This window comes from Wolbachia endosymbiont (group A) of Barypeithes pellucidus, from assembly GCF_964030885.1.
In the GTDB taxonomy this organism is placed as follows: Bacteria; Pseudomonadota; Alphaproteobacteria; order Rickettsiales; family Anaplasmataceae; genus Wolbachia.
Genome location: NZ_OZ034985.1, coordinates 1268773 through 1326443, shown reverse-complemented (window position 1 = coordinate 1326443; position 57671 = coordinate 1268773). Strand labels below are relative to the sequence as shown.

The 57671-nt window shown below is 35.5% G+C and carries 51 protein-coding genes, 1 tRNA gene and 8 pseudogenes (1 of these 60 running past the window's edge); 33 read left to right on the top strand and 27 right to left on the bottom strand.

Features of this window, described 5'->3' with window-relative positions:
• On the top strand, positions 1–3134 hold the 3' portion of the coding sequence (locus ACQH1X_RS06750; RefSeq protein WP_425386077.1) for a tetratricopeptide repeat protein. The gene continues 562 nt to the left of window position 1, outside the view; the window shows 3134 of its 3696 coding nt (coding positions 563–3696); its start codon lies off the left edge, out of view; it ends in the stop codon at positions 3132–3134.
• Between the two features lie 508 nt (positions 3135–3642).
• Here the strand turns inward: ACQH1X_RS06750 and odhB are convergent.
• Complete coding sequence (gene odhB / locus ACQH1X_RS06745; protein ID WP_265034979.1) at positions 3643–4824, bottom strand: 2-oxoglutarate dehydrogenase complex dihydrolipoyllysine-residue succinyltransferase; 1182 nt, start codon at positions 4822–4824, stop codon at positions 3643–3645.
• Between the two features lie 262 nt (positions 4825–5086).
• Here odhB and ACQH1X_RS06740 point away from each other — a divergent pair, with 262 nt between their 5' ends.
• On the top strand, positions 5087–5794 hold the full coding sequence (locus ACQH1X_RS06740) for a pyridoxine 5'-phosphate synthase (protein ID WP_425386076.1): 708 nt from the start codon (positions 5087–5089) through the stop codon (positions 5792–5794).
• On the opposite strand, the gene ACQH1X_RS06735 is transcribed toward ACQH1X_RS06740, so the two are convergent.
• The 3 genes from ACQH1X_RS06735 to rplM form a co-directional block, all read right to left on the bottom strand.
• The gene (locus ACQH1X_RS06735) at positions 5787–6098 is read right to left on the bottom strand and encodes an HU family DNA-binding protein (protein ID WP_264688310.1); all 312 of its coding nucleotides are present in this window, start codon (positions 6096–6098) and stop codon (positions 5787–5789) included. The genes ACQH1X_RS06740 and ACQH1X_RS06735 overlap by 8 nt on opposite strands.
• A gap of 147 nt (positions 6099–6245) precedes the next feature.
• Positions 6246–6701 carry a 30S ribosomal protein S9 gene (gene rpsI, locus ACQH1X_RS06730; RefSeq protein ID WP_425386075.1) on the bottom strand — a complete coding sequence of 152 codons (456 nt, stop codon included), beginning with the start codon at positions 6699–6701 and terminating at the stop codon, positions 6246–6248.
• A gap of 10 nt (positions 6702–6711) precedes the next feature.
• Entirely contained in the window at positions 6712–7170 is a 459-nt protein-coding gene (gene rplM, locus ACQH1X_RS06725) for a 50S ribosomal protein L13 (RefSeq protein WP_265025881.1), read from the bottom strand.
• 132 nt (positions 7171–7302) lie between these two features.
• Between rplM and ACQH1X_RS06720 the strand changes: the two genes are divergently transcribed.
• The 8 genes and pseudogenes from ACQH1X_RS06720 to ACQH1X_RS06685 form a co-directional block, all read left to right on the top strand.
• Positions 7303–8538: a TolC family protein gene (locus ACQH1X_RS06720; protein WP_425386074.1), complete on the top strand. Its 1236-nt coding sequence runs from the start codon at positions 7303–7305 to the stop codon at positions 8536–8538.
• 19 nt (positions 8539–8557) lie between these two features.
• Positions 8558–9133, top strand: coding sequence for a PopZ family protein (locus ACQH1X_RS06715; RefSeq protein ID WP_425386073.1), 576 nt, complete (start codon positions 8558–8560; stop codon positions 9131–9133).
• Between the two features lie 76 nt (positions 9134–9209).
• Positions 9210–9836, top strand: a complete 627-nt coding sequence (locus tag ACQH1X_RS06710) for an RlmE family RNA methyltransferase (protein WP_425386072.1) — start codon at positions 9210–9212, stop codon at positions 9834–9836.
• Between the two features lie 174 nt (positions 9837–10010).
• Positions 10011–10163: pseudogene (locus ACQH1X_RS06705) on the top strand (IS256 family transposase); the annotation flags it as partial.
• A gap of 82 nt (positions 10164–10245) precedes the next feature.
• Positions 10246–10632, top strand: a complete 387-nt coding sequence (locus tag ACQH1X_RS06700; RefSeq protein ID WP_246433168.1) for a hypothetical protein — start codon at positions 10246–10248, stop codon at positions 10630–10632.
• A gap of 26 nt (positions 10633–10658) precedes the next feature.
• Complete coding sequence (gene ltrA / locus ACQH1X_RS06695; protein ID WP_425385808.1) at positions 10659–11960, top strand: group II intron reverse transcriptase/maturase; 1302 nt, start codon at positions 10659–10661, stop codon at positions 11958–11960.
• Positions 11961–11971: 11 nt separating this feature from the next.
• A complete protein-coding gene (locus ACQH1X_RS06690; protein WP_425385885.1) occupies positions 11972–12097 on the top strand; it encodes a hypothetical protein in 126 nt (41 codons plus the stop codon).
• Positions 12085–13161, top strand: a pseudogene (locus ACQH1X_RS06685) (IS256 family transposase); the annotation flags it as partial. The gene ACQH1X_RS06690 and the pseudogene ACQH1X_RS06685, both read left to right, overlap by 13 nt.
• A gap of 52 nt (positions 13162–13213) precedes the next feature.
• Here the strand turns inward: ACQH1X_RS06685 and gshB are convergent.
• Together gshB and ACQH1X_RS06675 are read right to left on the bottom strand one after the other, a co-directional pair.
• Positions 13214–14143, bottom strand: a complete 930-nt coding sequence (gene gshB, locus ACQH1X_RS06680) for a glutathione synthase (protein WP_425386071.1) — start codon at positions 14141–14143, stop codon at positions 13214–13216.
• 60 nt (positions 14144–14203) lie between these two features.
• Positions 14204–14794: a BON domain-containing protein gene (locus tag ACQH1X_RS06675; RefSeq protein ID WP_096615995.1), complete on the bottom strand. Its 591-nt coding sequence runs from the start codon at positions 14792–14794 to the stop codon at positions 14204–14206.
• A gap of 140 nt (positions 14795–14934) precedes the next feature.
• Between ACQH1X_RS06675 and ACQH1X_RS06670 the strand changes: the two genes are divergently transcribed.
• From ACQH1X_RS06670 to lon, 5 genes are all read left to right on the top strand, one after another.
• Positions 14935–15016: transfer RNA gene (locus tag ACQH1X_RS06670), tRNA-Leu, on the top strand.
• 158 nt (positions 15017–15174) lie between these two features.
• Positions 15175–16509 carry a trigger factor gene (gene tig / locus ACQH1X_RS06665; protein ID WP_265026637.1) on the top strand — a complete coding sequence of 445 codons (1335 nt, stop codon included), beginning with the start codon at positions 15175–15177 and terminating at the stop codon, positions 16507–16509.
• Between the two features lie 11 nt (positions 16510–16520).
• Complete coding sequence (gene clpP, locus ACQH1X_RS06660; RefSeq protein WP_425386070.1) at positions 16521–17147, top strand: ATP-dependent Clp endopeptidase proteolytic subunit ClpP; 627 nt, start codon at positions 16521–16523, stop codon at positions 17145–17147.
• Positions 17147–18424, top strand: coding sequence for an ATP-dependent Clp protease ATP-binding subunit ClpX (clpX, locus tag ACQH1X_RS06655; RefSeq protein ID WP_265035398.1), 1278 nt, complete (start codon positions 17147–17149; stop codon positions 18422–18424). Before clpP ends, clpX begins: the two co-directional genes overlap by 1 nt.
• Positions 18425–18439: 15 nt before the next feature.
• The gene (lon, locus tag ACQH1X_RS06650) at positions 18440–20893 is read left to right on the top strand and encodes an endopeptidase La (RefSeq protein ID WP_425386069.1); all 2454 of its coding nucleotides are present in this window, start codon (positions 18440–18442) and stop codon (positions 20891–20893) included.
• 12 nt (positions 20894–20905) lie between these two features.
• Here the strand turns inward: lon and ACQH1X_RS06645 are convergent.
• The 7 genes and pseudogenes from ACQH1X_RS06645 to ACQH1X_RS06615 form a co-directional block, all read right to left on the bottom strand.
• Positions 20906–21586, bottom strand: a pseudogene (locus ACQH1X_RS06645) (ABC transporter ATP-binding protein); the annotation flags it as partial.
• Entirely contained in the window at positions 21565–21756 is a 192-nt protein-coding gene (locus ACQH1X_RS06640) for a hypothetical protein (RefSeq protein WP_425386068.1), read from the bottom strand. The pseudogene ACQH1X_RS06645 and the gene ACQH1X_RS06640, both read right to left, overlap by 22 nt.
• 11 nt (positions 21757–21767) lie before the next feature.
• A complete protein-coding gene (gene ltrA, locus ACQH1X_RS06635; RefSeq protein WP_425385808.1) occupies positions 21768–23069 on the bottom strand; it encodes a group II intron reverse transcriptase/maturase in 1302 nt (433 codons plus the stop codon).
• 26 nt (positions 23070–23095) lie between these two features.
• Positions 23096–23482: a hypothetical protein gene (locus tag ACQH1X_RS06630; RefSeq protein ID WP_246433168.1), complete on the bottom strand. Its 387-nt coding sequence runs from the start codon at positions 23480–23482 to the stop codon at positions 23096–23098.
• The gene (locus ACQH1X_RS06625; protein WP_425386067.1) at positions 23472–23768 is read right to left on the bottom strand and encodes a hypothetical protein; all 297 of its coding nucleotides are present in this window, start codon (positions 23766–23768) and stop codon (positions 23472–23474) included. Before ACQH1X_RS06625 ends, ACQH1X_RS06630 begins: the two co-directional genes overlap by 11 nt.
• Positions 23761–24613 (bottom strand): annotated as a pseudogene (locus tag ACQH1X_RS06620) (IS982 family transposase). Before ACQH1X_RS06620 ends, ACQH1X_RS06625 begins: the two are co-directional and overlap by 8 nt.
• A 134-nt stretch (positions 24614–24747) precedes the next feature.
• Complete coding sequence (locus ACQH1X_RS06615; protein ID WP_425386066.1) at positions 24748–24900, bottom strand: hypothetical protein; 153 nt, start codon at positions 24898–24900, stop codon at positions 24748–24750.
• A gap of 81 nt (positions 24901–24981) precedes the next feature.
• On the opposite strand from ACQH1X_RS06615, the gene ACQH1X_RS06610 reads away from it, so the two are divergent.
• From ACQH1X_RS06610 to dut, 3 genes are all read left to right on the top strand, one after another.
• Positions 24982–25329, top strand: coding sequence for an IS630 transposase-related protein (locus ACQH1X_RS06610; RefSeq protein ID WP_425385784.1), 348 nt, complete (start codon positions 24982–24984; stop codon positions 25327–25329).
• 10 nt (positions 25330–25339) lie between these two features.
• Positions 25340–25840: an IS630 family transposase gene (locus ACQH1X_RS06605; protein ID WP_306794344.1), complete on the top strand. Its 501-nt coding sequence runs from the start codon at positions 25340–25342 to the stop codon at positions 25838–25840.
• A 365-nt stretch (positions 25841–26205) separates the two neighbouring features.
• Positions 26206–26667, top strand: coding sequence for a dUTP diphosphatase (gene dut / locus ACQH1X_RS06600; protein WP_264688252.1), 462 nt, complete (start codon positions 26206–26208; stop codon positions 26665–26667).
• Between the two features lie 234 nt (positions 26668–26901).
• Here dut and nusB read toward each other — a convergent pair whose 3' ends face one another.
• The 4 genes from nusB to ACQH1X_RS06580 form a co-directional block, all read right to left on the bottom strand.
• On the bottom strand, positions 26902–27384 hold the full coding sequence (gene nusB, locus ACQH1X_RS06595) for a transcription antitermination factor NusB (protein ID WP_425386065.1): 483 nt from the start codon (positions 27382–27384) through the stop codon (positions 26902–26904).
• A complete protein-coding gene (locus ACQH1X_RS06590) occupies positions 27384–27812 on the bottom strand; it encodes a 6,7-dimethyl-8-ribityllumazine synthase (RefSeq protein ID WP_425386064.1) in 429 nt (142 codons plus the stop codon). The genes nusB and ACQH1X_RS06590 overlap by 1 nt, the downstream gene beginning before the upstream one ends.
• Complete coding sequence (gene yidC, locus ACQH1X_RS06585) at positions 27790–29481, bottom strand: membrane protein insertase YidC (RefSeq protein ID WP_425386063.1); 1692 nt, start codon at positions 29479–29481, stop codon at positions 27790–27792. Before yidC ends, ACQH1X_RS06590 begins: the two co-directional genes overlap by 23 nt.
• Positions 29482–29578: 97 nt before the next feature.
• Positions 29579–29803: a hypothetical protein gene (locus ACQH1X_RS06580; RefSeq protein WP_425386062.1), complete on the bottom strand. Its 225-nt coding sequence runs from the start codon at positions 29801–29803 to the stop codon at positions 29579–29581.
• 109 nt (positions 29804–29912) lie between these two features.
• On the opposite strand from ACQH1X_RS06580, the gene ACQH1X_RS06575 reads away from it, so the two are divergent.
• Positions 29913–30428 (top strand): TIGR02281 family clan AA aspartic protease, encoded by a 516-nt coding sequence (locus ACQH1X_RS06575; protein ID WP_265035543.1) that lies wholly within the window; start codon positions 29913–29915, stop codon positions 30426–30428.
• Between the two features lie 6 nt (positions 30429–30434).
• Here ACQH1X_RS06575 and secF read toward each other — a convergent pair whose 3' ends face one another.
• The 3 genes from secF to ACQH1X_RS06560 all read right to left on the bottom strand — a co-directional run bounded on the left by secF (position 30435) and on the right by ACQH1X_RS06560 (position 34687).
• Entirely contained in the window at positions 30435–31310 is an 876-nt protein-coding gene (secF, locus tag ACQH1X_RS06570) for a protein translocase subunit SecF (protein WP_425386061.1), read from the bottom strand.
• Between the two features lie 57 nt (positions 31311–31367).
• Positions 31368–33401: a heme lyase CcmF/NrfE family subunit gene (locus ACQH1X_RS06565; protein WP_425386060.1), complete on the bottom strand. Its 2034-nt coding sequence runs from the start codon at positions 33399–33401 to the stop codon at positions 31368–31370.
• Between the two features lie 329 nt (positions 33402–33730).
• Positions 33731–34687 (bottom strand): IS5 family transposase, encoded by a 957-nt coding sequence (locus tag ACQH1X_RS06560; protein ID WP_264735368.1) that lies wholly within the window; start codon positions 34685–34687, stop codon positions 33731–33733.
• A 789-nt stretch (positions 34688–35476) separates the two neighbouring features.
• Between ACQH1X_RS06560 and ACQH1X_RS06555 the strand changes: the two genes are divergently transcribed.
• From ACQH1X_RS06555 to ACQH1X_RS06545, 3 genes and pseudogenes are all read left to right on the top strand, one after another.
• Positions 35477–36502 carry an extracellular solute-binding protein gene (locus ACQH1X_RS06555; RefSeq protein WP_425386059.1) on the top strand — a complete coding sequence of 342 codons (1026 nt, stop codon included), beginning with the start codon at positions 35477–35479 and terminating at the stop codon, positions 36500–36502.
• Positions 36503–36705: 203 nt separating this feature from the next.
• Positions 36706–37593 carry an aspartate carbamoyltransferase catalytic subunit gene (locus ACQH1X_RS06550; protein WP_265034629.1) on the top strand — a complete coding sequence of 296 codons (888 nt, stop codon included), beginning with the start codon at positions 36706–36708 and terminating at the stop codon, positions 37591–37593.
• 327 nt (positions 37594–37920) lie between these two features.
• A pseudogene (locus ACQH1X_RS06545) lies at positions 37921–38073 on the top strand (IS4 family transposase); the annotation flags it as partial.
• Between the two features lie 113 nt (positions 38074–38186).
• Here ACQH1X_RS06545 and rho read toward each other — a convergent pair.
• Both rho and ACQH1X_RS06535 read right to left on the bottom strand, forming a co-directional pair.
• Entirely contained in the window at positions 38187–39590 is a 1404-nt protein-coding gene (gene rho, locus ACQH1X_RS06540) for a transcription termination factor Rho (RefSeq protein ID WP_265034621.1), read from the bottom strand.
• 192 nt (positions 39591–39782) lie between these two features.
• Positions 39783–40391 (bottom strand): cell cycle transcriptional regulator TrcR, encoded by a 609-nt coding sequence (locus ACQH1X_RS06535; RefSeq protein WP_425386058.1) that lies wholly within the window; start codon positions 40389–40391, stop codon positions 39783–39785.
• A gap of 317 nt (positions 40392–40708) precedes the next feature.
• Between ACQH1X_RS06535 and ACQH1X_RS06530 the strand changes: the two genes are divergently transcribed.
• The 5 genes from ACQH1X_RS06530 to trpS all read left to right on the top strand — a co-directional run bounded on the left by ACQH1X_RS06530 (position 40709) and on the right by trpS (position 45766).
• Positions 40709–42517, top strand: coding sequence for a SurA N-terminal domain-containing protein (locus tag ACQH1X_RS06530; protein ID WP_425386057.1), 1809 nt, complete (start codon positions 40709–40711; stop codon positions 42515–42517).
• A 278-nt stretch (positions 42518–42795) separates the two neighbouring features.
• A complete protein-coding gene (gene rpsP, locus ACQH1X_RS06525; protein ID WP_006279266.1) occupies positions 42796–43116 on the top strand; it encodes a 30S ribosomal protein S16 in 321 nt (106 codons plus the stop codon).
• Between the two features lie 11 nt (positions 43117–43127).
• Complete coding sequence (locus tag ACQH1X_RS06520; protein WP_425386056.1) at positions 43128–44114, top strand: polyprenyl synthetase family protein; 987 nt, start codon at positions 43128–43130, stop codon at positions 44112–44114.
• A 61-nt stretch (positions 44115–44175) separates the two neighbouring features.
• A complete protein-coding gene (locus tag ACQH1X_RS06515) occupies positions 44176–44721 on the top strand; it encodes a nucleotide exchange factor GrpE (RefSeq protein WP_425386055.1) in 546 nt (181 codons plus the stop codon).
• Positions 44722–44761: 40 nt separating this feature from the next.
• A complete protein-coding gene (gene trpS / locus ACQH1X_RS06510; RefSeq protein WP_425386054.1) occupies positions 44762–45766 on the top strand; it encodes a tryptophan--tRNA ligase in 1005 nt (334 codons plus the stop codon).
• 370 nt (positions 45767–46136) lie between these two features.
• Here trpS and ACQH1X_RS06505 read toward each other — a convergent pair whose 3' ends face one another.
• On the bottom strand, positions 46137–46307 hold the full coding sequence (locus ACQH1X_RS06505) for a WPE palindromic element domain-containing protein (RefSeq protein ID WP_425386053.1): 171 nt from the start codon (positions 46305–46307) through the stop codon (positions 46137–46139).
• A gap of 165 nt (positions 46308–46472) precedes the next feature.
• On the opposite strand from ACQH1X_RS06505, the gene ACQH1X_RS06500 reads away from it, so the two are divergent.
• Positions 46473–46970, top strand: a complete 498-nt coding sequence (locus tag ACQH1X_RS06500) for a J domain-containing protein (protein ID WP_425386052.1) — start codon at positions 46473–46475, stop codon at positions 46968–46970.
• On the opposite strand, the pseudogene ACQH1X_RS06495 reads toward ACQH1X_RS06500, so the two are convergent.
• A pseudogene (locus tag ACQH1X_RS06495) lies at positions 46911–47633 on the bottom strand (IS256 family transposase); the annotation flags it as partial. The gene ACQH1X_RS06500 and the pseudogene ACQH1X_RS06495 sit on opposite strands and share 60 nt — an antisense overlap.
• Positions 47634–47707: 74 nt before the next feature.
• Here ACQH1X_RS06495 and ACQH1X_RS06490 point away from each other — a divergent pair.
• A pseudogene (locus tag ACQH1X_RS06490) lies at positions 47708–48535 on the top strand (IS3 family transposase); the annotation flags it as partial.
• 71 nt (positions 48536–48606) lie between these two features.
• A complete protein-coding gene (locus tag ACQH1X_RS06485) occupies positions 48607–49836 on the top strand; it encodes an IS256-like element ISWpi15 family transposase (protein WP_425385843.1) in 1230 nt (409 codons plus the stop codon).
• Positions 49837–49892: 56 nt separating this feature from the next.
• On the opposite strand, the gene ACQH1X_RS06480 is transcribed toward ACQH1X_RS06485, so the two are convergent.
• From ACQH1X_RS06480 to ACQH1X_RS06470, 3 genes are all read right to left on the bottom strand, one after another.
• Complete coding sequence (locus ACQH1X_RS06480) at positions 49893–50060, bottom strand: hypothetical protein (RefSeq protein WP_425386051.1); 168 nt, start codon at positions 50058–50060, stop codon at positions 49893–49895.
• 186 nt (positions 50061–50246) lie between these two features.
• Positions 50247–53621, bottom strand: a complete 3375-nt coding sequence (gene carB, locus ACQH1X_RS06475; protein WP_425386050.1) for a carbamoyl-phosphate synthase large subunit — start codon at positions 53619–53621, stop codon at positions 50247–50249.
• Between the two features lie 300 nt (positions 53622–53921).
• On the bottom strand, positions 53922–54878 hold the full coding sequence (locus ACQH1X_RS06470) for an IS5 family transposase (protein ID WP_264735368.1): 957 nt from the start codon (positions 54876–54878) through the stop codon (positions 53922–53924).
• Between the two features lie 235 nt (positions 54879–55113).
• Here ACQH1X_RS06470 and ACQH1X_RS06465 point away from each other — a divergent pair, with 235 nt between their 5' ends.
• The 3 genes and pseudogenes from ACQH1X_RS06465 to ACQH1X_RS06455 all read left to right on the top strand — a co-directional run bounded on the left by ACQH1X_RS06465 (position 55114) and on the right by ACQH1X_RS06455 (position 57501).
• A complete protein-coding gene (locus ACQH1X_RS06465; RefSeq protein WP_425386685.1) occupies positions 55114–55758 on the top strand; it encodes an alpha/beta hydrolase in 645 nt (214 codons plus the stop codon).
• Between the two features lie 5 nt (positions 55759–55763).
• Entirely contained in the window at positions 55764–56579 is an 816-nt protein-coding gene (locus ACQH1X_RS06460; protein ID WP_425386049.1) for an SDR family oxidoreductase, read from the top strand.
• Positions 56580–56723: 144 nt separating this feature from the next.
• Positions 56724–57501: pseudogene (locus tag ACQH1X_RS06455) on the top strand (IS5 family transposase).
• Positions 57502–57671 lie beyond the last annotated feature (170 nt).

The window sequence follows — 57671 nt, the reverse complement described above, 5'->3', positions numbered from 1 at the left end:
TAGCAGAATTAGAAAAGGAGATAGAAAAACTTCAAAGTAAATCAGATCAGGATTCAAAAAGGAAATTGGGAAGAAATCAAAAGTGGCAAAACGAATTTAAACAAATAATAAAGAGCAGGTTAGAAGAGAGTATAAAAGAATTTTTTGATAAATTAGTATTTGCAGTAAATCAGCCGAATGAGATGAAACTAGCGGAAATCATTAAGAATGAGCTGGGCGAGCAATTTAATGATATTGACAGAAAAAATGTTTACGCTCGCTTCCAAGAAAAAATGCTAGATTGGCTGAAAGAAAAAGGGAGACGTTTTCTTACACATGAAGACGGAAGAGAATTCTTTCGCAAGATGAAAGAAGAAATCTTAGGAGGCTTTCGATTTGAGGTAAGAAACCCAGTAGGATCGTTTACTGGAAGAAAAACAGAGCTAGAAAAACTGCATGAGTCAATACAAGAGAGTCAAGGTGTAGCCACAGTAATATCGCAACTGGTTTCTATTAGTGGGTTGAGAGGAATAGGTAAGACTGAGCTGGCCAAAAAATATATTGAAGAACACAGTAAAGATTATGACAACAATATTATATGGATAAAAGCTGAAACCCATGAAACCATGGTGCAGTCTTTTCTCAGGTTAGCTAGAGATCCTTTAGGCATTCCTACAGAAAATAGGGATATTGAATCTATTGTAAGAGATATATACGCTTTTTTTGCAAAGAGAAAAAGTCTCTTTGTTTTTGACAATGCAGAAGAATACAGAAGTGAAGGTCAAGATGCTGGTATTAGTCAATTCTTACTGCCCCACTTTTTATCATCTGATGATAATAAACCTAGTGTTTTGATTACCTCTCGTAATCAGAAATGGGGAGATATAAAATCATTAACATTGGGTACATTTACTGAACCAGAATCAATAGACTTTATTAGAAAAGCACTGGGTATAAAAGATGGATCACAAGAAAATGAAGTAAAGAATCTAGCAGAAACATTACAGCATTTTCCTTTAGCCCTGCAGCAGGTAGTTGCATACATAAAAGAAAGGGATGTAGCATTAAAGAATGTAGGTTTGAAGTTTGAAATTAGTGATTATTTAAAGAGGTATAAAGAGGAAGCAGAAAAATTACTTGATTTTAAGTTTCCTAAAGACAGCGACAATAACTACACCAAGACAACTTTTATAACCTGGAGAATTACTATTGATAAAATCAAAGATAACCCAGAGTATGGTCAGCAAGCCAAAGAAATCTTGGATATCATTGCCTATATTGCTTCCGACAGCATTCCTGTAGAAATGTTTTTAGGATTAGAACGCAATAGAGAAAAGTTAGGTGATGCTATCCAACTACTTAAGCAGTATTCAATGATCAACTCAGGAGAAGAACAAAGTTCAGTCAATATTCACAGGTTAGTACAGCAAGTAACAAGAATAGAGTTAGAAAAACAAGGTAAAGACAAAGTTGTGAAAAAGACTTTTGAATTACTGAAAGAAAGCTTCCCTGACGACAGTGATAAATTAGAAGATTATGCTAAGAAACGACAATTATTGCCTCATTTAGAAGCATTTCTGTCACATATAGATAATTGGCTAGCAAAAAATCCTCCAGAAAAACAAGCAATAGAAAAGGATTATCTTGTAGGTTTGTTAACGTGGATGGATAATGGGTACTATGACTTGGGTAACCCTAGAAGACAAAAGGAGTTACTCGAACGGGCTTTACCTATTCAAGAGAAACATCATGGCTCTGATTATTTTAAAGTTGCTATTACACTGATAAACCTAGGTACTGCTTATGGCGCTTTAGGTTATCCTCAAAAACAAAAAGAGTTGCTTGAACGGGCTTTATCGATCCTCAAGAAATATTATAGCTCTGATCATTTTATAGTTGCTACAGCACTAGTAAGTTTCGGTATCGCTTATAGGGCTTTGGGTAATCCTCGGAAAGCTAAAGAGTTGCTTGAACAGGCTTTAGCAATTCAAGAGAAACATTATGGGCCTGATCATCTCGAAGTTTCTAGAACACTGATAAACTTAGGTAACGCTTATGGGGATTTAGATAATCATCAGAAAAAAAAGGAGTTGCTTAAATTAACTTTAGCAATTCAAGAAAAACATTATGGACCTGACCATTTTGGAGTAGCTATTACACTGACAAACCTAGGTGCAGCTTATGGGGATTTAGGCAATCCTCAGAAAGCTAAAGAGTTGCTTGAGCAGGCTTTAGCAATTCAAGAGAAACATTATGGTTTTGACCATTTTGAAATTGCTATTATACTGACAAATCTAGGTAACGCTTATGGGGATTTAGGTAATCATCAGAAAAAAAAGGAGTTGCTTGAACGAGCTTTAACAATTAACAAGACACATTACGGTTCTGATCATTTCAAAGTTGCCAAATTGCTGACAAACCTAGGTAATACTCATGGGGATCTAGGTAATCTTCAGAAAGCAAAAGAGTTGCTTGAACAGGCTTTAGCAATTCAAGAAAAACATTATGGACCAGGTCATTTTGAAGTAGCTATTATACTAGAGAACCTCGGCACTGCTTATGGGGATTTAGATGATCACCAAAAAGCTAAAGAATTTTTTGAACGAGCTTTAGCAATTAAAGAGAAACTCTTTGGGCCTGATCATTTTCAAGTTGCTGTAACACTGACAAACCTTAGTATAGTTTATCGTGCTCTGGGTAATTTTCAAAAAGCAAAAGAGTTGCTTGAACGGGCTTTAGCAATTCAAGAGAAATATCACGGCTCTGATCATTTTGAAATGGCTAGGACACTAGCAAATCTAGGTAACGTTTACAGGGATTTAGGTAACTCTCGGAAAGCAAAAGAGTTGCTTGAACAAGCTTTACCCACCCTTAAGGGACATTATGGCTCTGATCATTTTATAGTTGCTAAAACACTGGCAAACTTAGGTAACGCTTATGGGGATTTAGATAATCATCAGAAAAAAAAGGAGTTGCTTAAATTAGCTTTAGCAATTCAAGAGAAACATTATGGACCTGAACATTTTGAAGTGGCTATTACACTGACAAACCTCGGCAACTCTTATGGGGGTCTAGGTGATCATAAGAAAAAAAAGGAGTTGCTTGAACGGGCTTTATTTATCCTTGAGAAACATTGTGACTCGGATCATTTTTGAAGTTATTATTAAACTACTGGTAGAACTAAGTATCGATTAAGGTGTCTTAGTACGACCATAAAAAGAAGCTGCTTGAACAGGCTTTTTTATCTATCGTCAAGAGAATATTGCAGCTATAATAATTTTCAAGTCGCTATAATTATAGTAAACTTTATTAACGTTTATTGTGAAACAGATCATTTATGAAGCTATTATAAAACTACTGGTAAAACTAAATATTAATGGTGCCTTAAGTAGTGATCGCAAAAAGAAGCTGCTTAAGCAGGCTTTTTTACCTATCGTTAAGAAGTGTTATAGCCATGATCATTTTCGAATTGCTACAATAATAGTAGATCTTATTGACGCTTGTGATACCTTAAGTGACCACAAGGAACAAGAGGAGTTGCTTAAACGGGTTTTATCCATATTGAACATTAAGTCCTAACCATTTCTGAAGTTGCTAAATTGCTGGCAAAGTTAGATGACGTTTAGGTTTTTAGCAATGCTAAATTAACAACAACTCATTGAGCTACACTTCCAAAACTAATCTATTTGGATCTTCTATATAATTTTTTATTTTAACGAGGAAAGTTACTGCTCCTTTGCCATCAACTATTCTGTGGTCGTAAGAGAGGGCAATGTACATCATAGGTCTGATCTCTATTGAATTGCCCACGGCAACTGGCCTATTTTGTATTGAATGCATTCCAAGTATTCCAGATTGAGGAGGGTTTATTATGGGAGTAGAAAGAAGCGAACCGTATACTCCGCCGTTTGAGATGGTAAATGTTGCACCTTCCATTTCTGATACTTGTAATTTACCCTCGCGAGCTTTTTTGCCAAGAGCAACTAAAGTCAACTCGATTTCTGCAAATGACATCTGATCGGCACTCCGAATAACTGGTACAACAAGGCCTTTGTCAGTGCCAACAGCAACACCTATGTCATAGTAATGTTTATATATGATTTCATCGCCTGAGATTTCAGCATTAATTTCAGGAATTTCTTTCAGTGCTTGCACCGCTGCCTTTATAAAAAACGACATAAAACCAAGTTTTATTCCATATTTTTTTTCAAAGGCGTCCTTATATTTTGCTCTTAGATCCATGACATTTTTCATGTCGATTTCATTGAACGTGGTCAGTATTGCGGCAGTATTTTGTGATGCTTTCAAACGAGCGGCAATTACTTGCCTTATTTTACTCATTTTTACTCGTTCCTCTCTTTGCTCTCCACTTGCTATACTTTTTGGCAATTCGTATTGTCTTGTTGAGGGTTGTGCAACGTTTACATCTTTGTTTATATGGCCTATCACATCTGCTTTGGTTATCCTGTCTCCCATGCCAGTTCCTTTGACACTTTCTGCATTAATTGCATTTTCTTCCATAATTTTACGAGCTGATGGAGCATCTTTTTTAGCAGAACTTTCGCTTTTATCTTCTTTTCTCGCTTCCTCTTTTACTTCTCCCACGGAAAGCTTCGCTAATAATTGATCAGGACTTATCACATCATCTTCCTTTACAAGAAATTCAGTTATTTGCCCCGAAGTTTCTGCAGTTAATTCGAGTGCTGTTTTGTCAGTTTCAATTTCAAAAATCAGATCATCTACTTTTACTGCCTCGCCAATATTTTTCTTTATTTTTACTATACCTTCCGTAACTGACTCACCACCAAGAGTTTTTGGCGCTCTGATTTCTATAATTTTGCTCATAAAACAACTTCCGTATAAAACTTTCTATAGATTTATACATGAAAAGAGACATGTAATAAACTAATAAATTCATTGAGGCTCTTATCATTTAGAAGTGACAAACGGATAACATACTCCCAAATGTCATTCCAGCGCGTGACGCTAGGCCATCTTGACAAATTTCGCCAGCCCCTTCTCTCGGCTATGGTATTGCTAATCAAACAATGACTATGCAAACGACCTAATAACATGTATAATCCATAAATAATTTTTGAGGTAGATTGTGAAACTAGGTGTTAATATTGATCACGTTGCAACCCTCCGCAACGCACGCGGAACTTCCTACCCAGATCCGTTGAAAGCAGCAGAAATAGCCATTGACGCTGGAGCAGACTTTATTACTGTACACTTACGAGAAGATAGAAGGCATATTAGAGATGAAGATGTATTTAACCTAAAAAAAAGCATTAGCACTGAGCTAAATCTTGAAATTGCAGCCACGGAAGAAATGCTTGAAATAGCAAAAAAGGTAAACCCCTATTCGATTAGTATAGTACCAGAAAAAAGAGAAGAATTAACAACCGAAGGTGGCCTGGATATCGTGAATATGCACAGTAAACTTTCTAATATAATAGAGAAAATGCATAGCTCTAGCATAAAAGTCTCACTGTTTATCGATCCAAATATTAATCAACTAAAATATCTTGAGAAGCTAGAGATAAAACCTGACATAATAGAAATTCACACAGGGAATTACTGTGATAATCCATCAGAGAAAAAGTTACAGTTAATTACTAATGCTGCAGAGTACGTCAATAAATTAGGAATAGAATGCCACGCAGGACATGGCATAACTTATAAATACGCTAAGAAGATGACAAGAATACCTCACATCTCAGCTCTTAACATAGGCCACTATTTAATTAGCGAAGCAGTATTTTATGGCTTACACAGCGTAGTAAAAACAATGAAAATGATAATGTCTAACTAACTGCTGCTTTTTCCTTCTCATTTAAAATACTTAAAAGAGTTTGGCTTGCTTTAAATTTTACCCTTGTCTTTTCAGGAACAGTCATGATCTCACCATTTTGGGGGTTACGACATTGTTTCTCCTGACTTATAGCAGTAGAAAATGTTCCTATTCCATGCAAACGTATTTCACCTTTCCCATGCAGCTCATCCTTTATTATTTTAATAAACGCATCATGAATCTTGCTCAAATCAGATTTTGTTATATCTATATTCTGACCAGAACAATCTTCCTTTAATTGTTTTATTATATCTTCTTTACTCATAAATTACCTTAATATTGAAAAAAATCACACAAATAGCATATTATGTTGACACCGATAGTCAACTAAATTCATCACAAAAATAGAGGATATCATACACTTTTGCAAATATTTGTACAATACTTACAAAAAAACACCACTATGAAATAACTATCTCTTAGAAAATTGACACTTTTTCCGAGCTTTATGTTGACCATATTTCTTACGTTCAACAACACGTGAATCTCTAGTTAAGAACTCACCATTACGTAATATAGAATGCAAATCTTGGCTTACGCTACTTAAAGCTCTGCTTATTCCATGAGCTAGAGCACCTGCTTGACCAGATAGCCCTCCACCTTTTACAGTTGCAAATATATCATATTTGTCTAACATAGAAGTTGCTATAAATGGCATTTTCACTATTTGGCACACCGACTCTCTTTTAAAATAAGAAATTAGATCGCCTTTTTTATTAACACTAAATTTTCCACTTCCTGGCTTTATCCATACTCTTGCTACAGATTCTTTTCTTCGGCCTGTAGCATATAAACGACCAAGCGAATCAACTGCTGATTTAATTGTCTCTTCTGACCAATCATTGTTATTTATTGTAGAACTCTTCATTTTTACTCCATTATTTTTTATTTTTACGATTCAAAGAGGCAAAATCTATCTTTTCAGGTTGCTGCCCTTGATGCTTATGCTCTGAACCAGAATAAACATACAAATTTTCAAAGCGTCTACGTGCCATAGGGCCATCATCAAGCATCCTTTTCACTGCCATTTCTATTACACGCTCAGGAAATTTGCCATTTAAAATGTTATCTGGAGTAGTTTCTTTCAAACCACCAGAATAACCTGTATGCTTATAGTAAATTTTATCTTTCAGTTTCTTCCCGGTAAAATGCACCTTTTCTGCGTTGATAATAATTACATTATCGCCACAATCCATATGAGGTGTATACTCAGGTTTATGCTTTCCACGTAATAGTGTCGCTACAAATGCTGCAAGCCTTCCTACCACTAATCCTTCTGCATCTATGACAAACCATTTTTTGTCGATTTGTTTCTCTTTTAAGAAAAAAGTTTTCATTGTAATTTAACTAAACAATAGTAAGCTATGATATACTTAATTTCTCAATAGTGTCAACAATATTAGTTATTGATTATTAAAGTAATTTATGTTAGTAATTGAGCTGCGCAACCAATATGCATAGGAAGTGGAATGTTTCGATTGATTATCACACTTGCGATCATTTTTAGTACTATAAGTTGCTATGCAACCGATGTGGGAGAAGTTATAAGCAAAGCCATCAAAAATAGCTCAAAAATAAAGTCTCAATTTTACCAATATAAAAGCGCAGAAAAACACTATAAATCCTCTGGGTTAGCCGGATTTTTACCTGACATTAGTTTGCAGTACAATTTTGATAGTAATTTTAATCTTTATAATCAACCTAATTTATCTGGAAAACGCCTGATATTAAGCCAAAAGATAATAGATGGCGGCGGCACCTTTGCCACATTTAGTCGATCAAGTCATCTTCTCAAAGCAGAAAAAATACGATTTCAGCAATCAAAACAAGAGCTTGCACTTAATGCTGTGAAAGCATATGTTAGTGTTTTACAAAAGACAGAAATATTAAAGCTCAGAGAACATAAAGAACGCGTTTCTTTGGAACATTTGTCAGCTATGAAAAAACGCTTTTCTCTTGGAGAGGTAACCAATGCTGAAGTTTTGTTAGCAAAAGCAAAATTTTCGTCTTCTGTATCCGAAAGAGTTGATGCTGAAGGTAAATTAAAGTTGGCAAATATTGCTTATTATCATTTGATTGGCGAAGATGCTGATGACCTTTCTGAAGCTAATGATAAACTACCTTCTGTCCCAGAGCTAAATGAATGTTTACAATTAGCAAAAACCAATAATTTATCTCTAAAAGCAGCAGTTTATCAAAAAAGAGCAGCCGGAATGGAAGTGATCGCTGAAAGCTCCAAGTGGCTTCCTTCTTTAAATCTAAGCGCAAGCAAAAATTTTGGGAATAATGGTACACAGTTAAACAATCTATTAGAAGATATTCATGTAGTTTTTACTCTTGATGTTCCAATCTTTAAAAGAGGAGTTAATGCTTTTGGTGTCAGTAAAGCTAAAATGGATGCAAAAAAATCTACCTATGATTATTATGAAACGGTAAAAAATATAGAACAAGCAGTTGTAAATGCTTGGAATAATGTGCTGACAGCAAAGGCCATTATCAAAGCAAGTCAAGAAGCGGAAAAAGCAGCATCTCTAGCATTGGAAGGAGTTGAGCAAGAGGTAAACTTAAATTTAAAGAGTACATCTGACCTTTTGGACACTGAAGATGCATTATTTAAAGCACGTTCAGACTTAGTTGAAGCAAAAAGCAATTATGTAACGAGTGTTTATCATTTGCTTTTTATGATAAATAGTATAAATCTCTAAATTTAACGGTATTAGCACTATGCATGATGAACAAGGCAATCAATCTGTAAAAGATATCCTAGAAGATATAAAAAAAGCTATATCGGGTAAAAACGCGAGTGAAGATAAAGCAAAAATAAAGGATGAAAATGATGATGTGCTATACCTTGAGGAAGAGTATCCAGAAGACATGGAAGAAGATGGCAAAAAAGAAAATAGTGAAAAAGAGGACATTGATAATGATGACCAAAGTGAGGAAATGGCTTGCAACAATAACCAATTTAATGGCCATAGCTACAATTCAGAAGAAAAAAAAGATATTTATTTGTACGATGATATCCAAATGAGTAATAACAAAGCGAGTAATAGCGGCTTACAAGCGCAAAATAACGATCATCTAATTTTAAAAGAGAATATGGAAGAGATCAAAGCGTTGCTTGGAAAAATGCAAAACGAATTGCAGCATAAACAACAAAAAAGGGCCAACCTTACTGTTGAAGAATTAGTTACATCTCTTTTAAAACCTCAGCTCTCAGAATGGCTAAATAAATATCTACATGCACTGGTAAAAGAAGTAGTTGAAAAAGAGCTCAAAGATATAATCAATAATAAGTAGGGTATTAGCAATAAAAATTAGAGTAAAGACGGCAAGGGGTAGAAAATTATCTTCAACAAGGTGGCTACATCGTCATTTGAATGATCAGTATGTGCGAAAAACTAGCAAGGATGGTTATAGGTCACGCTCAGCATATAAGCTGGTAGAAATGGATAATAAATTTAAATTATTCCAAGAAGGGCAAAAAATTATTGATCTTGGTGCTTCTCCTGGTGGATGGTCACAAGTTACATCTCAGAAAGGTGCAAATGTAGTTGCTCTTGACGTAAAACCAATGAATGCAATTAATGGAGTAGAGTTTATACAATGCGATATTATCAATGAGCTTGAAATTTTAAGAGAAAAATTCAAGGATCAAAAATTTGATGTAATTTTATCTGATATGGCCCCCGAATCTTGTGGTTTGAAATCGTTGGATCATATCAGAATTATGCTTTTATGCGAAGCAGCGCTCAATTTTGCAAAGCATTTCTTGAGCCATGGTGGCACGTTTGTAGTAAAAATTTTCCAAGGGGAATCTGATAAAGATTTTTGTAACGAGCTAAAAAAAATGTTTAAAACAGTAAAATACTTTAAACCAAAGTCAAGTAGATCTGAATCTACAGAAATGTATTTGGTAAGTTTAGGCTTTATTGGCAGGAGAGTAGACCGGCAGAACTTCCCCACCAGTCCCTTGCAAAACCTTACTATTACCCACAAATAAAGACATGGTATTGTATTTACTCAAATAATTTAATTTTATTAACCTGAAAGCTTATTGGATTAAAATTATTAAATTAAGAGTTATAATTTTAGCAACTAAAAGGGGAGTGTTAAATAAACTGTGTCAAACCGAAAAAAAAGTAATAAATTGATATAAAAAAATGGAGGTTTGACAATGAGTCAGAAAGTAGTAAACAGAACTACCGGTTTGGTAGATTATAAAGAATTAGAAACAAATATCCTGTCGTCTATACGAGAAGGAAGACCGTTGACAGGAAGAGATGGAGCATTAACACCGTTTATAAAAAAGTTGCTGGAGGTAAGCCTGGGTGCGCCAAGAAGTGCTTGGAGAACAGTTGGTGAAAATCCAACACAAACAAAGTCTAGCCAACAGTTTGGAACAGACCACTATGTTGCATGAGGTAACGAGTGTAATAGAGCTAGTGGGATGGACAATGCAGGGTACAACGAAAGTGAAGGGATTGAGTTCCGAAATACCTGAAGACATAGAGGTCGACATTTTCATGGCCATGGAAGACAGCATGAAGGATAACGTAAAGGCAAGTTATCACTCACTCTATCGGGATCTGAGACCGTGCCATGTATTGAAATGGACTTCAAGTGAACTTGGGAGATCCTATGCATTCCTACAAAGGTACGCTGGAACAAGTCAACAAAGGCAAGAACTAGCGGAAGATGCAGGGGAAGTCGGACTGATTGATAGTACTCAGAATGTGGGAAAGCCACGTACAAGGGGAAGCGATCAGCAATATAGTAACTGGAATAGGGATTGCTAGGCCAATACAACGGAGGTTGGAATAACATGCAAAATAAACTAAACCAGATAGCAGTAAGAGCAAAGCAAGATAAGCGACTAAAATTCACATCGTTAGTCCATCTGATAAATACAGAGAATCTTGCGAGATGTTATAAAGAACTGAAGCGTAACAAGGCTTGTGGAGTAGACCAGATAACAGTGGAATCATACGGAGAAAATCTGAATGAGAAACTCGAAGTGCTAGTAGAAAGTATGAAGAGGAAGCAATATCAACCACAACCAGTAAAGAGGGTATATATACCGAAAGCTGGAAGTAAAGAGAAACGCGGACTCGGAATACCATCGACCGAGGATAAATTAGTACAGATTATGCTGAAGAAGATATTAGAAAATATTTACGAGGCAAACTTTCTGGACAGCTCATATGGATTTCGACCTGGAAGAAACTGTCATCAAGCGGTAAATGCACTAGATAAAGCAGTTATGTACAAGCCAATAAACTACATTGTAGAAGTGGATATCAAGAAGTTCTACGATAATATACAGCATAAATGGCTAATGAGATGTCTAAGGGAACGAATAACTGACCCAAATTTGCTGTGGTTAGTAAAGCGGTTTCTCAAGGCAGGGATAGTCGAAGCTGGAAATTATGAAGCAACAAAACAAGGTACACCCCAAGGTGGTATAGTAAGTCCTGTATTAGCAAATATATACTTACATTATGTGTTGGATTTATGGATAGAAAAGAAATTTAAACCAAGATCCAGAGGATATATACAACTAATAAGGTTTTGCGACGATTTTGTGGTTTGTTGCGAAAGTAAGGTAGACGCGGAAGAATTTCTGGAATTACTGAAACAAAGGCTAAATAAATTTGGGTTGGAAGTATCTGAAAACAAGACCAGAGTAGTAAAGTTTGGCAAGAGGGAGTGGCAACAAGCGATAAGAGAGAAACGAAGGACGGAAAGTTTCAATTTTCTGGGGTTTACGCACTATGGTGCAAAAAGTCGTCGTGGTAGATTAATAATGGGACATAAAACCTCAAAGTTAAATCTAGCCAGAAAACTAAAAGAAATCAAGGAGTGGTTGAAAATAGTCCGCGGAAGTATTCGACTTAAAGATTGGTGGCAAGTACTGAAGGCTAAATTAACAGGACACTATAACTACTTTGGTATTAGCGGAAATTATTGGTGTTTGAAACAATTTTACACATCAGTAAGAAAGCTAGCATTTAAATGGATAAATCGGCGTAGTCAGAAAAAGAGTATGACCTGGGAACAGTTTGTACACTACGTAGAAGTAAATCCATTACCAAAGCCAAAAATACATTTTTCTTTATATGCATAAGAGGGACGACTGTGAAAACTAATATTGATGAGCCGTGTGCGGGAAATCTGCAAGCACGGTTCTTTAGGGGGAGTTGTAGTAATAAAACTCAAACGAGAGGAGTAAAGCTACAGCTTCTACCGAACAAGGTGAAATAGAAAACCACTTGTCGGCTAAAAGCGAAGAGAATAATCGAAGAAATGGGAGAAATGCAAAAACTTTACGTACAAGTGCAGAGCTATTAACACCAAGAGATAGAGAAGGAAGTTTCGAACCACAAATAGTCAAAAAAAGGCAAACAAACTTACATCCAGAGCTTGAAACGAAGATTTTGAGCACATTTGCCAGTGGTATGGGCTATAGAGATATAGTGTCACATGTTGAGGAAATTTATGATCACAAAATATCGGCGGCAGAGATATCAAGTATTACTGACAAATTGCTACCAGTAATCAACGAATGGCGTAGTCGCCCGCTGCAGTCTGTATATCCGATAGTTTTCATGGATGGCATGTTTTTTAAAGTCAAAGAGGACGGGCATTGCGTAAGTAAATGCATGTATAACATATTAGGCATAGATCAAAATGGCAAAAAAGAAGTATTAGGTTTTTATTTGGCTGAAAGTGAAGGAGCTAACTTCTGGTTGGGAGTGTTAAATGACCTCAAAGAAAGAGGAGTAGAAGATATCCTTATTGCCTGCGTTGATGGGCTAAAAAGCTTTCCTGCAGCTATAAACAGTGTCTTTCCTAATGCGGAAGTGCAGATGTGTATAGTGCATCAGATACGCAACTCACTGAAGTATGTGGCCAGTAAAGATGCGAAGAGTTTTTTGAGCGATTTAAAGAAGGTATATCAAGCTTCAAGCAAGGAAATTGCCGAGAATTATCTGTTGGAATTGGATGAAAAATGGGGCACAAAGTACCCTATGGTTATAAAATCTTGGCAGAATAATTGGGAAAACTTGTCTGGTTATTTTAAGTATTCTGGTCCAGTTAGGAGGATAATCTACACCACCAATCCCATAGAGGGGCTACATAGGCAAATTAGGAAATTCACTAAGACCAAAGGCTCATTTACCAGCATAAATGCCTTGTATAAGCAGGTATATTGTGCTATAAAGAAGGCAGAGGAAAAGTGGACGATGCCTGTACATGATTGGGCATTAACTATCTCTCAACTTGATGTTTTCTTTCCTGGCAGATTGAAAATTGAGTCGAACTAAAAATGCGGTTTGACACAGTTTATTTAACACTCCCGTTTGTTAAGGTAATTGTTCACAGGTTTAGTTGATGGCTGCTTGCTTTTTCTTCAAACACGTCCCAAAGATCTTTTTCTAGCGATATATTATACAATTTATTGATATGAACTACTCCCGTGGGTGAAGTTGTGTTAATTTCGAGCAGGAAGTCATCTATAATATCAATACCAACAAATATTAGCCCTCTTTTCTTTAATTCAGGACCAATTTTGTTACATATTTCATTGTCCCTATCGTTCATTTGAGCGGGCTCAAAACTTGCTCCTAGCCGCACATTTGTCCTAATCTCTCCACTAATCTTTGGAACTCGTTTCATTACACCAATTGGTTGACCATAAAGTAGCAATATTCTTTTATCTTTATCTATGTTTTTACAAAATGATTGCGCAATTACAGGACATTCATATTTTGCTATCATGAGATCCACTACTACTTGAATACTATTCTCGTCTTGTATTCTTATCACATCGTTTCCTCCATAACTATACAATGGCTTCAGAATAATATCTTTATAGTTGCGGTAAAAATCTCTAATCATTGATATATTTTCAGTAATCAAAGTCGGCGGAATTAACTCTGGAAATAATGAAGTTATCAATTTTTCAGGACAATTTCTTATTTCTGTTGGATTGTTAATTACCAATGCGCTAGTTTTTTCTAAGATATATGTTGTTGTAATATAACGCATATCAAAGGGTGGATCCTGTCTGATAAATACGATGTTCATTTCATTCAAGTTGATTGCCATATCTTCTTTAGAAATGAATCCACAATTATCAACTGTAACTTTCTGGGCTAAAGCAATTGGATGGTTTAGCTTTAGTGCTAAATTGTTAGGAGCATAGACAAAAACCTCATGCCCCCTCCTTTGTGCTTCCTTTATTAGCACGAATGTAGTGTCAGTTTCAAAATTTATATTTTCATCCATCTGAAAGGCAACTTTCATTTATGTTCTCTACCTATTATCACAATTGTACAAATGTTATAATTTGAAAGCGATTTTTGCCTAATGGCGTAACTTACTGTACCTATATCGTACATAACTCACAACTTGTTTTACTCCCTTTACTTTTCTTGCAATTGATATTACAGCTTTTAATTCCGCTTTATTTTGGGCTATGCCCATCAAATAAACAACTCTATCAACCGTATTAACGCTATAATTAATTGATTTAATATTTCTTTTCCCCAGAAGTCTTGTTCTTATTTCCGCTGTTATCATGCCATCTACAGTAGTGTCTAGCATGGAAGCCATTTGAATTGGTATTACTCTTATTTCATTTATCACTTCTTTAATTTCTTTTTGCTGCCAAGCTATTTTTTCTGCTGTAAGTTGTTTTTCAGGAGTGTCAACACTTCCAATGAGCAATACTCTTCCTTCACTTACTTTAACCTTTATGGATGAAAATAGTCCATGCTTTAAGAGTCCCTTATTAATTCTGATGACCATAGTCGTATCATCAATGATATTTCCCAAGGATTTATCCTGCATTGTTATTGCTGTTGCTGTCGCCACCACACCACCTATTATAAGGGTTGTGCAACCACTTTGTGTAATCAAAAAAATTGCGAGTAAGAAGCTTGTTATTAATCTCATTATTGATTTTCAGGGTTTAGAGCTTTCATTAAGAAATGTTAATAAGCTTTTTTGATTGTGTAAATACCATAAATTAAGTAAGACTTTAAACCTTGAATATTTTTAATGGAATATCTATAATAGGGTACTGAAAATTTCTTGCGGATATGGCGGAATTGGTAGACGTGCCAGGTTTAGGTCCTGGTGAGCTTGCTCGTGGGGGTTCAAGTCCCTCTATCCGCACTTTAAAGTCATGTAACTTAGGTTTTAAGGGAAAATTTATAATCACTAAATACACTTTTGTTTGTATAAAAACCTGTTCTTAAGGATTGTGTTTAACTTAAATTCTGGTAAAATGACTCTATTAAGATATGAATTAAAATATTAATAAATGAATTGTGATGTCTAATAATATACCTCAAAATACAGTCGAAGTAAGTAGCGTATATACCTACAAAGAGCTTAGTATAGATAAACTAAAGCATGAGTATGAAATCACAGTTAGTAGTGATTATATAAAACAAAAGGTAGATTCCAGGTTGCAGGAGATAGCAGAAAATGCAAAATTACCTGGATTTAGGGCTGGAAAGATGCCCTATGACCTTGTTGTTGCAAATTATAAAAACGAAGCTTTGGAATATGTGATAAATAATACAATTGATTATTGCTCAAGTGATTTGATGAAAAAAATTGAAGTCAAGTCTCACATTTATCCTAAGGTTGATGTTATATCATTACCAGATCTGGGCAAAGAAAATGAGGAGGGCAATTTTGTATACAAGCTATCTTTTGAGTCGATGCCTGAAGTACCGGCGATAGATCTTGACAAAATAAACTTAAAGAAAATTGAGGCAAAGATTGAAGAGGAAGATATAAAAGAATTTATTGATTCTATCAAAACAAAATTCCCCAATTTTGCCTCTGTTGATGATGCTTCTTATCAAGCGAAAGATGGGGATAAATTGATAATTGATTTTGAAGGGCGGATTAGGAATAAGCTCTTTCAAGGTGGAAGTAGCAAAAATTTTGCCGTTAATTTAGGGTCTGGCACATTTATTAATGGTTTTGAAGATCAATTAACTGGTATGAAAAAGGGAGAAACAAAGGACTTTAAGTTGAAATTTCCTGAAAATTACCAAGCCATTTCCCTTGCAGGACAGGAAGCTGATTTTTCTGTGCGAGTTAATGAGATTCAAATTGCCAAAGATTTTGAAAATGATGATGAAATAGCTAAGAGTATTGGTTTTAAAGATTATTCTTTGCTAATAAATCATGCAAAAAAAATGATTGGTGATCAGTGTACCGAAATGAGAAATCTCTTAATTAAAAAGGAGCTGTTTGATTATTTGGATGCTAATTATAGTTTTGATTTACCCACAGACATAGTAAAACAGGAGCAACAAAGAATGGAAGGAGAACTGGGTGCTCAAAATGATTCTCGTAAAGAAGCTGAAAAACGTGTAAAGCTTGCTATGTTATTTATGAAATTTAGTGCAGAACATAAAATATCATTAACTCAAAATGATGTTTTGAATGTTATTGTAAATCAATATGTCAGTAAGGATGTACCGTTTGACAGAGTACTTAAGCATTTTGAATCAAATAAACAATTTCAAGAATTAGTTAGAGGGCAAGCGCTTGAGTATAAAGTGACAGATTATATAATAGAAAAAGTTAGTAAAGAAGAGCAGATTATTTCTGTGAAAGAATTAAAGGAATTGTTTGGTAATATTTAATAGGAAAAGGTATGACTCTTATACCAATTGTAGTTGAACAAACTAGTCGCGGTGAGCGCGCTTATGACATATATTCAAGACTAGTGAAAGAAAGAATAATTTTCGTAACAGGTCCTATTGAGGACAACATGGCTAGCGTAATAGTAGCACAGCTTTTATTTTTAGAATCGGAAAATCCCGATAAAGACATTTGTATGTACATCAACTCACCAGGTGGTGTTGTAACTGCTGGTTTGTCGATCTACGATACAATGCAGTATATAAACCCAGACGTTTCAACTTTATGTATAGGTCAAGCTGCATCTATGGGTTCTTTATTGCTTGCAGCTGGTACAAAAGGTAAGCGCTACTCTCTACCTCATTCAAGAATTATGATACATCAGCCATCTGGTGGTTATCATGGTCAAGCAACTGATATAGAAATACATGCTAATGAGATTTTGCGGGTTAAGAAAAAACTAAATCAAATTTATGAAAAACATACTGGAAATTCACTGAAGAAAATTGAAGGAATGATGGAAAGAGATAAGTTCATGGATCCTGAAGAAGCAAGGAAAATTGGCTTAATTGACAAGGTGATAGCTGAGCGTACAGATATTGAAATTGAAAATACTAAAATTAAACAAAAGGTGGGTTAATGGATAACAATAATGATTTACACTACTGTTCTTTTTGCAACAAGGCGCAAGATGAAGTAGATAAATTGATTACTAACTCTTCGGATGGTTTAAAGGTGTTTATTTGTAATGAGTGCATAGAATTATCCCATAAAGCAATAAGTCAAAAGAAAGATAGATCTTTTAATTCAGATCGTATATCTGATATGAAGCTATTACTAAAGAAACCTGAGGATATAAAAAATTTTCTTAGCAAGCATGTTGTAGGTCAAGAACATGCGCAACATGTCTTATCTGTAGCTATGTATAACCATTGTCAATCCATGGCACAATTTCATGCTATAAGTGATATTGAAATCGAGAAGTCAAATATAATGCTTATTGGTCCCACTGGTTCTGGTAAGACTTTGCTGGCCAAAACACTTGCTAAAGTTTCAGATGTGCCATTTGCTATGGCTGATGCGACAACTTTAACTGAGGCAGGTTATGTGGGTGATGATGTAGAAAGCGTGTTGTCGCGTTTATTACAAGCTGCAAATTATGACGTTGCAAAAGCACAGCGTGGTATAGTGTTTATAGATGAAATAGACAAGATCACAAGAAAATCTGAAAGCACTTCAATAACCCGTGACGTTTCAGGTGAGGGGGTCCAGCAAGCTCTGCTTAAGATTATGGAGGGTACAGTTGCTTATGTTCCGCCACAAGGAGGGCGAAAACATCCACAACAAGAGTTTATACAAGTGGATACTAGTAACATACTGTTTATTTGTGGAGGAGCTTTTGAAGGCCTCGATAAAATTATTGAAGCGAGAAAAAAGGGAACATCAGTTGGCTTTGGAGCAGATATAAGTCAGTCTAAAGAGCAAAAGAAAAAAAATGCTTTACATGATGTTCAACCTGAAGATTTAATCAAATTCGGTTTAATACCCGAATTTGTAGGGCGGGTTCCAATAACTGCTGTTTTAGATGAGCTGGATCATGAAGATTTAATACATGTTTTGACAGAACCAAGAAATGCGCTAATAAAACAGTACAAAGCATTGCTTGCGTTTAGCAAAGTAAACCTTGAGTTTTCAGATGAAGCAATATCAGCTATTGCTAAAAAGGCTATAAGTTATAAAACAGGTGCAAGAATGTTACGTGCTATTTTAGAGTCACTTTTGCTTGACATTATGTATACATCTGGAAACGGAGGCTTTGAAGGTAGCACTATAGTAATCACTAAGAAAATGGTAGAGTTAGGAAAAGCAACGGTTAATCATAATAATAATGGCAATGTTATAACGGTTAATGATTAATTTGAGGCATATATTATGAACATTGAACGTGCTGTGAGCTCTGGTTTTGCTGCATTGTCAGTATTACCTTTAAGAGATGTAGTAATTTTTCCAAATATAATGGTGCCTTTATTCATAGGCAGAGAAAAATCTGTTAATGCACTAGAGTATGCAATAAGTAGTAGTAGTCACCAAAATGAGATTTTTCTTGTAGCACAGAAAGATGGCTCTGTTGATAATCCAGAGCCAGAAGATCTTTATGAAGTAGGTGTGTTAGCAAACATTATACAACCATTAATAAAATTGCCTGACAATGCAGTAAAAGTTATAATCCGGGGGATAAGAAGGGGAAGAGTTGTAGAATATATTAGCTCTCATACTTTATTACAAGCCAGGGTAGAGTTAGACAATCATTATAAAGAAGATGAAGACAATATTGACTTAGAAGCTTTAAGGCGATCTGTTATAGACGCGTTCGATAGCTGGTGTAAGCTAAACAAGAAAAATCAGCCTGAAGTTGCCATTAACCCCATTGATCAAATCAAAGAAGTTGATCAACTTGTAGACACGGTAGCTTCACATTTAAATATAAAAGTATCGGATAAACAAAGCATACTTGAGGCTTATGACCCAAAAGAGCGTTTAAAAAAAGCTTTTGCTTTTATTGAGAGAGAAATAAGTATTTTGAACACACAAAACCGTTTATATAAGACAATTAAATCGCAAGTTGAAAGCACTCAGAAAGTTTACTACCTTAACGAGCAATTGAAAGCTATACAGAAAGAATTAGGCGAATTTGAGAATGGTGATGAAGGGAATATACTCAATGAATTTGAAAAAAAGATAAATGAAACAAAGCTTTCTCAGGAAGCAAGAGAGAAAGCTATAACTGATTTGAAGAGATACAAGAAAATGAATCCCATTTCTCCTGAAGCTACAGTTATATCTAGTTACTTGCATTGGTTACTTGATTTGCCGTGGGGAAAGTACAAAGATGCAAAAATTAACTTAAATGCAGCTAAAAAAATCTTAGATGAAAATCATTATGGCATAGAGAAAGTAAAAGATAGAATAATAGAATTTTTAGCAGTATTAAAAAGAGTAAAAGAGATAAAAGGTCCTATACTTTGCTTAGTTGGACCGCCAGGTGTTGGTAAAACTTCTTTAGCTAAGTCTATGGCAAGAGCAGTAGGAAGAGATTTTGTTCGCATAGCTCTTGGTGGTGTGCGTGATGAGTCCGAGATACGAGGGCATAGGAAAACTTATATTGGCTCAATGCCTGGTAAAATCATTCAACACATGAAAAAAGCTAATTCATGCAACCCGCTTTTTCTGCTTGATGAAATAGATAAGATGGGTTCTGATTCGCGTGGCGATCCTGCATCTGCATTACTTGAGGTTTTAGATACTGAGCACAATAAACACTTTACGGATCATTACTTGGAAGTTGAGTTTGATCTTTCAAGTGTAATGTTTGTAGCTACGGCAAACAGCTTAAATTTGCCACATCCTTTGCGTGATAGGATGGAAATTATACAATTGTCCGGGTATACTGAAGATGAAAAAATCAGTATTGCTACACACCACCTTATTCCGAAGTTAAAGAAGGAGCATGGTTTGTATCAGAAGGAATGGGACATAACTAATGAGGCGTTATACGAGTTGATACGTTTATATACACGTGAAAGTGGTGTGCGGAGTATGGAAAGGGAGCTTGCAAAGCTCATGAGAAAGGCAGTTAAAGAAATATTGACTGATAAAAATAAGAAAATATCCGTAGGAGTTGACAATTTACAAGATTATTTAGGGGTACGTAAATATACCTTTGGTATTGCAGAAAATGAGAGTTTGGTGGGAATAGTAACTGGGCTTGCCTATACTGAAACAGGTGGTGATATTTTGATGATAGAATCAGTCCTAATTCCGGGCAAGGGAGAAATAAAATACACAGGAAAGCTTGGAGAGGTTATGCAAGAATCTATAAAAGCTGCGTATAGTTATATTCGATCAAATTGTTTATTTTTTGGTATAAAGCCCGAAAAATTCCAAAATAATGATATACATTTGCATGTACCTGAGGGTGCTGTACCAAAAGATGGCCCTTCTGCTGGCGGCGCGGTATGTACGTCTATTGTTTCTCTTATGACAAATATACCAGTTAACAAAAATGTTGCTATGACAGGCGAAGTGACATTGCGTGGTAGAGTTTTAGCTATTGGGGGCTTGAGAGAAAAATTGCTTGCAGCGCTCAGAGGATCAATAAAAACTGTGATTATACCAAGTGAAAATGAGAAAGATATGCAAGAGATTCCGGCAAGCATCAAAGAGGGGATCAACGTAGTTTTTGCTAAGAATATTGATGAAGTTATGAAAGTTGCTTTAATGCACCCTACTACTCCAATTGATGGTGATAATAATCAAAATAGTGTGCCTTCCTCTATAGAAAATAAAGATGATACTTTTCCTATGTCGGAAACATTAAAGCATTAGATTAAGAAGATATTATACAATCTCCATTTCTCTTTTATCCGGCAAAAATCCACCAACTTGCGCATTCCATAGGGTTTTATACATTCCGTTTTTATTAAGAAGTTCCTGATGCGTGCCATCTTCCACAATCTTGCCTTGATCAAGAACCAAAATACGATCCATATGCAAAAGTGTAGATAAACGATGGGCAATAACGATAGTTGTAGCATTGCTTGTTTCAAGTACTTCATTTAGTGATTCTTGTATTAACTGTTCTGTTGGAGTATCAAGTGCAGAAGTTGCTTCATCCAGAATTAATATAGGAGCATCTTTTAAAATAGCTCTGGCAATTGCAATACGTTGTCTCTGTCCGCCACTTACTTTAACACCCCTCTCGCCTACAATAGAATGATACCCGTTGGTCATTTGTATAATATTATCATGGACCCTCGCTTTTTTACATGCTTCAACAACTTCATCAAAGCTTGCATCATGTTTAGCAAGCTGTAAATTTTCCAAGATAGTTCTATGAAACATAGTAATATCTTGCGGAATTACTGATATATTTGCCCGCAAAGATTCTTGTGTAACATTGGTGATATTTTGGTCATCGATAAGGATTTGTCCACTTTGCACATCAAAATACCTGAGCAAACACTTAATGATAGTTGTTTTTCCTGCACCAGAAACGCCTACAATGCCGATTCTCTGACCGGATTGAACATGTAAATTGAAATTATGGAGCACATCGGTTTTACTCCCACTATACGGTTCGGTAGAAGCTGTAGCTTTACTCCTCTCGTTTGAGTTTTATTACTACAACTCCCCCTAAAGAACCGTGCTTGCAGATTTCCCGCACACGGCTCATCAATATTAGTTTTCACAGTCGTCCCTCTTATGCATATAAAGAAAAATGTATTTTTGGCTTTGGTAATGGATTTACTTCTACGTAGTGTACAAACTGTTCCCAGGTCATACTCTTTTTCTGACTACGCCGATTTATCCATTTAAATGCTAGCTTTCTTACTGATGTGTAAAATTGTTTCAAACACCAATAATTTCCGCTAATACCAAAGTAGTTATAGTGTCCTGTTAATTTAGCCTTCAGTACTTGCCACCAATCTTTAAGTCGAATACTTCCGCGGACTATTTTCAACCACTCCTTGATTTCTTTTAGTTTTCTGGCTAGATTTAACTTTGAGGTTTTATGTCCCATTATTAATCTACCACGACGACTTTTTGCACCATAGTGCGTAAACCCCAGAAAATTGAAACTTTCCGTCCTTCGTTTCTCTCTTATCGCTTGTTGCCACTCCCTCTTGCCAAACTTTACTACTCTGGTCTTGTTTTCAGATACTTCCAACCCAAATTTATTTAGCCTTTGTTTCAGTAATTCCAGAAATTCTTCCGCGTCTACCTTACTTTCGCAACAAACCACAAAATCGTCGCAAAACCTTATTAGTTGTATATATCCTCTGGATCTTGGTTTAAATTTCTTTTCTATCCATAAATCCAACACATAATGTAAGTATATATTTGCTAATACAGGACTTACTATACCACCTTGGGGTGTACCTTGTTTTGTTGCTTCATAATTTCCAGCTTCGACTATCCCTGCCTTGAGAAACCGCTTTACTAACCACAGCAAATTTGGGTCAGTTATTCGTTCCCTTAGACATCTCATTAGCCATTTATGCTGTATATTATCGTAGAACTTCTTGATATCCACTTCTACAATGTAGTTTATTGGCTTGTACATAACTGCTTTATCTAGTGCATTTACCGCTTGATGACAGTTTCTTCCAGGTCGAAATCCATATGAGCTGTCCAGAAAGTTTGCCTCGTAAATATTTTCTAATATCTTCTTCAGCATAATCTGTACTAATTTATCCTCGGTCGATGGTATTCCGAGTCCGCGTTTCTCTTTACTTCCAGCTTTCGGTATATATACCCTCTTTACTGGTTGTGGTTGATATTGCTTCCTCTTCATACTTTCTACTAGCACTTCGAGTTTCTCATTCAGATTTTCTCCGTATGATTCCACTGTTATCTGGTCTACTCCACAAGCCTTGTTACGCTTCAGTTCTTTATAACATCTCGCAAGATTCTCTGTATTTATCAGATGGACTAACGATGTGAATTTTAGTCGCTTATCTTGCTTTGCTCTTACTGCTATCTGGTTTAGTTTATTTTGCATGTTATTCCAACCTCCGTTGTATTGGCCTAGCAATCCCTATTCCAGTTACTATATTGCTGATCGCTTCCCCTTGTACGTGGCTTTCCCACATTCTGAGTACTATCAATCAGTCCGACTTCCCCTGCATCTTCCGCTAGTTCTTGCCTTTGTTGACTTGTTCCAGCGTACCTTTGTAGGAATGCATAGGATCTCCCAAGTTCACTTGAAGTCCATTTCAATACATGGCACGGTCTCAGATCCCGATAGAGTGAGTGATAACTTGCCTTTACGTTATCCTTCATGCTGTCTTCCATGGCCATGAAAATGTCGACCTCTATGTCTTCAGGTATTTCGGAACTCAATCCCTTCACTTTCGTTGTACCCTGCATTGTCCATCCCACTAGCTCTATTACACTCGTTACCTCATGCAACATAGTGGTCTGTTCCAAACTGTTGGCTAGACTTTGTTTGTGTTGGATTTTCACCAACTGTTCTCCAAGCACTTCTTGGCGCACCAAAGCATACGCTCTCAAATTTAACTTCACCACGCACATTTGTAAGAAGCCCTGCATTTGGCATATCCTCGATGTCATAATCACGATTAATAAATGAAAATGACGCTTTCATTGATGCGATTCCTGGGTTTATACTAAATAACAGATTTTTTAAAAAATCATCCAGCTCTCCATGTACATTAAACCCCAGTTGCGGATTAGCCAACGAAGTAAAGCTTAGAAATGCAGGGCTTTTTCGGCTGCATGGAATATGAAACAAGCGTAGAAAAAATGTGTACCAAAAAATTTATCGGTGATCTGTGGCGAGTATGCTCAATCTCAAATTTGTTTTTCAGAGAGCCAAAAACTGTCTCAATAATCGATCTTTTTCTTAACAAAATCTTCTCATTTAGCGCCATTAATGAGTTTTTCATACCCTTTTTTATACTGGTTACAAGCTTTAACCCTCTATCGAATAATTCGTGAAAAAGATCTTTTTTGATATATCCTTTATCTCCAAACAATAATCCAGTCAATTTCTGAGTTAATTTTGGCACAGGTTTTCTATCATCAACGTTGCCTTTTGTCACCGTAACCCCTTGAATTTCGCCAGTTTCGTTGATTACTAGATGTAGTTTAAAACCGAAAAACCACCCATAGGTAGTCTTTCCAATCTTTGCCAACCCTTTGAAAACTTTGTTTCTTGAGGTCCTTTTTGGATGGCAAACAGCGATAGATGTTGCATCTATGTACGAAATCCCTGTCACTTTTGACTGTTCGCAAAACCATTGCATTAAGAGCGCTAAATACCATAAAACCCGCGATTTTAGCCTAATAAACCTACTATAGGATGGCAATTTTGGAAACGCTGATTCGTATAATAATTTCAAATAATGCACATAGAAAATTTTAAAATTGTCGCACTTGATATAGCAATATTATGGTAAAAATCTCTGAATGCGTAATCTCTGGCGTCCTGGTTGGTTTTTTGCCACTTGGTAGAAGTTTTTCTGCAAAATTTTTGTCAACTGAATTGCAAAAATCGTCGATCAGGCAAAATAATTCTGTTATATTTTTATTGTTCGGTAGAAGCTGTAGCTTTACTCCTCTCGTTTGAGTTTTATTACTACAACTCCCCCTAAAGAACCGTGCTTGCAGATTTCCCGCACACGGCTCATCAATATTAGTTTTCACAGTCGTCCCTCTTATGCATATAAAGAAAAATGTATTTTTGGCTTTGGTAATGGATTTACTTCTACGTAGTGTACAAACTGTTCCCAGGTCATACTCTTTTTCTGACTACGCCGATTTATCCATTTAAATGCTAGCTTTCTTACTGATGTGTAAAATTGTTTCAAACACCAATAATTTCCGCTAATACCAAAGTATAGTATTTCCCAAAGTAAATGATAAAGGTATAATAAGGTATTTGGGTTATAATGGCGTATAGTGTGGATTTAAGAGAAAAGGCAATATCGATGATAGGAAAAGGGAAGAAGAAGGTTGAGGTGGCAGAGCTTCTGGAGATAGGAATAGCAACTTTGTACCGCTGGTTAAAAAAGAAAGCTGCTGGTGAAAGCCTCAAGCCATCTAAAAACGGCAGCTTTATTCGAAAAATAGACCCAAAAATACTCGAAGAATATGTTACAAAGAATCCAGATCATACTCTGGCAGAGATGAAACAAAATCTTGGATTTGGAATAAATTCAATTTGGTATAGACTAAAACAGCTAAAAATTACTTTAAAAAAAAGTCACACTATATCAAGAGCGCAATCAAGAAGATAGGCAGCAGTTTATTGATAAAATCTCAAAAATAGACCATTCCAGCATCTTATATATAGATGAAGCAGGAGTTGATAATAAATTATACCGAGAATATGGACGTGCTCCAAGAGGAAAGAAAATTTATGCAGATATTCCAGGGAGAACTCGAGAGAGAATCAGTATAGTAGCCGGGTGGATTGGAATGAGATTTATTGCACCAATGACTTTCAAAGGTGGGTGTGACAAAGAGGTATTCAATATATGGTTGGAGAAGATGTTATTACCTAAATTGCCACTTGGCACAACCATAGTTATGGATAATGCTACATTTCATAAGACCACTAAAACAAAATCATTAATAGAGTCTTTTGGCTGTCATGTGCTGTATCTTCCAACATATTCACCAGATTTGAATCCCATAGAACACTGTTGGCATACCATCAAAAGCCGCCTCAGACCTCTAATGTATAAATGTACAGACTTACAACTTTTGGTTGGTAATACCATAATGGAAATTTATCATTCATTTTAGAAAATACTATAGTTGTCACTCTCTAATCCTGCAAATTGGCGTACTATACTGTCTTAAACGACTTATAAGCGCGTTTCAGCTTATATAGGTAAAAACCCAGAAATGTTGTGAAGACATAAGGTGCACATAGTGCAAAAAATTAAAAATAAGACGCCAACTACGTTGTTTTCTTGCTGTTTAATCTGCACAGATGAAGATAACTGAATACCTTCAGTTTCATGATAAGGGGGCTGGTGAAGGGTGTCAAGGGATTTTTATGGCCTAGCGTCACGCACTAGAATGACATCATTTACGATGTAACATTTATTACTTTTGCAGATACAATTTACATGCTATAATTGAATCTTCATAGTTGGTAAATTGGAGTGCAAAGAAGTAAAATTAAAGTAGAAATAAAAAGATTATCACACGGAGAAGACTTGTCTCTTCCATGTTATGCAACTACGCAGAGTGCTGGTATGGATCTTTATGCTGCATTGAATGACTCTGCTGTTTTAAATCCACTTGAGAGATTACTTGTTCCAACTGGAATTGTGATTGCAATACCAAACGGTTTTGAGGGGCAAATCCGCCCACGTTCTGGTCTTGCTGCAAAACATGGAATCACTGTCTTAAATTCTCCGGGCACTATAGACTCTGATTATCGAGGTGAGGTTAAAATTTGCCTGATTAATCTAAGTAATCAGTCGTATGAGATAAAAAGAGGAGATAGAATTGCACAAATCCTTATTTCTCCTGTATCTCAGGTAATTTGGGATGACAGAGAAGAATTCTGCACAGAAGAAACCGGTCGCAATGCAGGGGGCTTTGGCTCAAGTGGCAGGTAACTTACGAGAAAGCTTGACTATGGTGTCATCCCAGTGCTTGACACTGGGATCCAGGAATTTTACTAAGTTGGTAAGCATAAAAGCAGCCGTTTTATGTTAAAATACAACGTTTTGATGATTATGAAAAGGCTGGATTCCAGACTGGAATGACACCACCTGCCACGCAAATTGCAATGTTCATACAGCTATGTGTCAGCTACTCGGATGACACCCTGTGTTTGCTGGCTATAATTGCTAAGGATTTTTATTTAATTTAACTGCATCTTTTGCCTTGTCCAATAACCCATTAATAAAACCAATTTCGCTTGGTTTATCAAGTAAATCAGATGCAATGTTAGTATATTCATTAATGACAACTGGAACTGGCGTATCACAATTAGCTAACTCACATATTGCAACACGCAAAATAGATAAGCTTATAAGATTTAACCGTGAAAGGGACCAGCTTGGGTGTAAGTAAGACTCTATTATTTTATCATATTCTTCACTGTTTTTTATAACCTTATATAACAAGTTTTCTAAGAACTGATGGTCAAATTCTTCACATTCAAATATATCTCTCAACTTACTTATGTAGTCCTTAAGCTCATAATTTTCCAAATTAAAAGTGCTTTTGTTGTAACCTACGAAAATATTTGAATAAGCAACTTGTACAGCAAGAAATCTTGCCGTGCTTCTTTTTATGCGCCACTTTTTATCTACTGGTTTTTCCTCCATTATTTTAATTTATTGTATAAATCTATCATACGCAAAACAGTTGAGGCTGCATGGCCACCAACGTTCTTTTTGTTTTTGTCAGCTCTAACTAGTGCTTTATCTTTGCTGTCAGCGGTAATTATGCCCATACCAAGGGGCATTGCATAATGCATAATAACTTCATTTAAACCTTCGATTACCCCTTTACAAACGTATTGATAATGATCAGTTTCACCGCGAATCACGCACCCAAGAGCTAAATAACCGTCATAATTAGCATTCTTGCTTTTGACTGCAAAAAGAATTGTAGCTGGTATCTCGAATGCACCAGGAACTTCAATTATGTCATAGCTTACATGACTTTCTTTTAATCTATCGACTGCACCTTCAAGCAAAAGGTTTGCTATTTCAGCATAATAAATTGAATTAACTATTAGTATTTTCGACATTCACTACCACTTTTTTCGTTAAAAACAACTTTATTAATGATTGTTGAATTAGAGTTATAATATTACTAAATATCCAATATATTACCAAGCCGGCAGGAAAAGAAGAAAAAATAAAGACAGAAATGTAAGGTAAAAACTTCATAACATTTACTTGAATGTCATCTTTGCTTTTCTCACTTAGCTTCTGCTGGATTATCATAGTAATACCAAAAATTATAGGCAAAATGCCTATAGAAATAGGGAAATTGTAGTTAAACAACCCAAATAATGTAAAAATGTTCGTTGGGTCAGGAGCTGAAAGATCCTTAATCCATAAAAAAAAAGGAGCATGCCTCATCTCTATAGTAACAAACAATACTTTATATAGAGCAAAAAATACCGGTATTTGTATTAGCATGGGAAAAATGCTCGACATTGGGTTTACATTGTTTCTCTTGAACAACGCAATTGTCTCTTTGTGCTGCTTTAAGCTGTCATTTTTATACAACTCTTTTATACGAGTTAATTCAGGCTGCAGGCTTTTCACCTTGAACATCGAAATATATGATCTATTAGATAAGGGAAGCATCAAAAGTTTGATTACTAAAGTCAGCAATAATATTGCTAAGCCAAAATTTTTTAAAACGAAGTTAAAATATTCAAGCAGTAAAAACACTGGCTTGGTTATAAAATAAAGAACACCAAAATCTACAGCTTTATCAAACAAAGGTATATTGAGAGTATCCTTATAAGAATCCAGTAAATTCAACTTTTTTGCTCCAGCAAAAAAATAATTCACATTAGAAACACTTGCGCCAGGAAGTATGCTCTTATAAGGTTTGACAAAATCTACTTGAAATTTATCAATATCATTAGCGTTAGTATGCTTAATGCTTACATTTATTTTATCGGATTTCTCAGGTATGATGGCTGTAAGCCAGTATTTATCAGCAAAACCAAACCAATTTTTTTCACTCGTGCTTGCTTTTATTAAATGTTTTTTGGAAATATCCTTATATGTCCACTCCTCTAGTTTATTATCAAATGCACCCAGTACTCCTTCATGGGATATCCAATAAGATTCGTTGATATTGTCACGTTTACGGTTAATTCTACCATAAGGAACCAAAACTACATTATCTTTTGTATTGTTTTCAATAATTTGCTCAACTTTAAACATGTAGTTATCGTCAAGGCTAATTTTCATTCTAAATAAAATGCCATTTTCATTATCCCAAAATAAATTGACCTCTTTTTGATTGAATTTATCTGCCTGCCAGACTGCCTTAGAATCTGGAACTTTAATCTTGTTATTCGGATCGAGCCACCCAAATTCTGCGAAATATACATCTTTTGATTCTGCAGGTGACAGTAACACCACCTGTGGAGAAGAAGAATTCGGTTCTAAGTGGTAATTAGTTAAAATTAAGTCATCAAACCTTGCACCTTTCAGAGAAATTGATCCTTTAATCATGTTATTGATTAAACTAACCCTCTGTTCTCGAGTAGAATTAATAATTTCAGAACGATTTTGGTGTATTATAGGATCAAGGTCGTTAAAAGATTCGATATGTTCAATCAATGGCTGATTTTGGTTTGCACTAAAAAAATTATCATAAATAATACGCCAAAATACCATGATTAACATGGAAAGGATAGCTGCCAAAATTAAACTTTTTGCTTCTGACATGAAATTAAATCAAACATATCTTCTTAAAGTGTATATTAAATATTGTACTAAAACAATGAAATTTACTTATTTTTAATAATAACTTTTAACGCTAATCTTAAAAATTTATTGTAATGGCTTCAAATTTTAACGATAAACTGCTCTTTTTAACCCAAGTAGCTAACACTGATTCTTTTTTTCTAGATTCCAGTGTCACGTGCACAATTGTACAAACGTTTGTTTTCGAAGACAGTGTGTTAGCCGGTTTTACCTCAAGTACAAAAGTGTCATCCCAGCGCTTGACACTGGGATCCAGCAAAATTGATTGTGCACTATACAACATTTTCGATGAAATTATCAGAAAACTGGATTCCAGTGTCAAGCACTGGAATGACATCAGGAAGTGCGTTATTAACTTTTTGCTCAAATAATGATTATGCAAGAGGTCTGATATGAACGCGGTGAAAAATCTAGTTATCTGGTTACTAATAATAGCCGCTACTGCAATGCTTATTGATTCACAAAGGGACAAATTAAGCGACAGATTTCTCAGTACTTTTTTACCATATAAAGGAAGAATTCAAAATAGTGGTCAGAATAGTGGAAGTATCGAATTTACGAAGTCATATGATGGACACTTTTATATTCAGGCTCAAGTCAATGATCGCAATATAACGTTTTTGCTTGATACCGGAGCAACCGATATTGTTCTATCACAAAAAGACGCATTACATGTTGGTATCAACTTACAAAATGTTCAGGATTTTAAAATATATGAAACTGCGAAAGGTCAAATAAAAGCTGGAGTGGTTCAAATACCTCAAGTTAAAATAGGAAACTTTTTGATTAATGATGTACAGGCAAGCGTTAACACTCATTCTATGTCTCATTCACTACTTGGAATGAGCTTTTTAAGGTATTTTCATTTCACTATAAGAGATAATAAGTTGATATTATACCGCGACTAAACACTTCTATAATCTACTTATCAAAGCTCTGTAGGTTAATATAGGAGCAGAAATAAATATTGCAGAACAAGTGCCAATCAAAATACCAAAAAAAATGATCAAGCTGAAGTCTTTCACTGCATCTGTGCAGATTAATGCCAAAGGAAGAGCAGCAAGAAGGGTTGTACCCGAGGTTAATATAGTGCGAAATAATGTAGCGTTGATACTTGCATCTACTATCTCACTCATCCGCCCACTTTTACCACTCTTGCAATACTCTCGAATCCGATCGTATATAATTACTGAGTTATTGATTGAATAACCAATGACAGTGAGGAGAGCTGCAACTGATGAAATATTAAACTCAATGCCAGTTAGGCTAATAAAACCAACAGTTAAAATCACGTCATGAATCAGTGCTGTTATTCCACTGAATCCACATTGCCAATTAAATCTAAACCAAACGTAAAAAAATATTCCAACAATCGCGATCAACATGGATAACATTCCTTCAAATATTTGTGTTGAGCTTATTTGTGGGCCAACATAGTCTATTTTACGATAGCTTATTGAGCTCCCCAGCTTTTCTTCTAGTATGCTTTTTATCTTTTTGATTTTATTTTCATCTCCTTCATCTTTAAAACGCATGACTAAATTGTCACCCGCTTTTGAACTCTGCACTGTAAAACCATTTCCTTTTAATGCATCGAGAATAGAGTGATTCTCATCTGAAGATTTTATCTCTATCAAAATTCCGCCTGCAAAGTCTATGCCTAAGTTCACTCCACGCAGCACAACAATGAGCATTGAAAAGATGATAAGAATAATGCTAATTAATGCAGTCAAATCCCTATATTTACTAAACTTGATATTGAGGTTATCTGGAATGAGTCTAACTGCCATGTTTTTTATCTGAAGTAATCACTTGGATTTTATATACTTTTTAAAAAATTCACTAGTTTATTCTGTGATTAGTCTCGTTCGTCCACTAAAAGAAAAAGCGGCAAGGAGCGAGCCAAAAGCGATGAGGAAGGATCCAAACCAGATTATAGACATTCCAGGTTTATAGTACACTTTGGCTGCGATTTTGCTCTTACTCTTATCAATCTCTCCAATTACAACATAAATATCAGAAAATAAATTGTGGTAGATACTGCTTTCAACATTTTTCTGACCTTCCACAAGGTAAAATCTACATTCAGGGGTTATCTCACCTAATATCTTGTTATTCAACAAATTCCTGATATCCATTGTTCCTCTCACTGCATGGAAATTTTCCTTTTTTATCAATTCAATATTTCGTAAAGTAACTTTAAATTTATTGACTGTTATGCTATCTCCAATTTTTAGGTAATCTTCTTTTTTCTCCTGCCAACCAACTGAATAAGCTATACCAAGCACTAGAATTGCCACTCCAGCATGAGCAAGCATCATTGCATAGTAGGATTTAGAAACTCTTCTTGCTAATAAAATTGATTCACCAAATGCTACCTTAAATAAACAAATTCTTTTACTATATGCTTCTAAAATAAAGACTAATAATGCTATGGAGATGGTAATTGATAGCACAATTATTAGCTCCGTGTGAAAGATAAACGGCAAAGTAGCTGCAGCACTACAAAATGAAAATCTATATTCACGGAATATTGGCAATAGACTATTTCCCTGCCAACTACAGTATTGCCCTATCATGGTGAGCACTAGAATAGTGAGTGCAATAGGATTAAATAAGGAATTGTAATATGGTGCTCCAACTGAAATTAATTCACCAGTTAAATACTCAAGCACTGTAGGGTATAAAGTGCCAATGAACACGATGAAAAAGGCAGTGATGAATAATAAATTGTTCATCAGCATCATCGTAAAGCGTGAAAAGAATCTTCTACCCTCTGTCACTTGAGTAGCAAGTTTCTTTCTGGATTTTAGTGTCAAGCATTGGAATGACATCGCAGATGTGTGATTCTTTCTCGTAAACACTACAAATATTACTAAGCTACTGACTGTCATTACACCAAGTAGAGCTAATATATACAGTCCATACCTTGGGTCATCTGCAAACGTGTGCACTGAGGTAAGTATTCCTGAGCGAACTAGAAATGTTCCAGTCACACTCAAGATAAAAGTTGTAAGCGTAAGTAAAATAGCAAAATTCCTTAAAATATTGAAATTTCGCACCACGAGCAACAAATGTGTCAGCGCTACTGCAATCAGCCACGGCATCAAAGAAACGTTTTCCACTGGATCCCAAAACCAAAATCCACCCCACCCAAGTTCGCGATATGCCCACCAGCTACCTAAGCTTATACCCAAAGTAAGTAGCGACCAAGAAATAAGTACCCAGGGCCTAACAATTTTAGCCCAAACATTTCCTTCAGTATTTGCAATTAATCCAGCTATAGAGAGCGAGAAAGGAACACTAAATCCAAGGTACCCCAAATATAATATTGGTGGGTGAATAGCAAGACCTATATCTTGCAATATCGGATTAAAACCCAATCCATCTGTTTCAATGCTTGGCATTTTAGTGAAGGGGCTGGATTCAAGTAAAGTGAACAGTAAAAAACAAAAGCAAATCAGCCCATGAGTGATTAGAGAGATTTTTTTAAAAGCTAGTTCTGCAGCGCGTGACGCTGGAATCTGTGTATTTTTTTCTGGATCCCAGTGTCTGGGCACTGGGATGACAGAAGGTATATAAATATCCATTAGTAATAAATACATGGTGAGCACTAAGGTCCAAAGCAACATAGAACCTTCTTTATTTCCCCAAACTCCACAAATCTTATAGATCAAAGGTTTTGTTGTGTGTGAGTGGTAATATACGTTTTCGAGTGAGAAATCATTTGTAATGTGGCAGTAAATCAAAATAGCCATTGATGTTGATACACAAAAAAATATGGCAGTGGTAATAAACCGACAAGAACTGAGCGGTAAAAACAAATATGTCAAAGACAATAAGCAGGCTACCAATAGCAATATATTCCCAAGTTCAGGCATAAATTATAGTTGTTTATATAAATAATATTACTAATAACGAGTTGGAAGTTAAAGTTTTAATACAGGAGTATAAATTATCAGGTTTAATTGAGATCTTCTATTGATGCTAGAATTTACATCTGATATAGCTAGTGCAAGTCAGTACGTCATACCGCCGCGGTATCTCTTAGCATAGATCCCTTACTTAACCGTCATACCGCGATTCATTCCACAGCTGTACGAACATTGCAACTTGAGAGCAACCTCCGCCAGGAGGGTGTCATTCCAGTGCTTGACACTGGAATGGCTTTGTTGCATAGCACCTTAAGCAGTGATGGTTTACGACAAATTTATGTAATGATTTCAAATTTAGCCATACCAATATCAGTGAATTTGTTGAGCAAATAGCACTTAATTAGTAATTCTTTTTCACGATTTACTTCAGATTTATTCCTAAAGCTAAATCCAAATACTTGCTTCAACCTTGAGAAAAATCCTTCTATGTAAGATCTCTTTCCATAAATCGCTTCCTTTTTCCACTCTTTTACACCATCTTGTCCATATAATTTTATTAACCTAATAGCAGCATTTCTGTCAGACATATAATCTATTTTTGAATGTTCTGCTGCATCCTTTTTTGGTAGAACTTTTGTCTTTATATCGTATTTCTTACACAATTTATAAAGTTTGTGCCTATCGTATGCCCTATCTGCATATAATGCTTTTATTTTGTGCTGAAAATTAACTTCTTCAAGCAAATCGCAAGCTCCATAGTGGTCAGAGTAGACGCCATTACTGTATCTTGCAGCTATAGCTTTTTTACTATTCACACTTAACATAACATGTAACTTTCTTACTTGCTCGTAGCTTCGGTACTTTCTATCTGCACTGTTTTCCTTACTGTGGCCAGGAGTGTTACTGTAAATGCTGATACTTGTGCTATCTATGATAATTTCAATATTTTCCATGTTGCTTTTATCAACCCTGCAATCATTTATCTTAATATTAAGTTTTTTAAACCTTCTTGATGCTTGTGAATAGCTGATAACTGCCAAATTTTTTCCTATTTGTTGCAGATATCCTTTTATAAACCCCACCGTTTGTCTTAAACCAATTCTAAAAAGATTGACAATTATATGCACCAAAATTACGACTTTATCACTGTAAATATAGTTGCCGCCCTGCATTTTTGGACTATTTTCATACCAATTTTCGATAGCTTCATCGATGTAACGAAAAATATTTCCCCTTTTTTCAAGGAATTTGTTATATTCGTTTTGGTTACTGACTTTCATTTTCTGTGGCATATTTTTTCTTCAACAGTTAAATGGTTATTTATAATGAATTTTGTCAGTAGCTACCAGATTTTTTCGGTTGCTGTGCAACAAAGCCCACTGGAATCCAGGTTGCTCACAAGCAAACTAGCATAGAAAGTGGTTACAACGTTTTCGATGAGATTGCAGGAAGGCTGGATCCCAGTGTCAAGCACTGGGATGACACCCTACTAGCGGAAGTTACTCTCAAATGTTTGTTCATGTTAGCTATAAATATTAGGAAATTTACCAAATGAAAAAAAAGGCAAAAGAAACCCCGTGGTTGGCTAGTTACTTACATTATACTTTCAAGTATGGCGTTTTTTTATTCTAAACGTTTAATAACCGCGATTCAGTTGCTTTTAAGCCGCAACTAATCTAAATTATAAACGTTAAGAAATTTACTAAACAGAAAAAAAGGCAAAAGAAACCCTAGGGTAGCTAATTACTCACTATCCATTTTTTAAGTTGGCGTTTTTTTATGTTTTAAACGCTTTATAAGCGCTTTTCAGCTTATGTAGGTAAAAACCCAGAAATTTGATAAAGACATAAGGTGCACATAGTGCAAAAAATTAAACATGAGACGCCAAACACGTTGAGTTTTTTTGTCATTTAATCTGTACAGAGAAGATAAATAAATAGCTTCAGTTTCATGATAAGGGGACTGGCGGAGTTTGTCAAGGAAGTTTTTGTAGCTCTCATGACTTATCTAACGAATTTTACACTTGCTAAGATTGCGTTATTTGAGTATCTTTAACTGAAAGAAGTTATTTTTTATCCAATATGAAAAAAGCCTTTATATTCACGTCCTTAATAGCAATTATATTGATAGTTATTACTTATTTATACAGAAACGACGGAACTAATGACTCACAAGTGGTAAATGTTTATTCATCACGTAAAGAGGAATTAGTACGTACTTTGTTTGATGAATTCACGAAAAATACAGGCATTAAAGTACGTTACATCATTGATGATTATTCTCAGCTACTTTCACGAATAGAAAACGGGGGTGAAGCTGACTTATTTTTAACTGCTGATGCAGTCAACTTAATTCTAGCAAAAAAAAGAGGGCTTTTATCTCAAGTGGATTCAGAGGTTTTAAAAAGTGTTATACCTGCAAGATTTAGAGACAGTGAAGATTATTGGTTTGGTCTTACAAAAAGAACTAGGATATTGGTTTACAATAAAGAGTCAGTAGACCCTAAGGACTTAAGTACTTATGAAGATTTAGCAAATGAAAAATGGAAAGGAAAAATATTAGTGCGTTCTTCTACAAGTCCATATAACAGATCGTTAATTGCTTTTATGATTGCAAATAATGGTTTTGAAAAGACGAAAGAATGGGTAAGCGGAATTGTGAGCAATATGGCAAGAAAACCAAGTGGTGGTGATACTGACCAAATTTACGCCGTAGCAGCTGGTGAGGGAGATGTTGCAATAGTAAACAGCTACTACTTTGCGAGAATTCTTTCATCAGAAAATAAAAAGAATGTTGCAGACAAGCTAGGGGCTTTTTTTTCTAATCGCAACGATCACGGTGTAATGGTAAACATCAGTGGTGCCGCAGTAGCAAAAAACGCAAAAAACAGGGAAAATGCTATAGTCTTATTGGAATTTTTAGTAAGCAAGCAGGCTCAAGAGTTATACGCTAAAAAAAACCAAGAATATCCTATTATTGAAGGCGTTGAAACTTCCGATATACTAAAATCTTGGGGAAATTATTCACAAAGTGATTTGCCTCTAAGTGAACTTGAGAAGCATCTTTTTGAGGCTGTTATGATAGCGGATGAGTGTAAGTGGAAGTAATCCCTAGTGCCACTAAACACTGGGATGAAAGATTTATGCTAATGTACCTTACTCTTGACTCGCTAAACTTTTTCTTCCTTCTAACTTAATTTTGACTTTACTATTTTTTTTCGTTCTTTCACCAAAACAATTGCTGCACAAGAGGTCTATTGAAAAACGATAGTAAGAAAGTAGAATAGGTTCAAGTAGTTGAAAAGGAAATTATGAACAAGAGAAGGAATTTGTTAAACATCTCAGACCTTACAGTCGATGATGTAGAAAATATAACTAAGTTGGCCAACCAGTACCTTAAAAAAGAAGCTGCAAATAGTCATATCTTGGAAAATAAGACAGTAATAAATTTATTTTTTGAAGATTCAACGCGTACACTTGCGTCTTTTGAAATAGCAGCAAAAAGCCTTGGAGCAAATGTTGTAACTTTGCCAATAAGATCTTCTTCTATTAACAAGGGAGAAGATCTAAAAGACATGATCAAAACATTAAATGCAATGAATCCTGATTACATGATAATCAGGCAAAAAAATAGCGGTACTGTTAATATGCTGGCTAAGAATGTTAGCTGCTCGCTAATCAACGCAGGCGATGGAAGCAGTGAACACCCAACTCAAGCTCTTGCAGATTATCTTGTAATCATCAATCATAAAAAGCAAATAAAGGACCTCAAAGTTGTGATATGTGGAGATATTCTGCACAGTAGAGTTGCAAGATCAAATATAAGATTGCTAAAAATGTTTGGAGCAAAAATATGCTTGGTCGCACCACCAACTTTGATTTGTAAGCATTTTCCTGAAGTAGATTCAGTCCATTATTCATTAATTGAAGGTATAAAGGATGCTGACGTAATTATGCTTTTGAGGCTGCAGAAAGAGCGCATGAATAATAGTTCTTCAGAGAAAGAATATTTTCATTTGTATGGACTTGATTCACAAAAGCTATCATACGCAAAACCAGATGCGATTGTTATGCACCCAGGGCCAATAAACAGAGGGATTGAGCTTAGCAGTGATGTAGCAGATTGTGTTATTTTACAGCAAGTAGAATTCGGATTGGCAATACGTAAGGCAGTGCTGCACTATTATAGGCCTTGTTAATATTAAAAGATGCTATATAACTAATGCAAAAAGGGGGGCATGAAATGACAAGGCTTGTAAATGGTTTGAGAATGGCTGCTAAGATGTTAAGGCCGAGGATATGGTGTGGAAGTTTTTACGAAAGCCCGAAGTCAATCAACAACCTTGCAGAACGGCAAATTAGACGGCTATCGTAAAAACAGCTTTTTCACCTGGTCAGAACGTGGGGAAAGGTTCGTGGAAAGAATGTTGTCAATATTTTTGAATCACGTCTCAATGGCCAAAATCCCTTCCAAAAGTTACGACTGCTTAGTTCTTTATTCATTTTCACAATCCGTGAACGGTTACTTGTTTTTAGCGTTAAGCAGCAAAATTAATAATTTGAGAATTTTCCTGAAAAAACTTACCACAGACTGGTCATAATTTTCTGTGAAAGACAGATATAGAAAAACTAGAATATCCACCTTAAGTTCATTGAATTTTCTTACCTTTGCTTCTTAACTTGATGCGTATGAACGCTCCCTAAGTTCGCCATTGCCTGAACGGATACAATTATTTTAACTATAAGAGCGTTTTACTTTTTACTCAGCATATCCATCATAACTGGCTTACTTTTAGTGATTCATGGAGTTAAAAAAGTCAGCGTTGCTCTTTGTTAAAAGTAGTTTATCACGTAAAAATTCCATTGCTTCAACAGATCCCATAGGATTAAGTATTCTACGCAACACCCATATTTTATTTAGTATAGCCTTATCAACTAATAGCTCTTCCTTCCTTGTTCCGGATTTTGTAATATCAATAGCTGGAAATATACGTTTATCAGAAAGTTTTCTATCAAGTATGATCTCAGCGTTTCCTGTACCTTTAAACTCTTCAAAAATCACTTCATCCATTTTTGAACCAGTTTCTATAAGGGCTGTAGCGATGATTGTCAAAGAACCACCATTTTCAATATTACGAGCCGCTCCAAAAAAACGCTTTGGTCTCTGCAGTGCGTTTGAATCCACACCACCAGTTAGAACTTTCCCAGACGAAGGAATAACAGCATTATAGGCACGTGCAAGTCTAGTAATATTGTCAAGTAGAATTACCACATCTTTTTTATGCTCAACCATTCTTTTAGCTTTTTCTATTACTATTTCAGCAAGCTGTACGTGACGGTAAGCAGGCTCATCGAACGTAGAACTTACTACCTCACCTTTTACAGAACGTATCATATCTGTTACTTCTTCAGGTCTTTCATCTATAAGTAACACTATTAATTCTACTTCAGGGTGATTTATAGCTATAGAGTTAGCCATTTGCTGAAGCAATACAGTTTTTCCTGTGCGAGGTGGAGCAACTACTAACGCTCTTTGCCCTTTTCCAAGAGGAGCTACTATATCTATAGCACGCATGCTTAAGCCTTTTTTATCATCACCATTATTACACTCAAGTACTATGCTTTCCTCAGGATAAAGAGGAAGCAAATTATCAAAATGGACGTACTTTCTTAATTCACTTACTTCAGTAGAGTTTATACTTTGAACCTTAGTTAAAGTAAAATATCTTTCTTTATCACCAGGTGGCCTTATTTCTCCATATGCCATATCTCCTGTACGTAAATTAAACTTCTTTATTTGCCCGTTAGAAATATAAACATCATCGGTACTTGGGGCATAATTTGCACTTGCTGAACGTAAGAAACCAAAACCATCAGGCAATATTTCCACTATTCCACTCCCTGTGGTTATGCCTCCTTCTTCACTCATTTTCTTCATTAAGCTGAATATTATTTCCTGCTTTAGCATTCTACCATTGTTTTTACCGTTAGTTAAAATTTTTCTTTCTTCAGCTAACTCCAACAATTCTTCTGCTGTTTTCTCTTTTAATTCGCTCAGATCTAATGTTTTTCTGTTTTTTTCAGTACCTTCATTAGCTATCTGGTTTACTGTATCGTTATTGTGAACTCGTTCACTTGTTTCAGGTTGAGCTGTAACTTTTCCTTTTGCTAAAACATCTTCATTGATTGTTGTCATAATCCTCCAAAAATTTTAATTGATGCTTACTAACCTAAAATGTGACTACAAGATAATAAATTAGGCTGAGCTAGTTTTAGTGCGTATTAAGCTTAATTATCATTAAACCCCGTACTTTACTTATATTATACTAATAAACACTAGCAAGTCAAGTTAATTTAATGTTAACAAAGCACAAAAATTTGAGGATTTTCAATAGCTATTCTTTATATTTTTTAACCTTTCTTGCTTCTCTTCTTCTACTTTTGCTTTTTCCACTTCTGCTTCTAAATTTTCTTGGCTACATAAGCCAAGTAGTAGAGGATCTTGGGGTTTTATATTTTGCATGTTATGATGAGATCCATCTCTTATCTGCTCAACTGTGTAATTTGTTGTACTAATTAATTTAGCTATAACGTTATTGTCCAAGATAGGAAATTTTTTTACTAGATAATAAATCGCATCAGGTTTATCTCTACGCCTTGCCGTAGAAGCAAAGCCAAGAATGTTACCAATCGCCTTACTCCTTTTTTTTATATTTTTTATAATCAAATTTGGTACACGATTTGGATTTTTTTTGCAATCATCGATTTCTTTTTCCATAATTATCCCAGAAATAATAGGGTTATATTTTTCAACTTCTATTTCCTCATCAGCTATGTCTTGTACTTCTTCAAGGGCCAACCTGCAGCATTGTGCTATTTGATTAAAAGTTAAACCAGTGTTGTCTACTAACCAAGCAGCTATTTGCATTAGAAACTGTTTATTTCTATCGTTATTGCCCTCAGAAGATTCCATTGACATCAAAAAAGCATCTCCCATTTAAAGTATCCCTTACTGTTATACAGAGCTAAAATATAAACTATTAAAACTAAAAAAGCATTAATTTTGTCATTCAATGACTTTTTGTTTGTCACTTCCCACCTCTTAAGTTAATTAAATGCGCTTACCTTTAAACATATTTCCCCTTCTTAAGGTATAGTATAACTCAGTTAAACATATGTTTCTATTTAAGATTAGAGAGTTAAATTTTAAGTTAATATATTGTAATATTATATATATTAGCTAGTAAAGCAACAGGTTTACAAGCATTAAATTATCACTATTCTATAATTAACCATTAATTAACTGAGTTTAAAATGAATGTTAAAAATTTTTTCACTAAAGTAACCGTTGTCCTTTTAGCTTGCTTGTTAATCTTCATGGGAATTGGCAACCTTTTATCAGGTGATGATGAAAAAGAAGAGGTAGCTAGGGTTGGAAAAGAAGTTATAACGTCAGATGAGTATAAATCACTATATCAAAATTATGAAAAGCAAATTTCTGGATCTGATGCGAGTAGAGAACAAGTAAAAAAGCTGAAATATGATTTACTTAACGCACTTATAGAGCAAAAACTATTGTTTAACCTAACTAGTGAACTGGGGTTGACAGTTGGAGAAGAGTCTATAAAAAACCATATTAAAAACACCAAGTACTTTCAAAATGATAAAGGCGAATTTGACAAAAATAAATTCCATGAAATGCTAAATGACCTGCATATGACAGAGAAAGAGTATATAGCAAAGCTAGAGAAAGTCCTGCCTGCAATGATGTTCATGACTTCGTTATTTAAAGATAATTATCCGGTAACTTTTGACGAGAGAGTTGATGAGCAGATATACAAAAGTCGCTACCAAACTAGAGTAGTGGATATTGTTAAAATAACTGAAGATGCAGTTACAAACATTCCTGAACCAGATGATCAAGCCTTACTTGATTTGTACGAAAGAAATAAATCCCATTTTTATTATCCTGAGTATCGAACTGCGCAATATATTTCCTTAGGCCAAAAGTATTTTGAAGATCAAATCAAGATCTCAGATGAAGAAGTTGATGGTATAATAGAACAACAGGAACTAAAAGATCAAAGAGATATATTCAATGTAATATTTTCTACCAAAGAAGAAGCTGAGACAGCAAGAAGAGCATTTGAGGAGGGTAAAACAAGCTTTGAACAGATAGTAGAAGAGTCTGGCAAAGCAGAGCTTGAGGAAACTAGAGTAAATAATATAACTAAGGATTTTTTACCAGAAGATGTGAGGGAAAAGGTATTTGCTCTCAAAGTAGGTGAAGTAAGTGAAGTTTTAGCAAGCAGTTTTGGTTGGCACATAATAAAAGTGGAAGGGGCGCATCAAATCTCTGATGAAGACTTAGTTGATTTAAAAAAAGATATAAAGTCAGTTTTAACTAACCAAAAGTCTTTTGAAAGAGTCAATGATTTCATAAACCAAGTGAACTATAAGATATACAATGGTTCAACAATTGAAGAAATATTGAGTGAATATGATTTACCTATACAAACTATTGGTCCAGTAGATGCGAATGGAAAAGATCAAAACGGTAATAACGTAGGAGATTCTAGTGATTTGATTTCTTTCATTTTTTCGCGAGAAAAGGATCAGAAAGGTTATTTTAAGGGCGTTGGGGACGCTGTTGTTAGTGTAAAAATCATCGATATCGTTCCACCCAAATTGCAAAGTTTTGAAGAAGGTAGGACATCAGCAGTAGAGCTTTGGCGTAGTGAGTTTATAAAAGAAAGAATGTTTAAATTCGGGCAAGAGGTTGCAGTTCAACTAAGAGAAAAAACAGATTTGGAAGAAATTCAAGGTGTGGAATTAGTTAAAGGTCAGCAGATGCACCGCAATGAAGTGGATCAACAAAACTACCCCTTTTCTTTTGTAGAAGAGATTTTCAATATGAAAACAACTGGTTCAGTGACAGACCCTATTCAATACAATAATGAAATTATAATAGGTGTTCTAAAAGAAATGCATTCATCAAATGGCAAATTAAACACGCTTGACACCGGAAAACGTGTGATGATATCGCTAAAAGAGCAATTAATTAGCTATCTGGAATCAAAGTATAAAGTCGAAGTTAATCACGCTATACTTGATGATATATAGCCAGATAAGATTAAATCCTTATAAGAATCTGTTTTACCTCAAACGCATCCAGTGCCCAGACACACAGCTGTACGAACATTGTCTACCAGATCCCAGTGCTTGACACTGGGATGACATCTTTTTTCTTGACTCTTATATCTTAATGTTCGTGCAGTTATGCGCCCGGCACACCCTACATTATTGGTAATTATATTATAAGGTGCAAAAGTTGTATAATTCATTTGACTTAAAACGGCTCATTGTATAAAATTGTGACTAATATATGAATAAAGGTTAGCATGGCAGTTAAAATAAGGTTGGCGAGGTTTGGCGCAAAGAAACGCCCTTTTTATAGGATAGTTGTAGCTGATTCGCGAGCACCAAGAGATGGGCGTTTTATTGAGAAAATAGGACAATATGATCCAATGTTACCAAAAGACAATAAAAATCGTGTTGTGGTGAAGGCTGATAGATTAAAGCATTGGCTAAGCGTAGGCGCGCAAGCAACTGAAAGAGTACTATGGTTCATTAAAAAAGGCATAGTAACTTTAGAAACAGAACCAAAGAAAACAGAAAAGAAGAAAGTAGAGAACGAGAAAGCACAGGGACAAGAAGCATAAGTCTCTTTAAAATGCTAAATACTGATTTAACAAATAATGGTAAATTAGACGATGTCGTATCTTCTGATTTATCAGCTATGAAGGACTTTATCTTCAAAAATGTCAATGATGAAGGTGCTAAGCTTGCTACTGATATTATATCTCATCTTGTTAGTTCAGGTGGAAAAAAAATAAGGCCTAAACTAGTTTTTATTATATGTAAAATGCTAAACTATTCTGGGGAGGATAGGATCAACGTTGCTGCATCGGTAGAGTTTATACACAATGCTACTTTACTTCATGATGATGTGCTCGATGAAAGTGAGGCACGCCATGGAGTTAAAACAGCGAATAAGATTTGGGGGAATAAATCAAGCATTTTAGTTGGTGATCTATTGTTGACTCTAGCATTTAGATGGCTTATAGAGTGTGGAAATTTAAATATTCTCTCTATTTTATCTAAAGCATCGCATTTACTTGTGAAGGGTGAAATAAAGCAGATGACAACACGTTTTGACCCCCACACAGTCAGGGGAAATTATTTTGATATCATTGGAGAAAAGACAGCATCTTTATTTTCTGCATGCTGTGAAGCTGCGTCTACAGTATCTGGTGCAACAAATGACGAAACAGAGAGGCTAAAGAATTTTGGTTTTAATTTTGGTATGGCATTTCAAATAGTTGATGATATGCTCGATTATACTGCTAGTCAAGGCACTTCTGGAAAGCAAGTCGGAAAAGACTTTTTCGAAGGTAAAGTCACCTTACCTGCTATTATAGCATACGAAAAGGGCAGTCCAGCAGAGCAAAAATTCTGGGAAAAATGCTTTTCTTCAGCTAGACACAATTTTGACCAAGCATTACACTATATTAATCACCATAATGCCATTCAGCTTTCTATGGAAAAAGCTAGACACTACATTAATATGGCGCAAAATAATATTAGTACTTTTTCTGATTCTTTTTATAAAACTACTTTAATTGACTTTTTAAATGCGAGCATAGAAAGACGAATGTAGCTGGCGCTTGATATTTTCAGATTAATTGCTATATATTTATTAGATTCTTAAGGGTAATAATATGTCAGACAGCAGTAAAGAGAAAAAGAAGAAGTTTACCAATATGGTAAGTGGGCAGAAAGGTGACGACCAACAAAGTGATAACCATAAGCAAATAGATGATTTAAATGAAGATCTCAATACATTAAAAGAACGTGCAGCTCAGCTTGAAGATCATTTACGCCGCGCTGTTGCAGATAATGAAAACGTCAAACGTATAATGCAAAAGCAAATTAGCGATGCAAGTGACTACGCAGTCACAAAGTTTGCACGTGATATGATCGACTCGTGCGACAATTTAAAAAAAGTAATAGAAATTTTGAAAGACGGTGATCCTGTTCATGAAGGAATCAAAGTAGCGCATCAAAAAATTATAAATGATCTAAAAAAACATGAAATAGAAGAAGTAGACCCACTTGGTGAGCTTTTTGACAGTAATTTACACCAAGCCGTTGTGGAAAGAGAGGACGATGAAAAAGAGCCTGGCACTATTATAGAAGTACTACAAACTGGTTATACTATCAAAAATAGGTTGCTCCGCCCTGCAATGGTTATTATTTCTTGCTGATTGTGGAAACGATTAGCAAAACGCATAAGGTACATGTGTAATGACAAGTATTGTCTTTTCAGGTATCCAGCCAAGTGGCGTACTACATTTAGGTAATTATCTTGGTGCAATCAAACAGTGGATAGACTTACAGGATAAATACAAATCTCTTTTTTGTATTGTCGACCTACATGCAATCACAGCAAATAAGCTTCCCGCAAGTGAATTAAAAAGTAATATTTTCAAAACAGCAGCAGCTTATATTGCATGTGGAATAGATCCAGAAAAGTCCATTATTTTTAATCAGTCCACAGTTAGTAGTCATGCAGAACTGGGCTGGCTGCTTGGGTGCTATACACCAATTGGTTGGCTTAATCGCATGACTCAATTTAAAGATAAAGCTGGCAGCGATAAACAAAAAGCCTCTCTTGGATTATATAGTTATCCAGTACTTATGGCTGCAGATATATTGTTGTATCAAACTAAATACGTTCCTGTTGGTGATGATCAAAAACAGCATTTGGAGCTTGCACGTGATATTGCATCAGCTTTTAACAATCATTATAAACTGGATTATTTCATCGTACCTGAAATCTTAACTTTGGATTGCACATCAAGGATAATGAGCTTAAGAGATGGTACAAGCAAGATGAGTAAATCTGACCCTTCAGAATATTCGTGCATTAACCTTGATGATACGGATGACTTAATTGTCAAAAAAATAGAAAAAGCAAAAACAGATTCAATTCTAGGCTTTGATTTTGCTACTTTAGAGTGCCGCCCGGAAATAAGCAATTTGATAAACATTTATTCAGTGCTTAGTAATTCAAATGTGGAAAAAGTGTGTGAAGAAGTGAACAAACATGACATGCAACACTTCAAAAAAGAGTTAGCTGATTTAATTATCAGTGTTATATCACCCATACGTGAGGGGATGAATGATCTTTTAAAAGACCAATTCCATTTACATGAAATATTAAAAAAAGGCACAAAGAAAGCAGCAGAAATTGCAACCCATAATATAAAAGAAATCAAGGATATTATTGGATTTGCTCAATATCTGTAAGGTTCCAAAGTGTAGGTATAAATAAATCAGGAAATTTTGTTCACTTTTTTTGTCATCTAAGTAGCTGACACTGGAATGGCTTTGTTGCATCGCTAGCTATGATGGATTAAAGATAAAAAAGATAGAGAATATCAGTAGCTTATTATTCTGGTATTTATAACAAGAACGGTCAGTGAATACCTAAATTTGAGTAAAAGAAATTTCACTACCACTCACTAATCCGGCTAAAATTCAAGAATTTCAATGCTTTAGCTATTTTCAATAGAATTAAATTTATTAATATAAATAATAAATTACTATTCTTAAATTTGATCAGATTGATTGCAAAAAAACAAGATTTTCAATAGGTTGCTTATAATCCTAACTATAGTTAGCCTTTCATAAGTAGCGATGCAACAAAGCCCACTGGAATCCAGCTTTTGATCGAAAATGTTGTATAGTGCACAATCAATTTTTCTGGATCCCAGTGTCTGGGCACTGGGATGACACCTTTGTGTTTGAGGCAAAACCGGCTATAACACTTAACATACTGCCTTTGCAAACAAATGTTCGTACAGTTATGTGTCAGCTACTTCTATGACATCATAGGGCTTGCATGATATCCTTCTTGGTAAAGTAAGAAATCTGTCTCTAGTTTTACTTTCTTGAGTGGACTTGCTAAACTGATAATACATTAGGTTCAATTAATTTGGTTAAGGGGGTGAGTATGATTCCAAAAACACGTAAAGAGGCATTTAAAGTTCTAGGATTATCAGAAGGCACAAGTATAAAAGAGATTAACAAGGCATATCGCAAACTTGCATTGGAATGGCATCCCGATAAATGGTCAGATAAAAGCCAAGAAGAGCAAAAGACAGCAACAGAAAAGTTTCAAGAAATATCAGTAACATATAAAATATCAATAGGCGAGATAACTGAAGAATTCATTAGCCAACAGCCTAATGATGATTGGGTTGATAAGTTAGATAGAATTGTGAAAGAACAGCGAAACAACCTTTACGGCTCACATTTAAGTGAAGAAGAGAAAGATTTATTTTCTGCCCTTACAAAGGGAAATCTAGCCCGAACAAAAATTTTGTTAACAAAAGTTCAGGACATCAACGTAAAAACGGGAGTGTTAAATAAACTGTGTCAAACCGCATTTTTAGTTCAACTCAATTTTCAATCTGTTAGGAAAGAAAATGTCGAGCTGAGACATAGTTAATGCCCAATTAGGCAAAGCCATAGTCCACTTTTGCTCTACCTTTTTTATAGCACAATATACCTGTTTGTACAATGCATTTGTACTGGTAAATGAGCCCTTGGTTTTAGTGAATTTTCTGATCTGTCTATGTAGCCCCTCAATTGGATTTGTGGTGTAAATTAGCCTCCTAACTGGGCTAGAATATTTGAAATAACCAGATAAATTTTCCCAATTGTTCTGCCACGATTTTATAACCAAAGGATACTTTGCTCCCCATTTTTCTTCCAACTCAAGCAGATAATTTTCAGCAATTTCTCTACTTGAAGCCTGATATACTTTTTTCAAATCACTCATGAAAATCTTCACATCTTTGCTAGATACATATTTTAGAGAATTGCGTATCTGATGTACCACACATAGCTGTACCTCTGCATTAGGAAATACACTATTTATGGCTGCAGGAAAGCTTTTTAGCCCATCAACACAAGCAATTAGAATATCTTCTACTCCTCTTTCTTTTAGATCATTTAGTACTCCCAACCAGAAGTTAGCTCCTTCACTTTCGGCTAAATAAAAGCCTAGTACTTCTTTTTTGCCATTTTGGTCTATGCCCAATATATTGTACATACATTTACTTACGCAATGTCCATCCTCTTTGACCTTAAAAAACATGCCATCCATGAACTGACCTTACCCAGAAAAAGTGGAGAGAAAGAAAGGAGTTTTTTCGGGTAAAATAAAATTTTGGAGGATTAGAAATGGCAAGAGAATATACGGCAGAATTCAAATTGGAAGCTGTTAAGCTGGCAAATGAACAAAGAAAGGTAGGTCAACCAGTTGCAAAAGTAGCAAGAGATCTAGGAATAAGGGATAGCGTATTAGGAAAATGGATGAAGAAATATAACGAAAAAAAGTCAGCGGCAAATGCATTTCCAGATGTAGCACCTTATGACAAAGAGAGATTTGATTTACAGAAAGAGTTAGCAAAAGTAACAAGAGAAAGAGACATTTAAAAAAAAGCCCTGGGCAGTCAAAAAGAGTAAAATATTTTTTTATAAAAGAGCATAGTAAACACCATAAAGTGCAGGAATTATGTAGGGTTTTGAATGTATCTGCTAGTGGCTACTATAAGTGGACTACAAGGAAAATAAGCAGTAGAGAATCAGCAAATAAGGAGTTATTAGCAGATATTCAAAAAATATATCAAGCTTCTAAATGTAGATATGGAGCTCCTAAAATTCATGCTGAATTAAAGGCTTCGGGTAAAAGTTGCAACTTGAAAACAGTGCAAAGTATTATGCAGAAAAATGGTATTCAGGCTATATTGAGAAGAAAATTTAAAATTAAGAAACAACAAACGGACAGTAGAGTCGTAATATTAGACCAAAACTTTATTGTCGATCAACCAAATAAAGTATGGGATTACTTATATAAAAACCAAAGAAGGATGGCTATATTTGGCAACAATAATCGATCTATATTCACGCATGGTAGTTGGCTGGTCAATGAGCAGTTCAATAAATAAACAATTGGTTATGGACTCTTTATTAATGGCCGTTAACAAGCGTAAACCTGCCAAAAATCTGGGAGTGTTAAATAAACTGTGTCAAACCGAAAAAAAAGTAATAAATTGATATAAAAAAATGGAGGTTTGACAATGAGTCAGAAAGTAGTAAACAGAACTACCGGTTTGGTAGATTATAAAGAATTAGAAACAAATATCCTGTCGTCTATACGAGAAGGAAGACCGTTGACAGGAAGAGATGGAGCATTAACACCGTTTATAAAAAAGTTGCTGGAGGTAAGCCTGGAAGGTGAAATAGAAAACCACTTGTCGGCTAAAAGCGAAGAGAATAATCGAAGAAATGGGAGAAATGCAAAAACTTTACGTACAAGTGCAGAGCTATTAACACCAAGAGATAGAGAAGGAAGTTTCGAACCACAAATAGTCAAAAAAAGGCAAACAAACTTACATCCAGAGCTTGAAACGAAGATTTTGAGCACATTTGCCAGTGGTATGGGCTATAGAGATATAGTGTCACATGTTGAGGAAATTTATGATCACAAAATATCGGCGGCAGAGATATCAAGTATTACTGACAAATTGCTACCAGTAATCAACGAATGGCGTAGTCGCCCGCTGCAGTCTGTATATCCGATAGTTTTCATGGATGGCATGTTTTTTAAAGTCAAAGAGGACGGGCATTGCGTAAGTAAATGCATGTATAACATATTAGGCATAGATCAAAATGGCAAAAAAGAAGTATTAGGTTTTTATTTGGCTGAAAGTGAAGGAGCTAACTTCTGGTTGGGAGTGTTAAATGACCTCAAAGAAAGAGGAGTAGAAGATATCCTTATTGCCTGCGTTGATGGGCTAAAAAGCTTTCCTGCAGCTATAAACAGTGTCTTTCCTAATGCGGAAGTGCAGATGTGTATAGTGCATCAGATACGCAACTCACTGAAGTATGTGGCCAGTAAAGATGCGAAGAGTTTTTTGAGCGATTTAAAGAAGGTATATCAAGCTTCAAGCAAGGAAATTGCCGAGAATTATCTGTTGGAATTGGATGAAAAATGGGGCACAAAGTACCCTATGGTTATAAAATCTTGGCAGAATAATTGGGAAAACTTGTCTGGTTATTTTAAGTATTCTGGTCCAGTTAGGAGGATAATCTACACCACCAATCCCATAGAGGGGCTACATAGGCAAATTAGGAAATTCACTAAGACCAAAGGCTCATTTACCAGCATAAATGCCTTGTATAAGCAGGTATATTGTGCTATAAAGAAGGCAGAGGAAAAGTGGACGATGCCTGTACATGATTGGGCATTAACTATCTCTCAACTTGATGTTTTCTTTCCTGGCAGATTGAAAATTGAGTCGAACTAAAAATGCGGTTTGACACAGTTTATTTAACACTCCCTAAAAAAAGTTAATATCGTGAGTTATTCTTTACTAAAGACTTTTTGCAGGGTTTCTTCATCGATCTTTATTCTTTCCTCACCCTCGCATTCCTTAATAATTTCAGATAATCCAACATTTTCTATTTCATCAATTATTAATCGCACTAACTTTTCTGTTAGCTCTAAGTGTAATAGAAACACGATGGCCATTTAAAGGTGTCCGTTCAGGGAAATGTTCTCTAGGTAAGATTGTGGAGTATTCGTTGCAGCATTTGGCTGTTCAATTACGCTAGTTGATTCTTTAGGTATACTATTTCCTTCAAAATTTCCATCTTTTTATTATGTTCTTTATCTTCTCTTTAGCATTTTGAGAGTGAACTATTCTAGTTTTGGCATTTAAACGTTTTGTATCTGCTGTAATGATTTCACTTCCAATTTGCTATTCTTTACATATTGAATTGCAAGCACTAACGCTTTACTTCCAGAAGCTGTGGTGCTGTAAGCTATATTTTGCAAAATAGCAGTTCTCCTGATATCTTTGCTATCTGAGACTGATTTCACACCTTTTGAGGTATTGATCACTAGATTTATTTTTCCATCTTTGAGCATATCAACTATGTGGGGTCTGCCTTCTCTCACTTTATTTACAGCTTGTGCAGCAATGCCGTTATTATTCAGATACGAAGCCGTACCTTTGGTGGCATATATTTCAAAACTCAGTTCTTTCAACATTCGTGCAACTGGCAATATATACTCTTTATCATCATCTTTTACTGAAACCAGAGCTGTTCCTTCTGTTGGTAACTTGTATCCTGCAGCCATGTGCGTTTTTGCAAGTGCAGCTTCAAATGATGAGTCAATTCCCATCACTTCTCCTGTTGATTTCATTTCAGGACCAAGTAAAGTATCAACTCCTGCAAAGCGGGTAAATGGAAAAACAGCAGCTTTAACTGCAAAATGATTGAAAGGCTTGTTTTCCTGATTCAATTTTTTACCCAAAACAACCTGAGTGGCAAGCTTTGCAACAGGAATGTTGATTACCTTGGAAATAAAAGGAACTGTGCGACTAGCCCTTAGATTCACTTCAAGTATGTATACATCACTAGACCTCTTGCATAATTCGATTTCTGAAGGCAATTTTGTCGTCAAAGCTTGTCTGCGCTCCTCAAATACATTCGAGTATTCTGTGGTGCTCATCTGCACTTTTCCTAAAAATTTCTCATCACAAACAGGTTCTGCAAGAGGTCTATTCTCTTGAACAGCAAACTGAATGTTTATCAGACCTTTCACTTTTAATGCTAATGCTATTCTCTCAGTTTGGAGCTCGATCTCTTTTATTACTTCGTCACTCAATGTATTTGTCGGTATTGAGCATGTTGAATCGCCAGAGTGGATACCAGCTTCTTCAATGTGCTCCATGACCGCTGCAATGAAAACTTTTTCCCCATCACATACAGCATCAACGTCAACCTCAACTGCATTGACTAAAAATTTATCAAGAAGCAGCGATCCGTGTTCAAAAATTTTGGTTTGATTCAAGACATACTCTTTAAAGCTCTGAGTATCGTGTCTAATCGACATAGACTGACCGCCGAGGACATATGATGGCCTGACTACTAGTGGAAACCCCACCTTTTCTGCATTGGTTAACGCTTCTTCTACTGAATGGCAGATAGAACTTTCAGGTTGTTTTAAATTAAGTTGCAAAGCAAGATTTTTAAACCTCATGCGATCTTCTGCAAGGTCAATAGAATCAAACGAAGTTCCCAAAATTTTGAAACCTCTCTCGTTAAGCACTTTGGCTAACTTTAAAGGTGTTTGACCACCTATTTGAACTATCACACCAACCAGTGTGCCATTTTCTTGCTCTTTACTTAGTATTTCAAGCACATCCTCTGCAATGAGTGGTGCAAAATATAAACGATCAGCGGTATCGTAGTCAGTTGAGACAGTTTCTGGATTACAGTTGATCATTATTGTTTCATACCCCATTTCTTTGGCGGCAGAAGCTGCATGTACGCATGCATAATCAAACTCAATACCTTGACCAATGCGATTTGGACCACTTCCTAAAATGACAACCTTTTCTCGGTCAGAAATATTCGCCTCACATTCCGTTTTATTTTCAACATCACCCTCATAGCAGCCATACATATAAGCAGTGCTCGATTCAAATTCAGCTGCACAGGTGTCTACACGTTTATAAACTTGTTTGATGCCAAATTTTTTTCTTATTTCTTCAATCTGTTCTATTTTTTTGTTACTTAATTTTGCCAATCTTGCATCTGAAAATCCCATTTTTTTCAGCTCTAACATTTCATATGCAGTCTCAGGAAGGCCGTTTTCCTTAATTTTTTGTTCAGCTAATATAATTTGCTGTATATTTTGCAGAAACCATAAGTCATATCCTGTAATCGAATTTATTTCTTCTATGCTAATTCCGTGACGCATTGCGTCAGCAGCAATCAGTAATCTGTTTGGCAGCAATTTTGCTAATTGAGATTTTACGTGATCAATATCAATGTTCTCAGGAAATACTTCATCAAGTCCTGTAAGATCAGTTTCAAGTGAACGGAAAGCTTTCTGTAGTGACTCATTAAAAGTGCGGCCGATTGACATTACTTCTCCCACTGATTTCATGGAAGTTGATAATTCACAATTCGTCCCCTTAAATTTTTCAAACTCAAATCGAGGGATTTTAGTGACGATATAATCAATCACTGGTTCGAATGCTGCTGGTATTATTGGAGCGCAGTCGTTACGTATTTCATCGAGCGAATAGCCAATAGCAAGTTTAGTTACAACTTTTGCAATAGGATAGCCTGTTGCTTTTGAGGCAAGTGCAGAAGAGCGAGAAACCCTTGGATTCATTTCAATTACAACGAGGCTTCCATCTTCTTTAGGATTCACTGCAAACTGCACATTTGCACCGCCGGCACTAACATCAATTTCTCTCAGCACTGCTATAGATGCATTTCTCATCTGTTGGTATTCTACGTCACGCAGAGTCAAAGCAGGAGCAACTGTGATACTATCCCCAGTGTGCACCCCCATTGGATCAACATTTTCTATTGAACACACTATTATACAGTTATCCTTGCAGTCACGGATAACTTCCATTTCATATTCTTTCCAGCCGATAATTGATTCATCTATCTGAACTTCATTTATTGGCGAAATTTTGAGAGCACTTTCTACGATATTGAAAAACTCCTCTTTATTATAAGCTATGCCGCTACCTGCACCGCCAAGAGTGAATGATGAACGGATGATTGCTGGTAATCCAATGTAATCCAAAGCCTTTTTTATTTGTTCTTGATTTTTTATAATGACACTTTTGGGGTATTTCAGCCCTATTCTATCCATGGATTGGCGGAATAACTCTCTATCCTCTGCTTTTTTTATTGCTTCTCTATTTACCCCTATTAATTCTACGTTGTATTTGTCTAACACTCCATCATCTGCAAGTTTTATTGCGCAATTGAGTGCTGTTTGCCCGCCCATTGTTGGCAATATTGCATCTGGCCTCTCCTTAATTATAATTTTCTCTATGATTTCAGGTAGTACCGGCTCAATATACGTCGCATCAGAAAACTCAGGATCTGTCATTATAGTTGCGGGGTTGGAGTTAACCAAAATGACTTTATAACCTTCACTTTTTAATACTTTACAGCTTTGCGTTCCAGAATAATCAAACTCACACGCCTGACCTATAACTATTGGGCCTGCTCCTATTACTAATATAGAGTCTATATCTGTGCGTTTTGGCATAATTACAATAACGGTCTTTATTCAAGTAATGTTACCAATCTTTCCTATAAATGTGAATTTTTATTAAACCTATTAGCTAACTACTTTTAGGCTTGACGCATAACTGTACGAACATTGCAATTTGCGTGGCAGATTCCAGTGCTTGACACACAGCTGTACAAACATTCATTTTTGAAGATAAATTGCACAGCAAATGATGTCATTCAAGTAGCTGACACTGGTTCCTTTATGACGGCAGTGCCCAGACACTGGGATGGCTTTGTTGCATAGCACCTTAAGCAGTGATGGTTTACGACAAATTTATGTAATGATTTCAAATTTAGCCATACCAATATCAGTGAATTTGTTGAGCAAATAGCACTTAATTAGTAATTCTTTTTCACGATTTACTTCAGATTTATTCCTAAAGCTAAATCCAAATACTTGCTTCAACCTTGAGAAAAATCCTTCTATGTAAGATCTCTTTCCATAAATCGCTTCCTTTTTCCACTCTTTTACACCATCTTGTCCATATAATTTTATTAACCTAATAGCAGCATTTCTGTCAGACATATAATCTATTTTTGAATGTTCTGCTGCATCCTTTTTTGGTAGAACTTTTGTCTTTATATCGTATTTCTTACACAATTTATAAAGTTTGTGCCTATCGTATGCCCTATCTGCATATAATGCTTTTATTTTGTGCTGAAAATTAACTTCTTCAAGCAAATCGCAAGCTCCATAGTGGTCAGAGTAGACGCCATTACTGTATCTTGCAGCTATAGCTTTTTTACTATTCACACTTAACATAACATGTAACTTTCTTACTTGCTCGTAGCTTCGGTACTTTCTATCTGCACTGTTTTCCTTACTGTGGCCAGGAGTGTTACTGTAAATGCTGATACTTGTGCTATCTATGATAATTTCAATATTTTCCATGTTGCTTTTATCAACCCTGCAATCATTTATCTTAATATTAAGTTTTTTAAACCTTCTTGATGCTTGTGAATAGCTGATAACTGCCAAATTTTTTCCTATTTGTTGCAGATATCCTTTTATAAACCCCACCGTTTGTCTTAAACCAATTCTAAAAAGATTGACAATTATATGCACCAAAATTACGACTTTATCACTGTAAATATAGTTGCCGCCCTGCATTTTTGGACTATTTTCATACCAATTTTCGATAGCTTCATCGATGTAACGAAAAATATTTCCCCTTTTTTCAAGGAATTTGTTATATTCGTTTTGGTTACTGACTTTCATTTTCTGTGGCATATTTTTTCTTCAACAGTTAAATGGTTATTTATAATGAATTTTGTCAGTAGCTACCAGATTTTTTCGGTTGCTATGCAACAAAGCCATTCCAGTGTCAAGCACTGGAATCTGCCACGCAAATTGCCTGCAAATTGCAATGTTCATACAGTTATGAGCTAGTGTACATAATTGCACATTGGTTTTACAAATTTGAAAATTAGTGTTAAATAAAAATATAAACGTAAAAGGAAAAGAAATGATTGAACTTAAAGGCCCAGAAATTTGTGCAGACGGAAATAAGAAAAATTTGATTATTTTTTTACATGGTTGGGGCTCAAGTGGCGATAATTTCATTCACCTTGCTAAAGTTATGAGCAAGTTTTTACAGGGTTCATATTTTGCAGTACCCAATGCTCCGTTTAAAAGAGAAATAGGTGATGGTTATCAGTGGTTCAGCTTGGAAGATCGTAGTGAGGAAGCGCTATATAATGGAGTAAAAAATGCTACATCAATTGTAAATCATTTCATTGATACAAAATTAAAGGAGCTTAATTTAAAAGATACGCAACTCTCTTTAGTGGGATTTTCTCAAGGAGCAATGCTTGCAATACATACAGCTCTCACCCGCTCTCAATCCTGTGCATCAGTTGTTGCATACTCTGGTAGGTTTCTTTCACCTTCAAAAACTGTACCAGAGATCAAATCAAAACCTAACATATGTGTTATCCATGGTGATGCTGACGACGTGGTACCTTTTTCGTCTCTCGACTTAGCGGTTAAAGCTCTGAAAGAAACTGGGGTAAATGTTGAGGGACACCCAATTCATGCATTAGGACATATTATTAATGAAGAGGGAATAAAATTGGGTATAGAGTTTATCAAGAAAAATTTCAGCAACTAACTTCTATGCACTTGTTTTGCTTTGGTTATGGATATGTAGCTAAATTTTTATCGAAAAAACTACTGAGCTTAGGTTGGAAAGTCAGTGGCACATCAAGAAGTAAAAATATACAAAATGTAATCCTCTTTAATTATGAGAAAGTTAGTCAAGATCTGCTTAAAAGCGCAACGCACGTTTTAATTTCTATTCCTCCAGATGGTGATGATGTTGTGGAGAGATACGGTGATTGTCTGCAAAATGTCAAATGGTTTGGTTATTTGTCTGCAACTAGCGTCTATGGAGATCACTCTAGTAATTGGGTGAATGAGGAATCTAAAACAAAACCTATAGAAATCAGAGGAGAAAAGCGCCTTAAATCTGAAAGGAAGTGGCTGAATAGCAGATTGCCTGTACATATTTTTCGTTTAGCTGGAATATACGGTCCTGGTAGGAATGTGTTAATTGACTTGCAGCTTGGCAAAGCAAGAAATGTGAAAAAAGAAGGGCATTTTTTTTCTCGTATTCACGTTGAAGATATATCGAATATTCTATTTTCTTCCATGCAAAACATAAAAACTGGTGAAATATACAATTGTGCAGACGATTTACCCACTACACAATCTGAAGTGGTAATGTATGCGACCAAACTTCTCAATGTTAGCCCTCCAGAGCCAATTGAGGTTTCTTCCTTACCAGATTATGCACAGAGTTTTTATTTAGGATCAAAAAAAGTAAGTAATGTTAAAATTAAAAAAGATCTTAATGTCTCTCTAATTTACCCTAACTACAAGGTGGGATTAGAGAGTTTGCACGTAAAAAAAACTGAAATCACATTAGAATGATAGATAGGCCTATTGCTTAGTTCTGTAATTGGTAACCGTTCACGGAGATAAGTGGATTTACAAAGGTGGCAAAAAAGTGTAAGAGACTGTACATGATCTCAAGAAAGGAATAAACTAAGAGATAGTGTATATAAATGAGGATATATGAGGAGTTTATACCCAAGTGACATAAGTCGAGAAAAGTTTGAGATTATTGTAGCAGATCTGGAATCTTGCAGAAAGAAGACAAAACCAAGAACACTTGATTTATATGATGTATTTTGTGGGGTGCTATACGTCTTAAAAAGCGGCTGCCAGTGGAGAATGTTACCAAAAGAGTTTCCAAAATGGCGCAATTGTTACGACTATTTTAAGAAGTGGAGTGAAAAATCAGATGTAAATAAAGAAAGTGTTCTGGAGCTGGTATTAAAAAAAAATAGTTGGCGTGGTCCGACAAAACAATGGTCGGAAAGAAAAAACCAGCTTCTGCATAATTGATGCACAAAGTGTAAAAAATGCAGATACTGCTGAAGAAAAAGGCTATGATGCAGGCAAAAAGATTTCAGGAATAAAACGCCATATTGCAGTAGATACGCAAGCATGCAATTTATATAACGACAGCAGAGATAACTGACCGTAGCAGTGCTGTGAGAATGGTCGAAAATGCAAAAGAAAACCTCTCGAGAGTAAAAAATGTACTGGTTGATGCAGTGGAGAGAATTTTGCAACTCAAATAAAAACGATTATTGGTGCAACCGTTGAAGTGGTAAAAAGAAATGAATTACATTCCTTTGTTGTGTTGCCCAAAAGATGGGTTGTGGAGCGATCTTTTGCTTGGTTAGAAAAATGTAGAAGATTGTGGAAAAATTGTGAGCGGAAACTCAACACTAGCCTGCAAATGGTCGTTCTTGCTTTCACTGCTTTACTCCTTAAAAGATTATGAACAGGCTCTTAGATTCACTTCAAGTATGTATACATCACTAGACCTCTTGCATAACTCGATTTCTGAAGGCAATTTTGTCGTCAAAGCTTGTCTGCGCTCCTCAAATACATTCGAGTATGGGAGTGTTAAATAAACTGTGTCAAACCGAAAAAAAAGTAATAAATTGATAT

What these genes read in the sequence shown, in the direction of transcription:
- odhB (WP_265034979.1), bottom strand. Translation starts at nt 4,824, where the DNA reads ATGAGCAAAATTATAGAAATCAGAGCGCCAAAAACTCTTGGTGGTGAG.
- ACQH1X_RS06735 (WP_264688310.1), bottom strand. Translation starts at nt 6,098, where the DNA reads ATGAGTAAAGAAGATATAATAAAACAATTAAAGGAAGATTGTTCTGGT.
- rpsI (WP_425386075.1), bottom strand. Translation starts at nt 6,701, where the DNA reads ATGAAGAGTTCTACAATAAATAACAATGATTGGTCAGAAGAGACAATT.
- rplM (WP_265025881.1), bottom strand. Translation starts at nt 7,170, where the DNA reads ATGAAAACTTTTTTCTTAAAAGAGAAACAAATCGACAAAAAATGGTTT.
- ACQH1X_RS06720 (WP_425386074.1), top strand. Translation starts at nt 7,303, where the DNA reads ATGTTTCGATTGATTATCACACTTGCGATCATTTTTAGTACTATAAGT.
- ACQH1X_RS06715 (WP_425386073.1), top strand. Translation starts at nt 8,558, where the DNA reads ATGCATGATGAACAAGGCAATCAATCTGTAAAAGATATCCTAGAAGAT.
- ACQH1X_RS06700 (WP_246433168.1), top strand. Translation starts at nt 10,246, where the DNA reads ATGTTGCATGAGGTAACGAGTGTAATAGAGCTAGTGGGATGGACAATG.
- ltrA (WP_425385808.1), top strand. Translation starts at nt 10,659, where the DNA reads ATGCAAAATAAACTAAACCAGATAGCAGTAAGAGCAAAGCAAGATAAG.
- gshB (WP_425386071.1), bottom strand. Translation starts at nt 14,143, where the DNA reads ATGAAAGTTGCCTTTCAGATGGATGAAAATATAAATTTTGAAACTGAC.
- ACQH1X_RS06675 (WP_096615995.1), bottom strand. Translation starts at nt 14,794, where the DNA reads ATGAGATTAATAACAAGCTTCTTACTCGCAATTTTTTTGATTACACAA.
- tig (WP_265026637.1), top strand. Translation starts at nt 15,175, where the DNA reads ATGTCTAATAATATACCTCAAAATACAGTCGAAGTAAGTAGCGTATAT.
- clpP (WP_425386070.1), top strand. Translation starts at nt 16,521, where the DNA reads ATGACTCTTATACCAATTGTAGTTGAACAAACTAGTCGCGGTGAGCGC.
- clpX (WP_265035398.1), top strand. Translation starts at nt 17,147, where the DNA reads ATGGATAACAATAATGATTTACACTACTGTTCTTTTTGCAACAAGGCG.
- lon (WP_425386069.1), top strand. Translation starts at nt 18,440, where the DNA reads ATGAACATTGAACGTGCTGTGAGCTCTGGTTTTGCTGCATTGTCAGTA.
- ltrA (WP_425385808.1), bottom strand. Translation starts at nt 23,069, where the DNA reads ATGCAAAATAAACTAAACCAGATAGCAGTAAGAGCAAAGCAAGATAAG.
- ACQH1X_RS06630 (WP_246433168.1), bottom strand. Translation starts at nt 23,482, where the DNA reads ATGTTGCATGAGGTAACGAGTGTAATAGAGCTAGTGGGATGGACAATG.
- ACQH1X_RS06610 (WP_425385784.1), top strand. Translation starts at nt 24,982, where the DNA reads ATGGCGTATAGTGTGGATTTAAGAGAAAAGGCAATATCGATGATAGGA.
- nusB (WP_425386065.1), bottom strand. Translation starts at nt 27,384, where the DNA reads ATGGAGGAAAAACCAGTAGATAAAAAGTGGCGCATAAAAAGAAGCACG.
- ACQH1X_RS06590 (WP_425386064.1), bottom strand. Translation starts at nt 27,812, where the DNA reads ATGTCGAAAATACTAATAGTTAATTCAATTTATTATGCTGAAATAGCA.
- yidC (WP_425386063.1), bottom strand. Translation starts at nt 29,481, where the DNA reads ATGTCAGAAGCAAAAAGTTTAATTTTGGCAGCTATCCTTTCCATGTTA.
- ACQH1X_RS06580 (WP_425386062.1), bottom strand. Translation starts at nt 29,803, where the DNA reads ATGTTGTATAGTGCACAATCAATTTTGCTGGATCCCAGTGTCAAGCGC.
- ACQH1X_RS06575 (WP_265035543.1), top strand. Translation starts at nt 29,913, where the DNA reads ATGAACGCGGTGAAAAATCTAGTTATCTGGTTACTAATAATAGCCGCT.
- secF (WP_425386061.1), bottom strand. Translation starts at nt 31,310, where the DNA reads ATGGCAGTTAGACTCATTCCAGATAACCTCAATATCAAGTTTAGTAAA.
- ACQH1X_RS06565 (WP_425386060.1), bottom strand. Translation starts at nt 33,401, where the DNA reads ATGCCTGAACTTGGGAATATATTGCTATTGGTAGCCTGCTTATTGTCT.
- ACQH1X_RS06560 (WP_264735368.1), bottom strand. Translation starts at nt 34,687, where the DNA reads ATGCCACAGAAAATGAAAGTCAGTAACCAAAACGAATATAACAAATTC.
- ACQH1X_RS06555 (WP_425386059.1), top strand. Translation starts at nt 35,477, where the DNA reads ATGAAAAAAGCCTTTATATTCACGTCCTTAATAGCAATTATATTGATA.
- ACQH1X_RS06550 (WP_265034629.1), top strand. Translation starts at nt 36,706, where the DNA reads ATGAACAAGAGAAGGAATTTGTTAAACATCTCAGACCTTACAGTCGAT.
- rho (WP_265034621.1), bottom strand. Translation starts at nt 39,590, where the DNA reads ATGACAACAATCAATGAAGATGTTTTAGCAAAAGGAAAAGTTACAGCT.
- ACQH1X_RS06535 (WP_425386058.1), bottom strand. Translation starts at nt 40,391, where the DNA reads ATGGGAGATGCTTTTTTGATGTCAATGGAATCTTCTGAGGGCAATAAC.
- ACQH1X_RS06530 (WP_425386057.1), top strand. Translation starts at nt 40,709, where the DNA reads ATGAATGTTAAAAATTTTTTCACTAAAGTAACCGTTGTCCTTTTAGCT.
- rpsP (WP_006279266.1), top strand. Translation starts at nt 42,796, where the DNA reads ATGGCAGTTAAAATAAGGTTGGCGAGGTTTGGCGCAAAGAAACGCCCT.
- ACQH1X_RS06520 (WP_425386056.1), top strand. Translation starts at nt 43,128, where the DNA reads ATGCTAAATACTGATTTAACAAATAATGGTAAATTAGACGATGTCGTA.
- ACQH1X_RS06515 (WP_425386055.1), top strand. Translation starts at nt 44,176, where the DNA reads ATGTCAGACAGCAGTAAAGAGAAAAAGAAGAAGTTTACCAATATGGTA.
- trpS (WP_425386054.1), top strand. Translation starts at nt 44,762, where the DNA reads ATGACAAGTATTGTCTTTTCAGGTATCCAGCCAAGTGGCGTACTACAT.
- ACQH1X_RS06500 (WP_425386052.1), top strand. Translation starts at nt 46,473, where the DNA reads ATGATTCCAAAAACACGTAAAGAGGCATTTAAAGTTCTAGGATTATCA.
- ACQH1X_RS06485 (WP_425385843.1), top strand. Translation starts at nt 48,607, where the DNA reads ATGAGTCAGAAAGTAGTAAACAGAACTACCGGTTTGGTAGATTATAAA.
- ACQH1X_RS06480 (WP_425386051.1), bottom strand. Translation starts at nt 50,060, where the DNA reads ATGGCCATCGTGTTTCTATTACACTTAGAGCTAACAGAAAAGTTAGTG.
- carB (WP_425386050.1), bottom strand. Translation starts at nt 53,621, where the DNA reads ATGCCAAAACGCACAGATATAGACTCTATATTAGTAATAGGAGCAGGC.
- ACQH1X_RS06470 (WP_264735368.1), bottom strand. Translation starts at nt 54,878, where the DNA reads ATGCCACAGAAAATGAAAGTCAGTAACCAAAACGAATATAACAAATTC.
- ACQH1X_RS06465 (WP_425386685.1), top strand. Translation starts at nt 55,114, where the DNA reads ATGATTGAACTTAAAGGCCCAGAAATTTGTGCAGACGGAAATAAGAAA.
- ACQH1X_RS06460 (WP_425386049.1), top strand. Translation starts at nt 55,764, where the DNA reads ATGCACTTGTTTTGCTTTGGTTATGGATATGTAGCTAAATTTTTATCG.